This is a genomic window from Clostridioides mangenotii TR, from assembly GCF_000498755.1.
GTDB classification, from domain to species: Bacteria; Bacillota; Clostridia; order Peptostreptococcales; family Peptostreptococcaceae; genus Metaclostridioides; species Metaclostridioides mangenotii_A.
In genome coordinates, this window is sequence record NZ_AXUS01000003.1 from 57,672 (window position 1) to 115,342 (window position 57,671).

Here is a 57,671-nt window from a genome sequence, read left to right on the forward strand (position 1 = left end):
AATCGAATTTTCTACCAACTTTATAATATACGCTGCGTACGAGAATGCATCGAAATCGTAGGATATATTGTAAAAATTCTTGATAATGTCACTCTGCGTAACGCTATACATGTTACCTTGTTTTTTTAATATGAAGTCACTGTACGAAAACAATTGACAAGACGATAGAAAAGAACTTTTATTTCTTCTTGCCCCTTTAGCGATAGCAGAAACTTTCCCTAATTTACGAGTGAATAATGTAAGTATTAGGTCGTTTTCTTTATATTTTACAGCTCTAAGTACTATCCCCTGGGTATTCAAAATTATCATCGTCTTTACTTGTCTCCCTCATATATTCATTTTCTCCATATATATTATTGTACTCATTAATATATAAATATGCGTCTATACTTCCAGTCATTTTAAAAACTTCCCAACAAAGATCGTCCATTTTTAAAAACCCCCTTCTTACTTTTATATCTCTATTTTTAGTAAGAAGAGGATAATTCATACATAAATTTATAAAGCAATTTTTGACAATAATATCGTTGCTATTGTAAAGTAAACTACTAATCCAGTAATATCAAGTACTGTAGATATAATAGGTGCTGAAATAGTAGTTGGATCTGCATCAATTTTATTTAAAATTACAGGAAGCAATGCTCCTAAAGTTGCACCAAGTGCCATATTTATAAATACAGCTATCGATACAACAAAAGTTATACCAAATGTTTTTGTAAACATAAATATCGCTATTCCTGTGATTATACTGCAAATTAAACCAGTCATAAGACCGACTAAAAACTCTCTTAAGACATTTCCGTAGTCCAAATCTTTGTTGGACGATATATTAATAACTGTTACTGATGCCGATTGTGTTCCTGTATTTCCACCCATACCTATTACAAGCGGAATAAAAAACACAAGTGGTGCATATGTAGGATTTAAAACATCTCCGATATTGTAAAGTATCATCGTTGAAATAAATCCACCTATTAATGATATAATCAACCAAGGAGTTCTTCCTCTAATTGACGACATTACTTGATCTTTTATAGTAATATGTTCATTTTCTGAAAGCCCTCTTTCATGCTCTGAACTTCCAGCTATTTTGTACATATCTTCAGTTGCTTCTTCTTCCATAACATCTATAATATCATCTACAGTTATTATACCCTTGAGTACTCCTTGTCTATCAATTACAGGGATAGTAACTAGATTATACTTAGAAACTAATCTAACAGCTTCCTCTCGATCTTCCTCTACGTATACAGATACTAGATTTTCACTCATCAAATCGCCAATAATACTTTTGTCTCTGGCTATAATAAGTTCTCTAAGAGAAAGTACACCAACCAATTTTTCTTTATCGTCGACTACATAAATATAGTAAATAGTCTCAGCTTCTTCTGCCTCTTCACGCATGTGATCTATAGCTTGAAGTGCCGTCATATCTTTATTTACTGCTATATAACCAGTAGTCATAGTACCGCCAGCAGTATCCTCGTCATAAAATAATAACTCTTTTACATCTTTTGCGTCTTCTTCACTTAAAAGATTTATTATCTTTTCGCGTTCTTTTTCATCTATTTTATTCAAAATACCAGCCATATCCCCAAGAGACATAAGCTCTAGAATATTTTTAGTGTGTTCTATGTCAATCTTTGAAAGAACACTAATAAAAAAATCTGAATCGCTTTCTTCAAGAATTGCTGCTGCCATATCTAGAGGAAGTACCTCAAACATCTTTATCTGCATCGCTTCATCTAGATTTTCGATTATGTCTAAAATATCCATTATATGATATTCTTCTATAAGTTCTCGAAGCTCTAACAGCTTATTGGCGTCTATCAAACTAATTACCTCAGATAACAAATCTCCGGAAGTTTCCTGTTTCCTATCCATATAACCCACCTTTATTTTTCATTATACCCAAAATTATTAATATAGTTTTGCAAGTTTCTCCAATTTTCTTTAACTTTTACCCACAGTTGAAGATTTACTTTTGAGCCTAAAAGGAGTTCCATATCTTCTCTTGCTGATTTTCCAATCCCTTTAAGTTTTCTACCGTTTTTTCCTATTATTATCCCTTTGTGAGAATCTCTCTCACAGTAGATTATAGCAGAAATATCTACTAAGTCTTTATCTTTTCTGCCTTTTATTCTCTCGACTTCTACTGCAACACCATGAGGAACTTCATCGCTTATATAGTGTAGTACTTTTTCTCTGATAAGCTCAGATATAAGTACTCTCTCCGGCTGGTCAGTAATCATATCGTCTGGGAAGTATTTTGGACCTTCCTCAATATAAACTTTTATTGCCTTTATAAGAGAATCTATATTTTTACCTTTAAGCGCTGATAAAGGTACAATTTCTTTAAATATACCTTCTTTATTGTACTTTTCAATCAAGTCGAAAAGTTCCTCTTTTTGATCTAACTTATCTATCTTATTTATAATCAATATAATAGGAGTTTTTGATTCTCTCAAATCCTCTATTATTTTTCTATCACCTGGACCAATGCTTTTAGAATCATCTACTACAAATAAAATTACATCTACATTTTTTAAAGCATCTGAAGCGGCCTTAACCATAACCTCACCTAATTTATTTTTAGGCTTGTGTATGCCTGGAGTATCTAAAAATACTACCTGCGATTCCTCATCAGTGTAAACTGCTTGAATTGTGTTTCTTGTAGTCTGAGGCTTATCACTCATTATGGCGATCTTTTCTCCGACTATATTATTCATCAAAGTAGACTTCCCAACATTTGCTCTTCCTACTATACTGACAAATCCTGATTTAAACATCAAATATCTCCTAACTAATTTTAAATTAAGCTATATTAAAATTCATCACCCGAAAAATAGTTTGGAAGTAAATCTCCAATCTTTTCTTCAATTATATCCCCATTAGAAAAACCAGTGATTATGCTGATATCGGTTCCAAACTCTAATATAACTTGTCTACATATACCGCATGGGTATGTAGGTAAGTTTTTTTCTGAATTATCGCTGGCAATAGCGATTTTCTCTATATCAAGATCACCTTCTGATATAGATTTAAATACTGCTGTCCTCTCCGCACAGTTTGTCCCTCCAAAGGACGCACACTCTATATTGCATCCTGTGTAGACTTTACCTGATTTTGTAAGTAAGGCAGCGCCTACTCTAAATTTTGAATACGGGGAATATGAAAACTCTCTAGCTTTTTCTGCAAGCTTAAGTAGATCTCTGTTGTCCACAACATTTCCTCCAATCAAAGTAAAATATAAGTAATTATTTAATACTAAATATTATACCATAATAACAGTTAAAAAATAAGTGTCTCACTTTGTTTTAACTAATATAAAATAGTCTCTAATTGTAAAATACGCCAAATTGGAAAACCAAAATTGCGATTAGTGAACCAAGAAGTGCTCCAGCAAAGGTCTCCCAAAAACTATGAATCTTTCCTTCTATCCTACTCTGGGCAACTAACACTGCCATTATATATGCAAGTGTAGACGCTACAACTCGTTCTGTCATTAGAGTAATTGCAGTCGCTATAGCAAAAGCTAAAGCTGCATGTCCACTCGGCATACCGCCTTTTAAAGGAGTTCCTGAAGACGTAAGTGCTTTTACTACAACAACAGCTAATAGCACTAACAGTATACATATTAATGTTATGTGAAGTTCTGATTCTCTAAGCTTCAAAATAAACAAACCAGATAGCTCCGTAAGTTTATCAAAAAACAGTATATATCCTACGACCACTGAATTTAGAGCTGCAACTAAAACTCCCCCTGCAGCAACGTCTTTAGCAATTTTTGCAAGAACATGATATTCATCTGTAACTAAGTCTATAGTTTTTTCAACTGCTGTATTAAACATTTCTGCTACTACAACTAAACTTATCGAAAATAGCAACATTATCATCTCAATTCTAGATAGATTGAGAAATAAACTTACTACAAGTACAAGCGCTGAACCTAGGTAGTGTATCTTCATATTTCTTTCAAATTTAAAAGTATAAAGAATTCCTTCAATAGCATCGTTAAATGCCTTTATTAAACCTCGTCTCTTATTTTCAGGTTTCATAATATTAATCCCTCGTTATATTTAATTTCCCAAGAATGTGCTCTTCCTTATGTCTCATCTCTTTCGTATTTTCTTCTGTATCATGATCGTATCCAAGTAAATGGAACATACTGTGGCATACTAAAAAACAAACTTCTCTTTCTATACTGTGGTTATACTCTATACTTTGATCAAGCGCTTTTTCTAGCGATACTACAATATCTCCTAATGAAACTTCTCCTAACTCAACATCAAATTCATCGTCCAGTAGAGGAAATGAAAGTACATCTGTTTCCTTATCTATTCCTCTAAATTCACTGTTCAATTCTTTAATTTCTTTATTGTCTACAAAAGATAAACTCACATCGTAATCATCGTCATAACCTTCATAATGTAGGCATTCGATTATTATATCATTTAATTTTTCTAAAAGTTCATCCTCTAAATTTATTTTATCTTGTCTATTCTCTAAAATTATCTCCATTAAAACACCTGCTTTTTAGTTAATCTATTGTTTATATAATTGTATTTTTACTTTATATAATTATAACTTTTATTTAATTCTCTGTATTTCAATTTTACTACTTTCTTCTAGTTAATTTTTCTCTTTCCTTTTCCTTCTTCTGCTCTAATTTGGCTTCTTCTTTTTTATCGAATTTATCGTAAGCTCTTATTATCCTTTGAACTAACTCATGTCTTACAACGTCTTTTTCAGAAAGCATTATGGAACCAACTCCGTTTACACCCTTAAGTATATCAGTTGCCTGGAGAAGTCCACTTTTCTTTTTATTAGGTAAATCTATTTGAGTTATATCTCCAGTTACTACTGCCTTTGATCCAAAACCAAGTCTAGTTAAAAACATCTTCATCTGCTCAGGTGTAGTATTTTGGGCCTCATCAAGTATTATAAACGAGTTATCTAGAGTCCTCCCTCTCATATACGCAAGAGGTGCTACTTCTATTGTTCCCCTCTCCTGATACTTTGCAAATTTTTCTGATCCTAACATTTCAAACAAAGCGTCGTAAAGTGGTCTTAAATAAGGATCTACTTTGTCTTTTAAATCTCCTGGTAAAAATCCTAGACTCTCTCCAGCTTCAACTGCAGGTCTTGTAAGTATTATTCTTTTCACTTCATCCCTTTTAAACGCTTTAACAGCCATAGAAACCGCTAGATATGTCTTTCCTGTTCCAGCTGGACCAACTCCAAAAGTTATATCATTATTTTCAATAAGCTTGATGTAATCTTTTTGTCCAAGCGTTTTTGGCTGAACAGATTTTCCGCTTTGAGTTATAACAATCGTATCTTCTAGTTCTTTTAGTTTTCCTTCGCTTCCTTCAAGAAGTAAAGAAAGTGAATAAGTTACACTTTGTTTATCTAATTTTTTGTTATTAGACACTGTTTTATGTAGCTCATTCATTAGCTTAATCGCTGAATCTACATTTTTTTCTTCTCCTCTTAAAGTCAGATTCCCCTCTCTAAGTATTAAATCTATATTTAAAGTTTTCTCAATTAACTTAATATTTTCATCAAAATCGCCAAATAGTTCTCTTTCAAATCTTGCATCCGTAATTTCAAAACTTTTCTGCATTATCACCTAGCAATTCCTCCTCGAGTAGTTTATTTAAAAATATAATGTTCATTAAAGCATAAATTTAATTACCTGAATTTTAATTCTTTTAAAACTCTGATTTAATTTTCCTCATCTTTATTATCGCTGTTTTTATCCTTTTCTTTATCTTGCTCTTCAAACTCATTTCTTATGTCATTAATAGGTCTTTTTTCTGGATTGGAAGGAATTTCTTCCTGACCTTCTTCACCTTCTTTTGGTTTGCTCTGATCTTTTATGAGTTTTTCAGCTTCTGCTTTACTCAGTGGATAAACTTTAGCTATGTTCTCACTTGTCTGAACTGTAATAACATATTCCAAAATATTTTTATTTATTTTATAACTGTGTTTAACATCTACGATTCTCGCTGATACTGGGATCATATACTCCAACTCTTTTAGAGCTTTTTTTGACAGTTCTTTCTTAAGTTCTTGTTGGTTTTTTTGACCTTTACAGCTTTAGTTTCATAAAATACACTAGTTCTTATCTTTAAAGGAAATGTGTAATTTCCAATTGATAATTTCTTCTCAGAGTTTTCAACAATATAATCTCTATATTTTATTTTTTTTCTGAAGGTAAGTTTTTTGTCATAAAACATATAAGTACGGACTTTCTTTTTTTCACCTGTCTTAGTTTTTTTAATATCTATGTAATTAGCACTTTTTTTCGATTCATAAAAAGTACTCGCCCACACTTCGGGTATAGCACGATTATTTGATCCATTAAGAAGCACAGCCCCTTTTTGAACTATGTCTCCTTTTTGTACAATTTGTCTACCACTTCTTGGTATTACTTTCTCTATTATACCATTCTTTAATGCAATTATATTACAATAATTTGAATCATCCGTAGACTTTAATGACTCTGCCTTTTTCGTTACAGTTACAAATATATTTGTCCCTTTAACATTTATCGATACATATGCTACATCGTCAAATTTTGACATTATCGTATCTCTTACTTCTTTTCTGTCTATACTTTTTTTATATACACCGGGTCTTACCCCTGCTTTGCTAAACTCCTTTCTCAGCTCCTCTTTTTTTATCCCTTCTGGAGTTTGGATATACACATCTGTTACAAACTGAGATGTTCCCATCAGAAAAGCTAATGAAATAATAGCACATATCCACATAGCTTTATATTTATAAATTCTTTTTGCGAGAAAAGGAATACCTGTTTTTTGTTTTATTTTAATTTCAAAATTACTGCCTCTATAAAGTTCCTTAACACCTTTTAAATCACGTCTATCCACTTTAAATTCAAGACTTGTGTTCTTTATCCTCTTTACATTATATACACAAATTCCATTTCTTTTAAGGTGATTTAAGAACTGTTCGATTCCTATCCCTTCTATAATAATTGTGTAGTAACCTCTTATGTAACTCAGCAACTTTATCCCCCCTAATCATCGATTAACTCAACACCGAAAATTAGTCCCTTAATACCAATCTCAGTGTCAGTTATAAATTTTAGTGAAAGCTTATCTCCTGTAATTTTTACAGTTTTTATCTTAGTCTTTATCTTTATTGAATTTTGTTCAAACTCTATTATAGACAGGTAATTTTCAACACTTACAAAAGTGCTTCCTGTAATGGTAACTATCGGTTGGTTTACTTGTAAATCCGCTGAAATATCTAACATCGGCATTACCTCCTTAATACATTTTATGATTTTAACCTTTAATTATGATGATTTTAATATTTAATAAGCAAAAATTATAAAACAATTTCCTTATCATTAAAAGAATAGGCAATAAAAAATGCCAAACGTCTGGTAATTCTCCAAACGTTTAGCATTTTCAATATTTCTATTTAATTTTTATTTCATTTATTCATTGATTTAATCTCTATTTTTTAGTAAATTTTAGAACAAATCAAACATCCTAACTACTCTTGTTCTATCAAACCATATCCATTATATTTTCTTTTATAAACTACATTTATCTCAAATGTATCTTGGTTTGTGAATATATAAAAATTATGTCCAACTAACTCCATCTGAAGTATAGCTTCCTCTGGGCTCATAGGCTTCATATCAAATTTCTTTCTTCTCTCTATAACTATATTATTTTCTTGGTCTTCGTAATCTTCATCATAGTCTTCACTCTCATTTGAGAATTCTAAATTCTCAAATCTTATACTCTCACCATTAAACTGTTTGTCTCTAACTTTATTTTTAAATTTAACTATTTGTCTATTTAGCTTATCGCAAACAATATCAATTGCTGCATATAAATCTTCTTCAACATCTTCAGCTCTAACTATTTGACCACCAACTGAATTTATTGTTACTTCAACTTTTTGCCTCTCTTTTTTAGCACTTACTTTTACTTTAACTTCTGATTCAGGACTAAGGTATTTTTCAAACTTACTCAATTTTTCTTCTATGTATCCTTTGATTCCATCAGTCATTTTCATTTGTAATGCAGATACTTTTATTTGCATAAAAACCTCTCCCTTCAAGCTTTGCTACATTTTATAATCAATTTAGAAAGTTTTTTATACTTCCTTCTAAATTAATATAATTATACTTCATAAAACATTCTTTAAATAGACTGTTTATTTTTTTATCATTATGATATTATGAAATTGAAGGGATAATTTCGATATATGTACACAATTTAGCTATTAATTAACCATATAAAATAGTTTATAAACCCTACATAAACAAGCCAAACCAATTGAACTAAATTAAGATAACCAGCCTTTTTATTTATTCTAGAAAACTTCATTATCATTATTACGACTACAGCAATTAATAGCAATATACAAATCATAGCTGTAAATCTAAGTCCAAATCCAAAGAAAAGTATACTCCATGCGAAGTTAAGACCTAATTGAAGTCCATAATAATACATAGCATCTACAACTCTTGGAACGTTATTGCCTTTTCTCAAAATCAAATACGATGATGTCCCTATTAAAATATATAGAATTGTCCATACTACAGGAAAGATAAATCCAGGAGGTGCGAAGCTCGGCTTTATAAGAGCTGCGTATAGTGTCTGCATATCCGATCCACTGATTATTTTGACAATAACACTGCTTAAATATCCAATCACCAATGGTATAGCTACGTTTATCAAAAAATTTCTAATTTCCTTTACTGATATAATCAAATTTTTCCCCTTCTTTCAAATTTTTCTTTGATTATAGATATGCACAGTAAAGCATTTATTATTCTAAAAAATCTAAAAAGCCTAGAGATTTCTCTCTAGGCTGTTATGATCTATTGTAGGTTTTTTTTAACCAATTCGTTCACAAGTTTGCCGTCTGCTCTTCCTTTTATTTTAGGTTGAATAACTGACATTATTTTTCCCATATCCTTCATAGAAGTTGCTCCTACTTCAGATATAGAAGCTTTAACGATATCTTCTATTTCTTCTTCGCTTAATTGCTGAGGTAGGTACTCTTTTAAAACTTCGATTTCAGCTTCTGTTTCCTCTACCAAATCTTCTCTTTCAGCTTTTTTGAATTCAACTAGTGAATCTCGACGTTGTTTCATTTGCTTAGCAACTATATCAATAATAGCATCGTCATCAAGTTCTACACGATTGTCGACTTCATATTGCTTAATAGAAGCTCTAATTAGAGTTACAACAGATTTTCTAACTGTATCTTTGTTTTTCATTGAAGATTTTAGATCTTCTTGTAACTTTTGTTTAAGGGACATTCCCCTCACCTCTTTGTTATTATTTACTATTTCTTTGTGTTTTTTCTTCTAGCAGCTTCAGCTTTCTTTTTACGCTTAACACTAGGCTTATCGTAATGTTCTCTTTTTCTAACCTCTGACATTATGCCAGACATTGCACACTGACGCTTAAATCTTCTTAGAGCACTGTCAAGTGATTCATTCTCTCTAACTCTTACTTCTGACATTCTTTTTCCCTCCCTCCAATAGCGCAATTATGCTGGGACTGTAACTTTTGTTATTCTGCATAATCTGTATTACAACCTAACACCTTGTTTATTATAAACTAAAATTTTACTTTTATCAAGTATTTTTATCAAGAAGAAACTTAAATTATCAAATAATTCTCTTGTATAGCCATCGCTTCTTGTTTTACTTAGCTTCGGCTTCATAAAGAGGTAGTTTCTTTCCTGCTAATACATGATAGTGAAGGTGTTTTACTTCTTGGCCTCCATCGTCCCCACAATTGTTTATTATTCTAAATCCTTTTTTATCAAAACCTAATTCACTAGCTATTTTATTTATTACCACATGAATGTGTGCAACTATATCCATTTCTTTTTCAGAAATATCAGTTATGCTATCGTAGTGAACTTTTGGAACAACCAGTATATGGTATGGGGCAACTGGGTTTATATCGTTAAAGGCTATCACTTTATCGTCTTCATAAACTTTTGTCGAAGGAATCTCTCCATCTACTATTTTACAAAATAGACAATTCATCTCAACACCTCCCTTTTTAATGTATTTCTACATATTATACCAAACTTCCTTCTATAAAATTATCTTTTACGTCAATAATTTTCACTTTTTTTACTAAACCTTGTATATCGGTGTCACTTTTAGCATAGACTCTGATGTAATTTGTTGTTAATCCTTCATAAACATCATCTTTTACATTTTTCTCAAATAATACTTCTAACTCTTTTCCAATAAATCTCGATGCAAATTTAGCAAAGTTTTTACTACTCATTTTTATTAGTTTTTCACTTCGGTCGTGCTTTATTTGGGGGTCCACTTGATCTCCCATTGTTGCAGCTGGAGTTCCTTTTCTTATTGAGTATTTAAACACGTGCATTTGTGTAAGCTCTATTTCTTTCAAAAAATTATAAGTACTTGTAAACTCCTCATCTGTCTCTCCTGGAAATCCTACTATAATGTCTGTAGTTATAGCTACATTTGGGATAGCGTCTCTAAGTCTATCTACTATCTCTTTATACTCTTTTGTAGTATATCTTCTATTCATTCTATTTAATGTTTCATCACATCCACTTTGAAGTGATAAATGGTAGTGCGGACAAAGCTTTTTATTTGTAGATATCTCATTTACAAACTCATCGGTAAATAAAATCGGTTCAACTGAGCTAAGTCTAATTCTCTCAAGTCCATCAATCTGACTAAGTTTTTTTATTACATCTAAAAGAGTCAACTGATCTTCTTTTAAATCTTTTCCATATGATGCAACGTGAATCCCCGTCAAAACAACTTCTTTGTATCCATTTTTAACTAGGTTTTCGGCTTCATCAACTACACTTCTTATATCTCTACTTCTAACTCTACCTCTTGCATAAGGTATTATACAGTAAGAACAGTATCTATCGCATCCATCTTGTATCTTCATAAAAGCTCTAGTCTTATCATTGGTTTGACTTATCTCTATCTCTTCAAACTCTTTGATTTTCATAATATCGTCAACTGTGCTTATTTTTTTAGATAAATCTAGATTTTTAATCTCTTCAACTATATTTCTTCTTTCATTAGTACCCATTACTAAGTTAACTTCGTCAATATCTAAAATCTCCTCAGGAGATACTTGAGAATAACACCCAACAACCGCAATAAGGGCATCTGGATTTACTTTTTTCACTCTTCTAATATATTGACGTGATTTACGGTCACTCATATGAGTAACAGTACATGTATTTATAACATAAACATCGGCGTAATCTTCGCTATTTACATGTTCGTATCCATCTTTTTCAAACATTTCAAGCATTGCCTCTGTTTCATACTGATTTACTTTACACCCTAAAGTATAAAATGCTACCTTTTTCAATTTACACTTCTCCTCCCAAATCACTAAGCTCGTATAATACGATAGATGTCGCTACTACAGACGCAGTTTCAGTCCTCAAGATTCTTGGCCCGAGAGAAACTACCTGTGAATCTATTGCTTGAATTTTTTCTATTTCACCTTCGTCAAATCCGCCCTCAGGCCCTACAAATATCCCGATAGTATTTATATCTTTACCCTTGATTGAGTCCTTAATAGACACTGTTTTTTCATTCTCATAAGGACATATATTCATGTCATTACCTTTCATATCTTCAAGAGCTTCTTTAAAACTCAAAACTCCTCTAAGTTTAGGAATCTTTCCTCTTTTGCTTTGTTTTGCAGCTTCATATATTATACGTTCCCAACGCTCAAGTTTTTTATCTTCTTTTTTATTATCAAATTTCACTACACTTCTTTTATTTTGCACTAATATTATTTCATCTACTCCTACCTCAGTTAATTTTTGAAGTATCATCTCCATCTTAGTACCCTTAGGTAACCCTTGATAAAGTCTAACTTTTACATCTGGCTCTCTATTTACATTTAACTTCTCCAGTATATTAAGGCATACCTCATCTTTAGATATATCTTCAATCTCGCATACATACTCGCTTTTTTCTTTATCACAAATTTCTACCTGGTCGCCAACTCTAGCTCTCAAGACTTTTGAAATATGTTTTACATCATCGCCTGTCATAATACAAGTATTATCTTCTAAATTTATATAATCTTTATTCACAAAGAATCTATCCATATTAATCTCCTACTTATTATAAATACTTAGTTATTCATTTTGCAGACAATCGCAGCCCACTCACCCTGTCTATTTACGTTTAATATTTCAAATCCACTATTCTCTAAGCACTCTTTTACTTCATCTACTTTTGCAAGTATTATTCCCGATGAAATAAACACTGCGTCATCTTTCATAAAATTACTTACGTCTTTCGCAAGTATTTTTATTATGTCCGCAATTATATTTGCAACAACTATGTCAGCTTTTCCATCAACTACTGCTGTAAGGTTTCCGTAAAGAACTTTTATACTATCTTCTACATTGTTATTCGCTACATTTTCTTTAGATACAGTTACGGCAACCTCATCTAAATCAACAGCAACTACATCCTTTGCACCTAATTTAGCCGCAGCTATAGCTAGTATTCCACTCCCACATCCTATATCAAATACTGTTGAATCCTTTGATACGTACTTTTCTAACTCATTTATACACATACTTGTAGTCTCATGAGTTCCAGTACCGAAAGCCATACCTGGATCAAGCTCTATGATTAAATCGCCTTCATTAGGAGTGTACTCTTCCCATGTAGGTTTAACCACAACTTTATCACCTATTTTCGTAGGTTTATAGTAAGCTTTCCAATTATTTGCCCAGTCTTCTTCATTTACATTACCTAGGTCTATAGTTCCTTTGCCAATATCTATTCCAAAATCTTTCAACCCTGAAATCCTCTGTCTTATGATCTCTACAAATTCGGTAACATTTTTTTCTTCAGATATGTATGTCTTTACAATTACATCTTCTTCATGCCCTTTAGATAATAAGCCCTCGTCTACATAATCCCAATCAAGTGGATTATGCTCTTGAAATAAAAAATCCTTTGGATCTTCTATTATAGATCCATTTGCTCCTGTTTCGTATAGTATATTTGTAACAGCTTCTACAGCCTCTGTTGTTGTTTTTATATCAATTTCAATCCAATTTTTCATAAGATACCCGTCCTTTTATAGTTTTCTACTATTCTTCATTATAACACAAATAGATCCTTATTTTTTAATATTAGTATTCGTAAATGTCTATTTTATATTCCACTTTATAGAAAAGCAATTACAAATAAGCAGCTCCTATTATTCCAGCATCTGATCCTAATGTTGCACAGACAATATCACAAAATTCTTCGTCTTTATACATGATATGCTTTCTAACTTCTTCTCTTAAATCAGGTAAAAATACATCGCTCGATCTAGAAACACCTCCGCCAATTGAAATAATATCTGGGTCCAATGTATTTACAACTCCAGCTATTCCAATTCCAAGATACTTTATAAATCTTTTTACCGTCTCTATTGATAAATCGTCATTTTTTCTGTACTCATCAAATATTATCTCGGCATTTATTTTATCTAGATCTCCATCCACAATATCATATATAGAAGTTTTATATCCTTCATATATATTTTTCTTTACGAATTCTATAATTGCAGTGGCAGAGCAAAATGTCTCAAGACACCCGTTATTTCCACAGTTACACTCATAAAAACTCTCTCCAACTACTATATGGCCTATTTCAGAACCTCTATTATGACTGCCAGAGTAAATCTTTTTATCTATGATTACTCCACCACCTATACCTGTACCAATAGTGTACATTACTGCTATTGATTTTCCTTTCATACTTCCATAGATTGCCTCTCCTAAAGCCGCAGAAGTTGCGTCATTTTCAACATTAAAATCTAGTAATGGCATTTTTTCTTTTAGTTTACCTATAAAATCAATATTCTCCCATCCGAGGTTTATACAATTAACCAAACCATTTTTCTTTACAATACCTGGTATACCTATTCCTATAGATTTCAAATTATCATTAGACATATTTACTTGTTTTAACAAGCTATTTATCAATATTCTAATATCGAAAACTATTTTTTCTACATTTTTATCTCGGTCAATTTTCTTATCGATTCGAGTTAATATTGTTCCATTTTTATTTACTATACCAGCTCTTAAATTAGTGCCCCCTATATCTATGCCTAAATTATACATACGATCTCCTCATCAATATTTTATATAAAAAAGCCCCATATTATTATGTAAACTCAAATTATTTTTATACAAGGTATTAATTATACTAAATCCAACTTATATTTAAAAGATTAATCACCTAAATAAAAATCTCAGAAGCGATTAAACATCACTTCTGAGACATCTGCTTTTTCCAAAGCACTTTTTTACTTTTTTTTAAACATATCCTCTATCTTTTGCCCGAAACTCCTCTTCTTTTCATGCACATTGCTTCCACATTCTAAAGCAAATTGTTTAAGAAGATCTTTCTGTGTATCGTTTAATTTAGTTGGAACTTCTACTATAACTTTTACGTACTGGTCACCTCTAGAGTTTCCTCTTAATTTAGGTATACCTTTGTCTTTAAGTCTAAATACTGTTCCTGTTTGAGTTCCTTCAGGTATTGTGTACTTAACTTTACCATCAAGTGTAGGAACCTCTATCTCATCTCCTAATGCCGCTTGAACAAATGTTATTGGCATTTCGAAATAAATATCATTTCCTTCTCTAGTGAATAAGTCATGTGGTTTTACTGAAACAAGTATATAAAGATCTCCTCTTGGGGCACCTTTTTCACCAACTTCACCTTGACCACTTAATTTTATCATTTGACCATCATCTATACCTGCTGGTATATCAACTTCTATAGTCTTTGTTTTTCTTACTTTTCCAGAACCCTTACACTTAGTACAAGGAGAATCTATTACTTCACCTGCACCATTACATGTGCTACATGTTCTTGTACTAGCTATATTTCCAAATGGTGTTCTTTGAACGCTTCTAACTTGACCTGCTCCATCACATGTTGGACATGTCTTTTTAGATGTTCCTGGTTTTGCACCACTACCACCACACGCATCACATTCTTCACTTCTATTTACTTTAATTGAAGTTTTCTTACCAAATGCAGACTCTTCAAATGAAATACTTACGCCCTGTCTTATGTCTGCTCCTCTTTGAGGACCTCTTCTTTGACGTCCGCCGTAGCCTCCGCCACCTCCGAATATATCTCCAAACATGTCGCCAAATATATCTTCAAAGCCTCCGAAACCTTGACCACCGCCAAAGCCTCCTCCGCCGAATCCACCTTGACCATTTAAACCGTCATGACCAAATTGATCGTAAGTGCTTCTTTTAGATTCATCTGATAGTACTTCGTATGCTTCACTTATCTCTTTAAATTTTTCTTCTGCTTCTTTATCATCCGGATTTCTATCTGGATGGTATTTCATCGCTAATTTTCTATATGCTTTTTTAATCTCTTGAGCATCAGCGCTTTTCCCCACACCCAAGATATCATAATAGTCTCTCTTAGTACTCAATTTACACACCACCTTAGTCCTACAAAACAATAGCTTGTAGAAAACTGCTACAAGCTATTGTAATTCTTTTTAAAATATTAGACTTTACACTTATAGATCTATTATATTATCTACTTTATGTCTTGTCTATCTATATTGATTATAGATTTATATTAAATTTATATTATAGTTGATTTTATTTATCTTCATCAACTTCTGTAAAGTCAGCATCTACAACATTATCGTCCTTTGGACCTTCATTTGACTCAGAAGATCCTTCAGCTCCTCCTTGAGCTTGTTGCTCCTGAGCTGCTTGTTGGTATATTTCTTGAGATACTTTTTGGAATTTATTCATTACTTCATCTACTGCAGTTTTTATTTCTTCTGCTGTAGCATCTTCTTTGTCTTTTATAGCTTTTAAGTCTTCTATAGCTTTTTCTATATCAGCTTTATCATCTGCGTTTATTTTTTCTTCTACTTCTTTTAGTGTTTTTTCAGTTTGATATATTGTTGAGTCAGCTTGGTTAACTGCTTCTATTTTATCTTTTTTAAGTTTATCCGCTTCTGCATTCATTTCAGCTTCTTTAACTTTTTTCTCTATTTCTTCTTCAGATAAGTTAGTATTTGAAGTTATAGTTATTTTTTGTTCTTTTCCAGTTCCTAAATCTTTAGCATTTACATTAACTATACCGTTAGCATCGATATCGAAAGTAACTTCTATTTGAGGAATTCCTCTTTGAGCTGGTGGTATATCAGTTAATTGGAATCTTCCTAAAGTTGAATTGTCATAAGACATACTTCTTTCACCTTGAAGTACATGTATATCAACAGCTGTTTGGTTATCTGCTGCAGTTGAGAATACTTGTGATTTCTTAGTTGGTATTGTAGTATTTCTTTCTATTATCTTAGTCATTACATTACCCATTGTTTCTATACCTAATGATAAAGGAGTAACATCTAGTAATAATAAGTCTTTAACATCCCCAGCTAAAACTCCTGCTTGTATAGAAGCTCCTGCTGCAACACACTCATCTGGGTTAATTCCTTTATGAGGATCTTTTCCTATGAATTTCTTAACTGCATCTTGTACAGCTGGTATTCTTGTAGAACCACCAACTAGTAATACATCGTCTATATCACTTGTAGAAAGTCCAGCGTCTTTTAAAGCTCTCTTAGTTGGTTCCATAGTATTTTCAACTAATCCTGCTGTTAATTCTTCAAATTTAGCTCTTGTTAAGTCTAAGTTTAAATGTTTTGGTCCTTCAGCTGTAGCTGTTATAAATGGTAAGTTTATATTTGTGCTCATAGTTGAAGATAATTCTTTTTTAGCTTTCTCAGCTGCTTCTTTTAATCTTTGAAGAGCCATTTTGTCAGTTCTTAAATCAACGCCTTCAGCGCTCTTGAATTGTTCTGCTAAGTAATCTATAACTAATTTGTCGAAATCGTCCCCACCAAGTCTGTTGTTTCCTGCTGTAGCTAAAACCTCGAAAGTACCGTCACCTATTTCAAGTACAGATATATCAAAAGTACCTCCACCTAAATCGAATACTAATATTTTTTTCTCTTGGTCTAATTTATCCATTCCGTAAGCAAGCGCTGCTGCTGTTGGCTCATTAATGATTCTTTTTACTTCAAGACCTGCTATTCTACCAGCGTCTTTAGTTGCTTGTCTTTGTGCGTCTGTAAAGTAAGCTGGAACAGTTATAACTGCCTCAGTAACTTTGTCTCCTAAGTAACTCTCAGCATCAGCTTTTAATTTTTGAAGTATTATAGCCGATATTTCTTGTGGTGTGAAATTTTTACCATCAATATCAACTTTAAAATCAGTACCCATATGAGTTTTGATTGAAGTTATTGTTTTATCTGCATTTGTTACTGCTTGTCTTTTAGCAGGCTCCCCTACTATTCTTTCTCCTTCTTTAGTAAAAGCAACTACTGAAGGAGTTGTTCTCATACCTTCGCTATTTTCTATGATCTGTGCTTCTCCACCCTCTAATACTGCAACACAAGAGTTTGTTGTCCCTAAGTCTATACCTATAATTTTTGCCATTATTAAAATCCTCCTTAAATACTCGTATATTTGTTAATCGAATTATCTTTTTAATTTTTTAATATTATTTTTATGTTTTAAATTTAATTAGTTTATTATATTAGCAAGAAACTTTTACCATTGAAGCCCTTATAACTTTATTTCCTAATTTGTATCCTTTTTGAAGTTCCATTACAACCTTATTTGGCTCTACCCCTTCAACACTTTCTTGCATTACAGCTAAGTGATAATTTGGATCAAATTCTTGCTCTAGTGCTTCTATATGTTCAAGTCCAAGTTTAGATAAAGTATCTATTAATTGTTTGTGTACTAAATCTATACCTTTGTACATGCTATCTTCTTTATCTTCACAAGCTTCTAATGCTCTTTCCATACTATCTACAACTGGAATAAGCTCAGTCATGATCTTTTCATTTGCAAATAATGCAAGAGAATCTTTTTCTTCTTGAGTTCTCCTTCTGTAGTTAGCATATTCAGCTTGAAGACGTTGATACTTATCATTTAATTCATCTAATTCATCTTGTAATTTTTTTTCATCAAGTTTTGAATTTATATCAGTAACATTATCACCCTCAACAGTTTCTTCATTTTGGGCTGTGTCATTATCAGTTGATGAATCTTTCGACTCAGTGTCTACCAAATCGTCTTTTTCTAATACTTCCTCATCTTGTTGCTGTTTTTTGTTATCCAAGACATTACACCTCTCAACTCCATATTTATTTACCTTTTATCAATTAAAATACTCATATAATTTATTATTGAGTAAATTTTAGCGTAATCCATTCTAGTAGGACCTATAAAACTTATTTTTCCTACTAAATCATTGTCTACATTATATGTTGCAGTTATAATACTGCAATCCTTCGCCATTTCAAAATCATTGTCACTTCCTATTATTATATTTAGGTTATCCTTTTTAATACCCGACGATTTTATCATAGTAGCTAAATTATCTTTTTCCTCAATCATATTAAGAAATGATTTAGCTTTTAGTATATCGCTGAATTCTGGATAATTAAATATATTAGTAGCCCCGTTTAACGATAATGAAAAATCCTCATCTGACATGTTAGAATTTAAAACATGTAGTAATTTATCAATAAGAGCCGAGTAATCACTTATCTCGTACTTAATGTAGTTTATAAGTGAATCATCTAAATCCTCAATACCTTTACCTACTAATTTTTTTGTAAGGTTATCTGATATCAAATTCAGTTTAGATTGATCTAAATACATTGTTGTAGTTAGGCTAGCTTTTTTGATCTCGCCTCTATCAGTCACAACTATAAGCAAAATGTTGTTGTCATCCATTGATACCAATTGAATATGTCTTATAACACTCAGCTTAGGCGCGCTGCTTGTCACAGCTATCGTCGTATAATTAGTAAGTGTAGATAGTAACTTAGATGTCTCATGTATCAACTCTTTTATATGGCTAACATTATGCTCCATACACTGTTTAATTAGTGTTTTGTCATTTTCTTTGAGTTCACTCTTGCTCATAAGTGAATTTACATACAATTTATATGCCTTCTCTGAAGGCACTCTTCCAGCAGACGTGTGAGGTTGAATAAGATATCCCTGTTCCTCAAGATCAGCCATTTCGTTTCTAATAGTCGCAGCACTGATACCTAAATCATATCGTTTTGATAGACTTCTAGAGCCTACAGCCTCTGCTGTTTCTATATAATCTTTAACAATAGCTTTGAGGATATTAAGTTTTCTATCATTTAAATCCATCTTTGTTACCTCCCTAGCTGTTAGCACTCACTAGCTTCGAGTGCTAAAAAGATTATATATATTATATATCATTTATAGTTTTTTTTGTCAACTATTTTATATTAATTAATAAACTCTACAAACACACTATTCGAAATTTCACGCCCTTTTTGTGTCAATTCAATACCTACCTTACTTTCTTTAATTAATTTTCTTTTTGACAATACTTTTATTTGTTCAGAATATACGTTCGCAAAATCTATATTAAATTGTTTTTTAAAGTCTTCGTATTTTATACCTTCATTCATACGAAGTCCCATAAATATTTTTTCTTCTATACTATCTTTTACAGATAATTCCTCATTATTCACAATAGGTTTTTTGCCATCTGTAACCATATTATGATATTCTTCTAAAGATTCTACATTATTATATCTATTATCTTCTAAATATCCAGATGCTCCTGCACCAATCCCTATATAATGGTCGCATCTCCAGTATCCTATATTGTGTTCACACTCATACCCTTCTTTTGAGTAGTTTGATATTTCGTACTGATGATATCCTTTTGTTTTTAAGAAGTCGATAGTGTATCTATACATCTCAATATCAGTATCCTCGTCATTTAGTTCAAACTTGCTTTGCTCGTACATTGAATAAAGTTCTGTTCCTTCTTCTAGAATTAGTGAATATGCGGATATATGTTTCGGTTCTAGTTTTCCAACTATTTCTAATGTTTCTATCCAATCTTCAGTAGTTTGATTTGGTAGGTTGTACATTAGGTCTACGTTTATATTTTTAAACCCTACGCTTATTGCATCATTGTAGTTTTTTAGAAATTCTTCATATGTATGAATTCTTCCTACATATTTTAAGTGTTTCTCCTGAACAGCTTGCAAACCTATGCTAAGTCTGTTTACTCCTATTTCCTTCATTGTCTTTAACTTGTCCAGTGTTAATGTCCCTGGATTACATTCAACGGTTATTTCTGCGTCTTTGTTTATTTCAAAGTTTTCTTTTATATGTTTAAATAGTTCTCCTAACTCTTGTGTCGTTAATATACTAGGTGTTCCTCCTCCGATAAATACGCTTGAGATCTCTTCTTTTGTCTTGTGCATCTGCATTTCTTTTATTAGATCTTCTAGGTATCTCTTCTTTTGAGTTAGGTCCAGGTTGTATGAGTTAAAGTCACAGTAGTTGCACTTTTTTATGCAGAACGGTATGTGTATGTATAACATTAACATAGTTTACCTTCTTTCTTTGTTTATTGGTTTATATTAATAAAAATATTATTTATATTAAAATTTAAATAACCTCAACTATTATTATAGTATCATTTAGAATAAAAAAAGAGATACCTAAATTGAAGTGAACCCCAAAAATAAATTTTTTAGGTCTAAATTTATGGGATCACTTCAATTTAGGTATCTCTTTTCTTTATTTTTAATTAAATCATTAGTCAATATCTATTTAATTAGATATTTTCTTACAAAACTTAGAATCTACTTTAATTTCTTCATCCTTTTTACTTCTTCAGGAATTTCTGGTTGATGAATTGTCCACATACATGTTGTGTTGATAGATGATGCTGCAACTATTGGTGCTAGTATTGCAAAAAATTTCCATAACTTAGTTCTTTTAATTTCCATAACAAATCCTCCTAAATTTAATTAAAATTTGAAGAATATACTCATTTTCAAACTTATCCAATTAACACTATGTAGTTATACAAAAATTAACTTATATATAGGAATATTATATTGATCTCCAATAAGAATAAATATACATACTTATTGTATTTATGACTATAGGAATTAATATAAACATTGTTTCCATTTTTAAATATAATTTAAAAAATTTAAAATATTACACAAATATTATAACTAGTATTAATAATACTTTAGATAAAAAGACCACTTCTAATCTGTAAATATTAGATTGAACAAATAAAACCATATCATCTATTGAATTTATAAATAATAAACAACTCACCGCTACAATTCCAAGGAATATACTAGCTCCTTAAATTTTTTTATGTACAAAAAATAAAATAATATTAACTCAAATAAAACCTTTGATAAACCAAATATATTCCAAAATTCTGAACTTTAAACCATATAGCATATCTCCTATTAAAATGAAACTTTAAATATTTTCAACTAATAGGAATCATAATAGTTAGTATAAATTCATTTTCTGAGTAATCGATGATAACTTCTCCGCAATATTTTTTAACAACATCCTTTATATTAATTATTCCCATTCCATGAAATGATCCATTTTTCTTATCTGTCAATATCTTTTTGTTTTTACTTAATACTTTATTAACTTTAGAATTCGTAATTTTAATTATGCAAAAACCTTTAGTATACTTAACCTTTGTATCTATCATTTTATTTATTTCACTAATATTTATTTTATCACAAGCATCAATTGCATTATCTAAGGCATTAGCAAAAATTGTACAGATATCGTCCATTTCCATAAAGTCTGATTTTGAAAAGTCTACATATGTTGTAAAATTTATTCCTTTTTCTATACAAATTGTCTTTTTCTCACTTAAAATTATATCTAAAACTTTATTTCCTGTATTAAATGAGTTGTCTAATTTATTTAATTCAAAATCAAGACCATTTACATAATTTCTTGATTCCTCATTATCACACAAATTAGCAATACACATTAAATGATTTTTCATATCATGATACAATCGTCTAACTTTATAATTATTTTCTTCTAGTTTAATATAATAATTATATTCTATATCATTTCTTTTACTTCTTAGTTGATGTTCCAATATTAATTTATTGTCATTAATAATTTTTAAAGTAATGACAACTAACGAAACATTAGATACTAATAAAAGTATTGCTAAAAAGAACATTAAGTAATTATTCATATTCACTGTTTTGTAATCACCAAAACCGTTACCAAATATTATAAATAAACTAAAAATATTTGTAATTATTGGTATCCCAATATAGAAAAAGTCCTTAATTGTAAGATTTCCATAGATTTTAAAATATTTACAAAGGTATGAAGCTAAAAATAATAAAGACTTAGATAATATTATTGCTTCCAATCTGTATAATCCAGAATCTATTACTGATTTCAAATTACTTAAAGAATTTAAATGCATAACAGCAACGATACTAACTGTATCTAAACTTATAGCTAATAACCAATATACTAATACAATTATAACACATTTTATTATCTCTACATTATAATTCCTTTTATAGAATATAGAACTAAATACAATTGCAATTAAAACTCTAATATCTGGTAAAATATTTACAATAGACATTATCATACATATAACAACTATAATAGAAAACTGGATCTTTGTATATATTCGACCAGTTTTTTTAACAGAAATAATATTTATAACAAAATAAAGTATCATTAATTCTATTAAAATTAATCCCGGATCTAATACTTTCCAAAATAATGCACTATTAATCATAAAATGTCTCCTATTTATTTTTAAATGTTTACTAATTAAATCTTTGCAACATTCTTATTGCAAGACTCTTATCATTCAATTCTGGATCTTGAATAACCATTTCCAACAACTTATTCAAAATAGTACCTATCTCTTTACCTTTATAACCAATTTCAGTTAAATCACTACCATTGATAGCTAAATCCTTAATACAAAAACATTCTTGGTTCTCTAAAATATCTTCAAGTATTCTTTCAATATCGATTAACTCCAAGATTCTACTTTTAATATATTTCGGGTTTTTAGCTAGGGTATCAGCCCATTTAATTTTTAATAAGTCTCTAAACAACTCCACATTTCCTAGTTTGTTTAGAAGTTTCTTTATACTTACTTTGTCAGGTAACAGTTTGCAATCATGGTATGCAACGAGAGTGACAATTTTTCTCTTTGTGTTGTTATCATACTTCAACCTATTTAGGATTTCCCTTGATATGTTTACAGATGCTTTGGCATGTCCGTAAAAATGATCAATTCCTCGTTTGTCGGTCGTCTTTGATACTGCTTTCCCTGTGTCGTGTAATAGCATTGCAAGTTTTAAAACTAATTTATTTTCAATAGCATCTACTGCAAATAGCGTATGTTCTAATACATTGTATTTATGGTATGGTGTGTTTTGTTCAACTTCATCCAGTTCACATATTTCCGGCATAATAAAATAAAGCAGACCTGTGTCCTTTAGGAGCTTTATCTTTGTTGAATCAGAAATTAAGATCTTATTTAATTCAACCTGTATTCTTTCATTTGACACTTCTTTTATCAGATGTGCTTTATTTTTTATACTAGTGTAGGTATCTTTGACTATCTCAAAATTTAATTGTGAAGAAAATCTTACTGCTCTAAGCATCCTCAGTGCATCCTCTTCAAATCTATCATTCGCTTTTCCTACACATTTAATCTGTTTATTTATTATATCAATATATCCATTAAACGGATCTACAAGCCCTTTATCTCCATTGTATGCTATTGAATTTATTGTAAAGTCCCTTCTCTTTAAGTCCTCCACTATATCGTTACTAAATTCTACTGAATCTGGGCGTCTTTTATCAGTGTACTCTCCGTCAATCCTATATGTTGTAACCTCGTAGCTGTTTGTTTTTATAAGTACAGTCACTGTTCCATGCTTTATTCCTGTTGGAACCGTTTTTTCAAATATTTTTATGATATCCTTTGGCTTTGCATTTGTGGTTATATCCCAATCATTAGGAGTCTTTTTTAACAGTGAATCCCTTACACATCCCCCAACTATAAATGCTTCGAATCCGTGTAGATTTAATCTATCAATTATATCTCTAACATCTTCTGGCATTTTAATATATACCATTAATATCACCTTTATCCTATCTTAAAACCTTTTTCAACAATTTTGTCTTACTTAATTATACACATTTTTCCAACTTTATTCAAACCTATTAATACTATTTTTTAAAATTTCTATTAAAATGTTATTTTATTTTTTTGAAATTTGAAATTAAAAAGGGCCGCAAATGCAAATTAACTTCTTTTTCAAAGCCAATTCATCTTTCAGCCCTTTCTTTTTTTACTATTATTAACACTTTAAATATTCATTATTCATCAATTTGCTGACATAAATATTTTGTATTTTTAAATTAATTCTTTTTGCTTATACCTTTAGATACTCATTTTTTAATCTTTTTACACCTTCAAATATTATAAAATTTGCCTACGGCATAAATCTGTTGTTTAAAAATCGTAGGCAAATCAATATATTATATAATTTTATTTACAATTATTTAAAAAAGAGTTTTATCTACTCATCAAGTTTTAAGACAGACATAAACGCCTTTTGCGGAACTTCAACAGATCCAATTTGACGCATACGTTTCTTACCTTCTTTTTGCTTTTCAAGAAGTTTTTTCTTACGAGATATATCTCCACCGTAACATTTTGCAAGAACATCTTTTCTAAGTGCACTTATTGTCTCTCTGGCAACTACCTTATTTCCAACTGCTGCTTGTATTGGTATAGGAAATTGGTGTCTAGGTATTTCACCTTTAAGTTTTTCACACATAGATTTTCCTCTTGGATATGCTCTAGTCTCATGAACTATAAAGCTAAGAGCATCTACTTGCTCTTTATTGATTAAGACATCTAGTTTTACAAGTTTCGCTTGAACGTATCCTTTTATTTCGTAGTCAAGTGATCCATATCCTCTAGTTCTAGATTTTAGTGCATCAAAGAAGTCGTAAACAACTTCGTTTAGAGGTAAGTCGTAGTGAAGCATAACTCTTCTATCATCTATATACTCCATGTTGTTCATAGTTCCACGTCTCTCTTGACATAGTTCCATTACAACCCCTACATAGTCCTTTGGCACTATTATGTCTCCTTTAACTATAGGCTCTTCTATCATATTTATCTCAGCAGGATCTGGTAAGTTTGCTGGATTTTGTATCATTACAACTTCTCCGTCGTTTTTAGTTACTCTATAAATAACTGATGGAGCTGTTGTTATAATGTCAAGATTGAATTCTCTCTCTAATCTCTCTTGAATAATCTCCATATGAAGTAGTCCCAAGAATCCACATCTAAAGCCAAATCCTAAAGCTGCAGAAGTTTCGGCTTCGTATTCTAGAGCTGCATCGTTAACTTGCAGTTTTTCTAGTGCATCTCTAACATTTTCGTACTTTTCGCCTTCTCCTGGGTAAATTCCACAGTAAACCATCGGTGTAACTTTTTTGTATCCTGGCATAATTTCAGAAGTTGGATTATTTGCATCAGTGATTGTATCACCTACCTGACAGCTTCTTATATCTTTGATACTAGCTGCTATGTATCCAACATCTCCTGCTGTAAGACAGTCAAGCTCAGTCTGACCTGGTGACATTACCCCAACCTCAGTTACCTCGAAGTCTTTTTTGGTATTCATCATCTCTATTAATGTACCTTTTTTTACAGTTCCTTCAAATACTCTTACATATGCTACAACACCTTTATAGGCATCGTAATAAGAATCAAATATAAGAGCTTTAAGTGGTGCCTCTCTATCTCCTGTTGGAGCAGGAACATTTTTAACTATGCTTTCTAATACATCGTCTATATTTATTCCGTTTTTAGCAGAAATTAGTGGTGCTTCACTTGCATCAAGTCCTACTAAATCCTCAATTTCTTCTTTTATCTCATCTGGTCTTGCACTTGGTAAATCGATTTTATTTATTACTGGCACTATTTCTAAATCTTGCTCTATAGCTAGGTATACATTGGCAAGTGTTTGAGCTTCTACCCCTTGAGCTGCATCTACAACTAATAATGCTCCTTCACATGCTGCCAAACTTCTCGATACCTCGTAGTTAAAGTCAACATGACCTGGAGTGTCTATAAGATTTAAATAATATTCATTTCCGTCCTTAGCTTTATACACCAATCTTATATTTTGAAGTTTGATTGTGATTCCTCTTTCTCTCTCTAGATCCATGTTATCTAGTAGTTGATCCTTCATCTCTCTTGCGCTAACAAGTCCCGTTTGTTGTATTAATCTATCGGCTAAGGTAGACTTACCATGATCTATATGTGCAATTATACTAAAGTTTCTAGTTCTGCTTTGCTTATTGTCCACCTGATACTCCTCCTTCTTTATTCGTCAATAAATATTATATAGTATTTACCCTCAACTGTCACTTGATTTTCCCTCTATTTTCACATAAAAAGAAAGAATTGGGGTTACCCAAAATATATCACTTATTTTTGGCAACCCCACCTTACAAATACTTATCTAAAGTTTTTTATTATTTTCGATATGTCTAGATTTATATAAGGTAAACTAAACTCTTTTTCTCCCAACATATTTTTTGCTCTACTATCTATTTCAAATATACAAAATACCGTCAATACTATCATAATCAGTATAAAGATAATTCTTAGCGCTAATTTATATTTGTTATTCTTTTGTTTTCGCTCTATTGTCCTCTCTAAACGACTCATACAGCATGCTCCTAATTAAAACTACATATTTGCTTCACCGTTTTGCCTAAAGTACTCGTCTAATATATCCGCTACATATTTAGAAGTTGCTTTTGATTCTTCTATTGTTGTAGCATTACTACCTATCTCTATTAATAGGTGTTTCTTAGCTGCAAATTGGTTAAATCTCGCATAGTCTTTTTCTATAATCGGCGATACTAAACCTGGGTATTTTTTCTGTGCTACTTTATTTATATCTTCTGCAAGAGCTCTTAATTCTTTACTATTATCGTTTTTACCACCTATAACAAAGAAGAACTTTGCAACTCTTTTTCCATCTATTTCAGTTGTATATTTTTTGTGATCTTTTTCTTTTGTTGCATTATCTTTTAAATCTCTGGCATCTCTATGCAAGTCTATAGCAATATCCACAGATGGATATTTAGGCATAAGATCCTTTATAGTCTTCAAACTGCTTGAGTAAGAACTATTGTAAGACGGATAGTCGTGATATTTGGTTGTATGTACCACACCCCAACCTTTGTTTGCTAGTTCACTAGTTAAAACACTTCCTACTTCCATTACAGAATTTACCTTATCTGTTGAATGGTAGTTGCCTTTTGGTGAGTTTGAATAAGTCTCACATCCATGTGTATGGTATATTAGTATTTTTGGATTTTCTTTTGTAACTCTAATGTCGTTTTTATAGTTTAAACTCGATACTACTTCACCGTCTGTTGCTTCTGTATCTACATTATCTTCTTTTGGGATATTTTCTTCTCCAACAAATACTTTTACATATTCTTTATTTACTTTGCTATCTACAGTTTTATCTTCTTTTTCAGTAGTTTTTTCTGATGAATTTTTTTGATTACTTGAGCTTTTTGACTCATCTGTTTTCTCACTTTTATCTTGTTCTTTCGCTGTTGTTTCTGGGTAAGCTGAGTTTATTAAAAATTTCAAAAACTCATCCTGACTTATAGCAAAAGTTGTATTTGTAAAAATGCCCACTAACAAACATGCTACGGTTAATGATTTGAAGCATTTTTTTAACATACATTTCCCTCCTTATTTAGCCACCCTACCAGGGTGGAGAGACCTATTTAGCCCTTCACTTATTATTATCGATAAATTTTCTATTGTCTCATCTATATCTTTTGGTGTAACAATTAGATTTTTATCATAAGGGTCTAAAGATTCTCTTATTAGATGATACTTCTCATCTTCTTTTAAATTTTTCAGCATATTGTAAAAACTCTCATTGCCCTCTGACTGTGCAATCAAGTTGTCAATAGCTAAATCTAATACGTCGATTGTAAGTGTAGCTGCATCTACAACTGTAGGAACTCCTATTGCAATTACATCGACACCTAAATACTCTTTATTTAAAGATCTTCTCTTATTTCCTATTCCTCCTCCTGGAGCTATACCAGAAGTAGCTATTTGAATTGTAGAGTTTACTCTCTCCATCTTTCTAGAAGCTAAGGCATCTATAGCTATTACTCTATCTGGTTTTATCTTGTCTACTAAAGATTTGACAATTTCACTGGTTTCTATACCTGTAATCCCCATAACACCCGGACTTAAACCCGCTACTTCCGAAAAATCATCGTCGTAGTCTTTGTTATAGTTTTTAAATATATGTCTTGTAACTAGTGTTTTGGATACAGATTTCGGACCCAGTGCGTCTGATGTTATGTTCCAGTTTCCAAGCCCTATCACCAGAGTCTTTTTGCTTTTGTCATCGCCTAGAACCTCTTTAAGCTCATCTTTTAAGTATTCGATCATCTCTTCCCTAGACTCATCATCATCAAACTTCATAAGATTGCTCTCTAAGGTAATATACTTTCCTATTTCTTTGTTCATTATTTTGGAACCTTCTTCATTTATTATCTCAACTTTTGTTACTTTGCAGTTTTCAAGCTCTTTGTTTTCTACTTCTACACCTGGAATACTAGTTCCTGCTTGTGCTTCTTCGTACACTTCTTTAGCTTCTACGGCTAAATCTGTCCTAATTTGAATCATATTAACCTCCAGTTTAATTAAATGATATCTATAATTGTTAACAAAATTTATTTTTTTATAACAAAAATTAGTAAATTTATTTGTAATCTGTGGATTAATTGAATTATTTGTTACTAAAGTGTTCAAATTTTTGTATTTTCTTCGTTGTATAATATGAAGACAATACGTCAGAAAATATATAAATAAATAGGAAGAATTAATTAATGAGTGCTAATTTTTTAAGTATTTAATTCCTTTTTCAGATCTTTTATATATTCATGCTTATAGCAATTGTAATTTTTATATTTAGGTTTATAGCTAAGATTTCAAAGTATCTTGAGTAGAATATAAAGTAAATAGTCTAAAAATTGTTTAGAATTACGTGCAATTTATTCTTTTTTTATTTTCAAAGTATAAATTAAAGAAACTTGCCCTAGAATATAAAGGTGTAAAGTAAAGAATATAAATCAAATTTAGATATTGTAAATTCTGTTTTTATGTTATATAATTTAAAAGGAAAAATTATTGGAATTATATTAAATATGTAAATATTTATCCTTGATTTTTAGTTTTATTTCTGCTAAAATCTAATATGTTGACAATGTACAGACAATAATAAATGAGGAGGTGAATGATTTGGCAAATATAAAATCAGCTAAGAAAAGAATAAGCGTTATCGAAAAGAAAACTGCTTTAAATAAAGTAAGAAAATCTCAAATAAAAACTGCAATAAGAAAATTTGAAGATGCTGTTGCTGCAGGAAACAAGGAAGACGCTGCTGTTAAGTTCCAATCTGCTCAAAAGAGAATACACCAAGTAGCTTCTAAAGGAACGATACATAAGAATGCTGCAGCTAGAAAAGTAGCTAAGCTTGCAAACAAGTTAAACAGTATGAACGCATAATTCTGTTTGATTATTCTTATTGATAATATAAAAGCCACAGATATTTCGGTATCTAGTGGCTTTTTTTATTTATATTGTACCCTGTACACTATTTAGTAACTGCTTCAAATTAAATCAACTCTTTTAACTTGTAAAATACATAAATAAAAGCCAGAAAGCAATTGCCCCTGACTTTAAATAATCAAATATTTTATTTTAATATATTCATAATTAAGCTTATCAAATTAACAGTACTTACCTATAAATATCTCTACAGCCAATGTATCTCTAATAAGCCCGTTTTTAATCTTGTAGTCACTATCTAGTAAGTAGTTCATAATTTCTGTAATCTCACTATCTGAGAAGTTAGTCGTCTGCTTTAAAGCCTTTCCAGCAACAAAAGGATGTATCTTTAGTCTTTCGGCTATTGACTTTGATGACAATCTTTCAGACTGAAGCCCTCTAGCTTGTATTATTAACTTAAACTGTCTAGATATCATAGCAAATATACCTAAAACCGACTCTCCTTCTTCAATCATATCGTTTAGTATCTTCATTGCGCTTGAAGAGTTCTTAGCTCCTATATTATCTATAAGTTTAAATATGTCGTTTTCAATTTTCTTTTCAGTAAGCTTGTCTATTGCACCTTTTTCTACGGTATTTCCTTTACCTACGAATGAACTAATCTTATTTATATCATTTTTCAGGTCTGATAAAGTCTTTTCGCTGCTTTTATCCTTGTACCCTATTTGTTCAATAAAGTGCATAATCTGAGGATTATCTATAATAACTCCACCATTTTCAAAAGTCTTCTTAGTCCACTTAAATAAATCCATATCAGATAATTTATCACAATTGATTAATTTTCCGTTTTTATTTATCTTTTTAACAAATGACTTTCTCTTGTCTATATCTCCGTACACCAAAAATACTATAGTTGTAGTCTCTGGAATATTATCAATATAATCTACTAAATACTTTTCATCACTATCTGAAAAGTTTTTCTTCTTTCCTTTTAATAATTCAAAATCTTTAATTATAACTATCTTTCTCTCATCCATAAATGGCAATGTTTCAATAGAGCTTATTAAACTTGCTACATCAGTCTCTCTTCCATCGATAATATCCAAGTTAAAATCTATCATGCTCTCATTTAGATTCCCCCTGAAAGCTTTTATTGCGTTATCTATAAGGAAGTATTCCTTCCCATAAAAAAGATATAAATTTTCCATTTTGTTGTCGTTAATATTCTTTATAATATCCTTGTAATCCATTCTCTTGCTCCCTCATCTCCTTTATTTCCCTGTAAACCATATATGTAAATACAAATGTATAATAAATTAATACAATATAAAACTTCGGACTTTTAATATCCAAATACGAAAAACTCAAATTGCCGATTTTATCGAGCATATAATATATATTTTTAATAACAGATAAATTAATGAAAGCAATAACTTTACTTACCAATATAAACTTATATAAAAATATACTTACAATACTCAAATACATTATTACTGCCATAAAAGGCACTACAAAAATATTCCCCACTATAGATAGTACTGGAATTCCCCCAAATGTGTAGTATATTAATGGCAGTGTCAAAATATTTGACGATATCGTTACCGAAATCAGCCTAAGTTTTATAGCCCTGAAAAAATAGGGTTCGAAGTATATTATAGACAATGTCGCGAGAAAAGACAATTGAAAACTTACATTGTATACGACAAATGGGTTGTTAAATATAAACAAACCCCCTATAAATGCTAGTGTTGATATACCATCCCTTTTTCTATCGACAAAAATAGAAAAATATAAGATAAAGGAAAAAATTATAGATCTTAAAACTGAAGCAGACGATCCCACCATAATACTGTACAAAGACATTAATATTATTAAAATAAATAGTTTATAAAATTTATTTACTCCTCTAATCAAAAAAGCTATAATAACGCACAAAATGCCAGTATGAAGCCCAGAAATAGCTATCACATGGCTTGTACCTGTCCTTTTAAACATCGACTTCTCATCTTCATTCAAACTGCTAGAGTCGCCAAGCAGTATAGAATTTACAAAATCAGAATATTCCTTATACAAATACCTAGAAATATCTCTAACCTTAAATTTAAATATTCCAAGATACTTATATATAAAATCTTGGCCAACAACCTCAGAAGATCTAATATAAATAATCCCCTTATATCCAGTGCTTTTTACATACCTCCCATAATCAAAATCATTAAACTTCATCTTATCTAAACTCTTAAACTTTCCATTTACATTAACCTCTTGCCCAATCTCCAATTTAAACTTTCTAGAATAATCATTGACTAAAAAAGATCCCACCTTATATTGGTTGTACTTGGGCTTTTCAATTTTATCCTTGACTAAACCTCTAATATTAACAATTTGATTATCAAATCTATAATCAACATCCTTGAAATTGGTTAACAGAACATCAACGATCAAGATAACTAGAAAAACAATAAGCATCGGTCTTCTCAAACATCATCCTCTCCTAAAGTATATTATCTAGATTATTTTCAAATTCTCATAATTTAAAACAGATAAAACAAAAAAGCATTTTGCATGTATATAATAATACTAGCAAAATACTTCTTTATAATTATTCGGACGTTCACTGCCCTAAATATTTTCTTGTCTATGCAAAAAATTTTTATTATAAGCCTTACCAACATAATAAGAGAACGGAAGAGCTATAACCATACTTATAACACCTTGTATAGAGTTTGCTGGAATAGAACCTAGTGCTATAATCCAACTCCCTTTAAGTATAAATCCTCCTATTAAATATCCTCCTACCATTACTACAATACCAACTGTCATAGCAATTGCCATAGAGCCTTTAACTTTGACAGATCTGTATATTAACCCTACTATAAGACCTTCTAAACCTTTTATAATTAATGTAAATGGAGCCCAATGTGTATAACCACTAAGTACATCTGCAAAAGCCGATCCAATTCCGCCTGCTATCATGCCTGGTATTGGTCCCAAAACTACTGAAGATATAAATATAATACTATCGCCAACATTTACATAACCACTTGTCCCAGGTATTGGTATTTGTATAACCATTGTAGCAACACACACTAAAGCTATCATAAGTCCGTTTAAAACTAAATTTTTTGTGTTATTCATCTACAATCCTCCTCATAAAATGTATGTATATTTATAAGTTAATTATATACGAATAAAAAGACCGGTACAACAGAAATTGTACTGATACAATTTTAATTGATTTATTTTGAAAAAATAAACCCCGAAAAATAACTTTGAAAAATAAACGACTATATAATTATATATAGTCGTTTATATAGTTATTTTTTTAGAAAGCAAACTTCTAAAAAATCTAACTACTTCATTTTTCTTATTTTTATCTATATCTATCTCATAAAGAGATAAAACTTCATCTATATTTAAGTATGAAAATGCAATTTGAGTTAACGCATTTATACTTAGCTCTAGATCTTCATTCTCTTCAGTAATATCTACTATCACATTGTCGTCTTTTATATTTATTTTAAATACGTGATTGTTCTCTTTTATTTGATTATCTACAACTTTAACATTTACAGATCCTTCAAAGCCGTAATTTACATTTATACTTTCAAAATACTTTCTTACATCGATTACTCTTCCCATCATAAATGGTATAAACTTAGTATCGACATCTTTTGGATTGTCAAATAGAAGTTTAAGTTTATCACCAATAGGAGCTGATATAGATACTTTTTTACACTGTGTATTGTGATTATATATAAAGCCCATCATTGACTTAAGTGAATCTATATCTTTATAAAATAATTCTCTTACAAGCATAGTATCCCCGTTAAAAGAGTAAACCAAATACCCTTTATAACCATCATTTTCATAAATATAAAAATTACCATCGTCGCTCTGTATTTCTCCAAATAAATTCTCGAAATACTCTCTGCCTCTAACAGTATTTCCATTAAAATCTAACTGAAAATCCGCTGCTATATCTATGAGAGCTTTTATATGATCCTTATTAGATTTATGAAAATTTCCTTTTGTTCTAAAACTTCTCAAATCATTGACGTCAATATTGTATTGAATTTGGTCATAACAATGCTCATAACCATATCTTCTGTAAATTCTATAATCAATAGGCATTAGTATAGAAACTTTTTCTCCCGTTTTATAGAGTTCTTCTAGAGTAAAATTCATCATTGATTTCATGAATCCCTTACCTCTAGCTTCTGGGAGAGTCGATACCCCAACGACATAAGATGTTTTATAAACCTTGCCATTTAAATTAATTTTGTATGGTGCCAACTGTAAAGACGAAATAATACTTTCATCTTGTTCAACTACTACATTGTGCTCTTTGAAATATCTTTTTGAAAAATAATAATCCATAAATTTTTCTGTATCTCCGAAGCAGTAACTCCATATTTTTTTAATATCATCTATGTCTTTATCTATAGCATACCTAACATTTATCATACAATATTATGCCTCCTTGACGCTGTATTTTTCTACAAATCTTATCGGATGGTAAGAAAGTTTTGCTTTTCTAAGTCCTTCAATTCCCATATCTTCTTCTCTATTTACAAACTCAACATCTGAAAATTCACTTACTAAAAATTGTTGATTTATAAATGGATACAATCCTCTTATATCTGGGTTAGCTTTTTCAACATGTATAAGCGCCATATTGGAGTTTAAGTATTCTCCTAAAGAAAACGCCTCTAGTTTTCCATCTACAAATATCCCAAATACCTTTACTCTATCGTTTAGCACGTCAAAGTCATCAAATATTTTTTTTATTCCTACGTATTCATCATCCATACTATCATCAAAATCGTCGCTCTCTTCTTTACTAGCTTCCCAATCTTTAAGTAATTTAAGACAGGCATCGAAATCTTCTTTTCCTAAAAGTCTGTATTCATATCTTCCTTCATACTCTTTTAAGAAGTAGTTTATATGATTTCTCTTCTTTTGATTTTTTCTTCCTTTTAATGTTCTAAGCGCTTCTGCATCATATACATAGTCAAACAAATCTCTTTCTTCTATATATTCAAATTTACCAGCGTATTTTTCTTTTAAGAAATCCACAACTTCATCAGTTATACCTCTTAAGAATATCTTCTTATCGTGTTTTTCAAAGAAGTTTAGTACAAAATCTACAACTTCTGGTAATTTATCTTTTTGGGCTAATGGTAGTATAGAGAAGCTATCTCCTTCATACTCACCTACTAATACTGCAAAATCATCCCCTATATGATAACCTGTTTTATATACATGTTGCCACATATAAAGAGTACTGAAACAGTATTCACATGCCTCATAATCTACTAGATCAAAATATGGATCTAAATCCCGTTTTGCATCTAGATTAATTTCTTTAAATAACATAAAATCCTCCTACATTTTAACGTGCATAATTTAAAAACACCTATTTATCTAAATCATCTTATTTACTTTAGATTTTTACTCAAAATCTTGTATTAATACATATCTAAATGTTCAAGATATATATATAGGTAATTTTCTTCTATTATATATTACCCATACTTTTATCATATAAACATCCAAAGAATGGAGTGATTTATCAATTGAAAAGATATCTTATTATAATGCTACTTATTATAATAACACTTTTAAGCGCTTGTGACAAAACACCACAACTAGCAATTCACGTAATCGACGTTGGACAAGGTGATGCCATACTTATTCAAACACCATCTAGAAAAAATATTTTAATAGACGGAGGTGATGAGAACGCTGATCATATGGTAAAAAGCTATCTTAGGAAAAAGTGGATAAAAAGCATAGATCTAATGATCGCAACACATCCTGACAGCGATCACATAGGTGGGCTTGATAATGTTGTAGATGCTTTCGATATAAAATCTATATACATGCCAAAAAAAACATCTGACAGTGAATCATATATCAATTTGATAAAATCCTGCAAAAATAAAAATCTAGATATACAGTACTTAAATAGAGATGACTATTTAAATATTGAAGACAAACTATCTTTACAAGTCTTATCTCCATCAAATATAAATGATGAAAACAATCTAGCTTCCATTGTCTTTTATATGAAATACAAGAACAATGAGTTCATCTTAACTGGAGATTCAGAAAAAGAAAATGAACAAGAAATATTAAATACATACGATATTAATGATGTTGATTTTTTAAAAGTTGCCCACCATGGAAGCAATACATCTAGTTCACCTGAATTTATTTCTAAAATAAGCCCAGATATATCTGTCATATCTTGTGGTTATAAAAATCAATATGGACATCCACATAAAGAAACATTAAACACTCTTTACAAAAACGACTCGGCAGTCTACAGAACCGATAAAATAGGCGATATTATTTTTTACAGCGATGGCAATAAAATTTTTACAAAGAAAAACTACGACCATGATTAATCAGTACTTAATAATATGCAAAGTATGATGAGCCTAGAATTTAGACTCACCATACTTTTTTAATTTAATTTATATATTATTATAATACTTACTTCTAATATTATTAAAATCTCTAAGCAATTTTGCCTTCTCTATATAAATTTATAACTCTCCAACTAAATCATTTACCACTACAGAAGCTATTGTAAGCCCACCTACAGAAGGAACAAAAGAAATACTTCCAGGAGTCAACTTCCTACCATTTACAACCCTCTTCTTAAGTTCCACAGGTGTTTCTGTTGAGTAAACCACCTTTAAATCTTTTATCTTTCTATCTCTTAGCTCTTTGCGCATAACTTTTGCAAGTGGATCCGTAGAAGTTTTGTATATATCCGTTACAACAATTTTCGTAGGATCTACTTTATTGCCCATTCCCATGCTACTTATTATTTTTAAACCTTTTCTTTTACAAGTTTCTATTAAATGAATCTTTGATGAGACCATATCGATTGCATCTATTACATAATCATAATCTTGATCGAAGAACATCTCGCTTGTCTCTTCATTGTATTTCTCTTTAAAATTTCTGATATTTATATCAGGATTTATATCTAAAATTCTCTCCTGCATTACATCTACTTTATCTCTTCCAACCGTAGAGTGAAGCGCTGGTATCTGTCTATTGATATTGGTTATATCCACATCATCAAAATCCACTATAGTTATATTTCCTATCCCTGCTCTAGCTGTTGCTTCTGCAACAAAACTCCCTACTCCGCCAACTCCAAAAATTAATATATTTGAAGTTTTTAATTTATCTAAACCATCATCACCAAGCAAAAAACTAGTTCTAGTTGTAAAGTTATTTTCCAATCAATCCACTCTCCTATTAACTGTATATCTTCAGATTAAAAATCCTTATTATATTATAGCAAATTATAAAAATAAAAAAAGAGTATCATCTCCATTTAACTACTTGATCTAAATTTTTTTTCGGTCTTTTTTCGGACTTTCATAAAGGTCTACTAATTGTTTCCAGAATTGTTAGTTGATATCTTTAAGATAAAAAAATATAAGTAAGAATATTCGTAGTTTTTCCTATATTAAAGCACAACGAAAAATCGTTGTGCTTAGTTTAAGATTAAAAAATCAAATTATTATATCTACTGCGCTACATATATAATTCTACCGTCTGATCCAGTAATAGTAGGAACTAAGTTAGTAGTATTTTCAAATGTAAAAGTTTTGGTTGTATTTGCAGCAATTGTACCTTCAGCAGTCTGACTTACTACAAAAGTCACTTCTCTAGTAAGAGCCGTTCCAGGAGTAGAGTCTGTAAGAAGTGCAGAATAATATATATTTGAATTTTCTGCATAATCAAATGCATTGGTATTGGTAAAGGTTATGTCAAGATATGCATTTGGATTACTAAGGTCTAATGGTTCAGCACTAGTTACGGTCACATTAATTGCCATAGATAACACCTCCTTGTAATTATATTTTATAAAATCTTAGGTAAATAAGACTTTACAAAATATTATATTCAAACGAGCTGAAATAAGTGAAATGTGATGAAAAATATATGAAATAGTAGAAATTAAGGTGATTAGGTCTCAATATATTATAAATTGTATACAATATAGTAAGGAGGTGTAATAATATGAGCTTAATAGACTTAAAATGTCAGGAATCAATCTGCTTTTCAAAAGATTGTAATTATATAAATAAAGAAAATGAAAATTTACTATTAGGTCATAGTGATTACTGTAATTATCTAATCTACTTATATTTTGATTTACTTCCATGCTCTTTTTTAAAAGATATAAAACAGGCTAAGCTAATCCTTTTTAAATTGCCTCCAAAATTAAGAAATCAAATATATTATAGAAATCAGTGTGCTTATTATAGCGTATACCCATTGATGGATTTTTTTAGCATTTATTCACGTTGTCTAGATATTGAATATAGTCAAGTAGTGAATTTCGAAGATAAACATTGCTGTAGTTATTCAGAGGTCGACATAACTTCTATTGTAAAAACTTGGATAGACGAAGCAGTAGAAAATAAGGGTTTATTATTAACAGGGAATATAGATACACGGATTATTACCTATGCATCTGATAGATATAGAATAAAAGGAATGCAACCAAGGCTTAGGCTAATTTATGAGAAAAATTATATATGCCCACAATTGGAAACGACTACTTGTAGCGTAGAAGTTTATTAATAAGACATGCCACCTTATCAAGTTTAATAGGGTGGCATTTTAATTCCCTAATCATCTCTCATTTCTGTTATTCATTTTGATCTATCTCTAAATCACCAATTTTATATTCACTTTCATCTATAAATTCTAGCCCATCCTGAGTCTTATACACATATAGATTTTCTAATTCAAACTTATCTTGAATGAACTGTAAGTTGTCGATTAATTCACCTATCGTCATTTTCATTATTTCTCCACCTCTAATTCATATTCGAAGAAATCTTGGAGTTCGCCAATGTCTTGAAGTGCCTCGGTAAGATCTTTATCTTTAACAATGTGTTTTTCTATCTCATTTATTAGTTGCAACACATCTTTAATGTCTTCTCTGCTTAGCATATAAACACTCTCCTTTGTATTAGTGTTTATAATTACGAGAATAATATAATAGTATTTTTTAGCATTTATTGATTATCTTTGCATTATCACCACATGCTGAAGCTAATCTTGTCCAATTATTAAAACCTATACCTTTAGTTTCATCCGCTATTCTAATTAGAAATACCTATATTTATACAATATAAATATTTGTGCAATAACTAGATTACTTATTAATTGAAAAAGGGGCTATCTCAAAATAAAAAATTTTAAGATAGCCCCTTTTTTAATTTAACTTTTATAATTTTATATTTCCAAACAAAAAATATCCTTTTTCCGAATTTCAAAATTTTAACGCATAGCCATTTTTTTAAATCGTCTTATCCCAACAACACCCATCAAAATAGTGAAGAATACTATACCTGCTAAACTAACCAACAATGGCATTGTTTCTATAGACGTACCCATTGCATATCTCAGCGCTTCATTGATATAAACTAATGGATTGACTAATACTATCCATTTAAAAATTGGAAGCGGCGATAATGCAGACCAACTAAAGAAAATTGCTCCAGTGAAGATTAATGGCATCAAAAATCCTGGGAACATCGCAGCGATTTGCATAGGTTTAACGATTGTTCCAACTAGTAGGCCTAATGTTGCGGATGTAATAGAACTTAAAATAAGAATTATAAACAAAAGAATACTTGATTCAAAATTTAAATGAATATTAATATTGGCACCCATAAAAATCAAAGAAATTGGCAGTACAATCAAGGCTCCTATCCATGATTCTACAACACCCACAAACATTTTAGCCCATGCAGTCATTAGTGTATTAACAGGTGCTTGTAGACGATCTTCAATCTCCCTTGAATTATTGAAATCCATTGCCATAGGAACGGCCGTTCCATGAATACCTGTCACCAATAAACTCATACCAACCATTCCAGGAAATAATTGATTTGGGAAATCTGGTGAAAGTATACCAATTTTCGGTAATACATATCCATATGTTAAAATTAATATGAATGGCAACATTCCCACTCGGAAAATAAATTCCATCCAGTTTCTTCCTTGTATCAATAAATCTCGCTTTACCATTGTCCAAAAAACTTGTGTTTTTATTTTACGTTCTTTCTCAGTCGTCATTTTAATTTCCTCCTTTCGTTTTCTGATTTGTTAAATGAATGAAAATATCTTCAAGTGTGGCGGAGCTTAAATTGATATTTTCAATACTGGCATTTTGTTCATCTAACCAACCCAATAATTTGCTTAATACTTCTTTACTGTTTTCTGTATAGACTATAAATGTCTTTTCATCTTTCAAAGTTACATCTTTAACTCCATTCATCTCCATTACATTCATGATATTAATAGAAGCTAATGAATCTACAGTTATGTTAATAACATCACTTGATGGTATAAGTTTTCGTAATTCATCTACAGTTCCAATCGCTTTAATTTCGCCTTGATTGTAAACGGCAACGCGATCAGAAAAACGCTCAGGTTCTTCCATATAGTGTGTTGTTAAAAAAACCGTTGTTCCTTTTTTCTTATTTAAATGTAGGACATGTTCCCATAAAATCTCACGATAAGCTGGATCCAAACCCGTTGTCGGTTCATCTAAAAATAATATTTCTGGTTCATGCATGATAGCTCGTGCAATTTTTAAACGTTGTGCCATTCCTCCAGAAAAGCTTTTTACAAATTCATTCTGCCAATTACTTAACCCAAAACTTTTTAATAATTCAGAAGCTTTCTGTTCGGCTTCCGAATGTGTCATTCCAAAATACTTTCCATGATAGACTAAGTTTTCTTTCGCAGTTAATCCTCTATCCAGATTGTTATGCTGTGCTACAATTCCAATCCTTCCTCTTGCGAATGTTGGTTCTTCACTGATCGGCTGTTTGTGTAGGGTAATGGTACCTCCTGTAGGTTCCATTTGCGTGGTTAACATATTGATAGTAGTACTTTTCCCTGCTCCATTAGGCCCAAGAAAACTAAAAATCTCTCCTTTAACTAAATGAAAGCTAATGCCATTAACAGCAATATGTTCACTTCCATCTTTTTTCTTGAAAACCTTCTTTAAATCCTTTACCTCTAATATTTTTTCCATTTATTCTCCTCTTTTCTTTTACAGTTGTGATTAAATATTTCAAGTTAATATTCCTCGAGTATGCCGTACCCAGCTTCTTTAATTACTACTTTTATATTATTAACTTTGCCTATGACTTATCATATTCTATATTTACATTTTTGTTTGAATTACCACTAAGCATACAAACACTACTTTCAACTAACTTTACACATAATTTACACAACACTCCTGCTATCTTTTATGTTTTCTTAACCATACTTAAATTCATGAATTTAACTCATAACAAAATTATTTATGTTTTTTATTCCTGATATTATTATACCCCCACGGGGTATAAAAAGCAATGATAATATAAATTATTACTTATGAAAATTTGATTCTAATGTTTTAATGATTGAGAGGTATATATCTTTTTTCTTTTTATCTTGTACAACATATTTGAATATATTCATACCAACGAATATCTAGGATTAATAAACTAAATGCTGTATAAAAATCACCTATATTTAATATGCTAATACTTACAAAAATATAGAAGAGATTCGTTTACAACTTATTGGTGGCAAATATAGATATTGCATTGCATATTAATTTCTAACTATATAGGAACGACTTGGAAATGAAAAAGTAGAAACTACATGAATAGATATTTACACTTGTAACAAAATAACAAATAGAAATTGTAGATAAATTATAGAATTTAAACTATTAGTTACGATTAGTATAGACAATAGTTGGTGATTTTAAGCTTCATTTTTATTAAAGTATACATAACATTATTTAGACATATATTTATATAAAAATACTTAGGAGGTTTATTATGTATGAAGAAGTTTACCGAAATCCTATTGAACAGCAGAATACTATAAATATGATTGGCGAATCTATAATATCTAAAGAAAAACATTTGCAATTTTTTCAGTGGTTGATTGATCATGTTATGATATCAGAACTTTCTCCTATACCATCTCTTTCATTATCTCAGGCAAAACAAGTAATAACACTTTTAGAATATATAAGAGATGAGGAACTAAAACATCTTGTCTTACTACAAAATATATATTATCGAGTTACTGGCTCTTATTCCCCGTTATATGAAGGGGTTTTTTATCCACCAGATAATCTTGTAGCCGGATTAGAAAACGCGCTCATGGAAAATCTAGAATCAGTTAAAAAATATAGACTAATAATGAATGGTTTATCATCCTCTTCTGATAGAGATACGATTTCAAGTATAATATCTGATGAGCTAAATCATATAAACTTATATAATTCTTTACTTACAAAGTTTTCAAATATAGATCAAATCACAAAATAGGGTAGCAACTAAACTACCCTTTTATCTTACACTAATTTTCTATCTCCCAATCACTAAGCTACTTTTCTATACGTACTTTGTGTCTTTCTGGTAATATGATATATGATAATATTTTCTGTATGCTTCTTTCCTTATACTTACTATTTCAGAAAGATTAGGACATGATAAGGTGGATACAACATGGAATACATATACTCATTTATATCCGAATATCAAAACCGCTAATTATTTATACATAAATTTCATATATTATATCAGTGGATAACTAGGTAACTGATACATACATTTTTATTGAAACAATATAAAAAGCACACATAATTGTGTGCTTTTTTTTATATATTTAATAACTCTTTTTTCTTAGAGTTAAATTCATCTTCTATTGATAGTCCATGTCTAACAATTCTTTTCTTTTAATGTCTTTATTTGTACAAGTTATTTACTATCATATTTTCTTAACTGTCTAGAAGAGAAGACATGATATTAAGAATATTCAGTTTGCTAACTGGTTCAGCATGCCCCATTACACAAATATCAAAATCAAATTCTTCAATAGATGTAATTAAAGAACGTAATTTATCTTTATCTAAATAGCAATTATTGTAATAATTCACTCCAACAGCATCACCAATAAATAACACCTTTTCTTGGGGTATAAATATGCAAATACAATCTTCACTATGAGGAGATACTATATGATGTAATTCTACAACAATATCTCCTAGATCAACTTCCATATCTCCTTTAAAAGAGATATCAGAAGTCATTACTCGTATATCCGAAAGTAGCGGATATTCTTTACGAATACAAGTATCAGCGAATTCAATCTCAACCTTTGCTTCTAATCTCTTTTTCATCTCAGAATCTGTCCATTTCCACTTCGCTATTTCCTCTAATTTATTGTTTGTTTCTTTGTGAGCAATAGTAATCCCATCCACTGCATGCATACCAAAAGAATGATCCCAATGCCAATGAGTAATAGCAATAACGTCTGGTTTTCTTAATCCATTATTACGTATAGCTTCATTAAATAATTCAACATGTTTTTTAGAATTACCTGAGTCCACCATTAAAGAGTACCTTTGCCCTTTTATATACCCAAGAACTGGCCTATCAGCTCTTTATCAAACATACTATAAAAAATACGATCTGTTAGCTGCCTCAACTCCATAAATAAATCCTCCTGTTATATTCTTATTCAATCCAATTCACCGCTATGGGAAGTTTACTTAAGTGCAAAGTGAATATATCACAAATATTCCTATAACTATAATAACTATCAGGAATGTCCGTATTCCACAAATTTGTATTACCTTTTGCTGTTTTCCTATAAAAAACACTCATGAATATAATCTTGTAAAAATATTTGCCAAATTGTATACGGTTTTGCTAAAAGGTTCAAATAATTTACGCCGTAAGGGTAAATCTTGAACACTTAATTTCACTTTTTTCTCATCTCCACAAAATTACATACTTCCTATTTTCCAGATAAAGGTATGATAATATATCCTTTTTCTTAAATAATATCCTTTTTCTTAAATTTTATCAATAAAATAGAAAAATATTTGCAAATATTAGAAATAAAATAAGGGTAGAAATTAATCTACCCTTTGTCGTCTACATTAATTTTCTTCTTTAAAAAGTACATGCCATCTTAATAATCTTAAATAAGTTGGCATGATACCTTGCTATTATTTTCCTAATACATTTATAGAAATGAATTAAAAATTTACTTTGTTACCATTGATAGAAAAAATATGTTAAATAGTATCTCAATTCGCTAAAAGGGATACGTAAAACTAAAAACTATAGCGGATTATATTCTCATCCACTGATATATAATCTGCCCATTCAAAAACGGTATTTCCTCTTAGTGATTTGTTGTATATAATAACTCCTTTTTTGTTAGGGTTATGGTATCGTAATTTAAATCATACCGCCATATTTTTATAATGCGGTAGTACAATTTTGTGTGTTTTCATATATATTAACAAATAAAATTGGCCTCGATAATAGTTACCTTTTAGAATTTATTGTGAGATTCAAGTGCCAACTTGTTAAATATATAGGTGCCCCTTTGCTTTTATTAATTCCCTTCTATACTATAAAATATCTATTCTTGCATCTCCGCTATTAACATTTGTTTGATTACCTTTCTATTAAATATATCCATGCTATCACATCTTAGGGATAGCATGGTCTATTATAGGCATATAACGAAAAGTATGCAAAACTTTAATTAGAACATATACTATAGTAAAGCTATTTAGGAGGTTATTTATGCCTGAAGAATTTTACCCAGATACTAACCAATTGCAAAATACAATAAATATGATTGGTGAATCTATAATATCTAAAGAAAAACATTTGCAATTTTTTCAATGGTTAATTGATCATGTTATGATATCAGAACTTTCTCCTATACCATCTCTTTCTCTATCCGAGGCAAAGGAAATAATAATACTTTTAGAATCTATAAGGGATGAGGAACTAAAACATCTTGTCTTGCTACAAAATTTATATTTTCGAATTACTGGGTCTTATCCCTCGGTTTATGAAGGGGTCTTTTATCCACCAGTTAATCTTACAGACGGATTAGAAAACGCGCTCATGGAAAATTTAGACTCCGTAAAAAAATATAGACTTATAATGAATGGTTTATCATCATCTTCTGATAGGACTACGATTTCAAGTATTATATCCGATGAGCTGAATCATATGAATTTATATAATTCTTTACTTTTACAATTTGCAAATATATTGTAAATAGCAAAATAGGGTAGCAATTAAGCTACCCTTTTGCGTTACATAAGTTTTCTATTATCCAACCAAACAACAAACCTATTTGTCTCCTAAAGTCATTACCTGCAAACTTAGTTAAGCTGAAAACAATATAAATTACTACAAACACTTTTTCGACATAAATTTCATATTATATATCAGTGGACAAGAATATAATCCACTAAAGTATTGTTTTGCATCCTCCTTAAGCGAATTGAAATATATTGTTTTTTAATTAAATATCAAACCTTTTTTCAATATTACAGTAATAAATTTATTCATTTATTTATTTCTATAAATGTTTTAGGAAAATAATAGTAAGGTCATGCCATCTTGTTTAAGTATATTAAGATGGCATGTTCTTTTTTTAGTATTCCTTTATTAATTATTATTTTTCAACTACTCTTCTGTACGTCTCTTTAAAGCCATTACCAACAAACCTAGTTACATTGTCTGGGAACTTCTCTAGCCCTTTGTTTGCTCCACCGCTTATAGCGTAGGCATTTCTACACATATAACTTCTTATAATCATAATCTGCTATATCCGCTTCCATCTTTCAAACCTATATTTTTATATCCCTAATTTTTCTAAACTCTTGCAAATTCTATCTGACTCTGGGTTATTAGTTGCTCTGGTATAAAACTCATAATATCCATCTAATCCCCCCTTAGATACAACTTGGAATACATATTCACACCTATATCCTAATAAACAACTTGAAGTTATTCGAAGATTAAACTTCATGGTAACAAAAAGGTATCAATGAGAAAAAAAAAGCTCTAGGCATTAGTTTTTCTAATGCCTAGAGCTTTTACTGGCGGGAATGAGTGGGAGCGTTTTTAAAATGCTTTTATTTACATTATATTGATGTTTCAATGTTTTTATTAGTAAATTCCGTATTTTTCACAAACAAAATAATGACATTATTTTATTATAGAACCAAATTAGAACCAAATTATTTATAAAGTATAGCAAATAAAAAACCTAGAAACTCTAGGTCTTATATTTTTTTAGATTATTTTATTGAGACATGCACATTTTAAAATTATTATGCATACACTTTATTACACAAGTGAATTACAAGCGCAGCGTTCTTAAACTTCCTTTAAGATGTCATAAACGTTAAATGTAATCGATTAAAGTTACCTTGAGGGAAATCTGTTTATTTTGATTTCTCTATTTTTTACTTAAATTTAATTAAAGTTCATTATTCTTACATAAAAAAACTATCTATAATTAAGCAGGTAATTTTAAATAATGTTTTATAAACTATCAGAGATTATTTGAATAGTCCTTCTGAAATCGACTAAACCATATCCTTGAGAATCGTTAGGATATTCATATAATTCATTTCTTGTTGCACCTATCATTAAATATGTTTTTAAAACTTGTGAATATAACAATAATTTTGGGTATCTACTTTGTCGACTTATATACTCCATTAACAGCGCTAGCATACCTGATGTTACAGAACTGCTAATACCGGTCCCTGTACCTGATCTATAGCCATTGCCGTAAGTTGATATAATATTAACGCCGGGAGCTACGAAATCAGGTTTCGTAGAGACACCCTTAGTAGGTCCCTTTGATGAACCAATCCATATACTATCATATCTATTGTCATAAGCACCTACAGTAATTATATTCTCACCAGTTCCAAATGAAGTTATAGTTGAAAATGAACTCGTATCTATGAATCCATCATTAATACCTATGAGATTACTGTTTGGTAGATAAACATGGTATTCTCCATTTAGGAATACATCTGGCCTAACTCTAAGGGTCCAAGCTCCTGGTTTCATATTTCTGAGGTTTATTTCAAATAATTGTGATCCTGTAGGTGTCCAAGGATAGAAGTATCTCATTCTATATGTTGTGTTTTCTAAATTGAAAACTCCTATGTACTCATAGTAATCTGGTGCATAAGGTGCTGTATAACTAACTTCCCCTGATGGCGAAATGATAGTTGCAATTATTCTATCTAAATCACTCCCCTCAAGATAAATATCTAAATTTTGACCATTACCATATTCAATAATAATATCATTTATATCCATCTGATTTCTAAATTTACCAGCATAATGTATATAAGTATTTCTTTGATTGCCTGCACCACTTACTACAACAACTCCTGGATATTCTAATTCAGTAAATGTGTTTAGTAATGTTATAAATCCCAATGAAGATCTTTGCCCAACAGTTAAATTTATTATGAGAGATTTTTCCTCCATAAGTGCAATGTTTATAGCATATGAAAACGCCGCCAAAAAATCAGTAGTTGTATAATTACGCTTTTCTACATAATACCTTCCGGGATATGATTTTAATTTTACAACAATTAAATCAGGTCCTTCTGCTATTCCTTTGTAGTTAGAGTTTATCCTTCCGCTACCTACTGTAATTCCAGCAGCCATCGTACCTGTTCCCACATCATCTCTACTTAAACTTCCATCATTTCTTGCTATAGCGGCGTTTAACTCTTCTCTTGTAAATTCACTACCAAACAAATATCCTTCTGGAGGGGGATTTATAGTCCCTTCTTGATCCCATAACTTTAATATTTTACTTGATCCATCATCTCTAATTAAATCAGGATGTAAATAATCGACTCCTGAATCTATTATTGCAATAAGAACTCCTCTTCCTGTAATATCATTGTAAACATTTTTATAAATATAATCCACTCCAGTGATACTTCTTGCCCCATCACCAGCCTCAACATAATTTGTTAAATCTATCATAGAACTCATTGGATCAGATTCACTATACCAAGAAACCTCATATATACTTCTTAAAATATTTGAGTTGAAATCTAATGGTGTGTATAGGACAGCAAGCCTTTCATTTAATATAATAAAGTTATTTAAACCTCTCTCTCTAAGGGCAGATCCTATGTCTGAACCTTCTTGATATACAATGTAAAATGATTTTTCCATATTTACCTCCTATCTAAAAAAATCAAACATTCTTCTAACATCTAAAACTCCATATCCATAACTATAATTGGGATAAACAATATTTGTAGCTCGATCAGCACCCAATTTTATAAATGTTTTAAAATTAGATAGATATGCTTGATTATAGTAGTTTCCATCCACAAATGTATACTGAAAATACAATGCTGCAGCTCCTGAAACATGTGCTGCCGATGCTCCTGTACCTGTTATAGTGCCATACGTATTGCCAGGATAAGGAGCAATAATATTTACACCTGGAGCGATGATATCTGGTTTTGCCCAATTTTGAATAGTAGGACCTCTTGAAGAACTATTCCATAAACTCCTGTTGAATGAATTATATGCACCTACGGTTATAATTTCTTCTAAAATTGCTGGGTAATTTATGGTATAAGATGGGTTGGAGTTTCTAAATCTTGTTCCGCTATTTATAAAGATTCTATTTGGTAAGTATATATTATATCTCCCATTAATTATATTAATTCCAGTTATTCTTATTGTCCAAATACCACGTACAACATTTCGTAAATATATTTGAATAAATTGTTGGCCTGAAACGGTTGTAGGATATCTCGAAGTTATTCTATAAGAGGTTCCCTCTAAATCAAGTAGCCCACTAACTTCAAGATAGTTAGAGTACGCACTTACCCTCCTGGTACTTTCACCTGAGGGAGAAACAACTTCCATCTCTATTAAATCTGGCCTTTGCACCCACAGGTCTAATGTTAGTTCTTTTTCATCTTCACTTAGCTCAAACTCCACATTGGCTGTATCTCTATTAAACTGTAGTCTTCCTGTTGTATGTGTTTGTGTATCGCCCTCATCTCCTGCTCCAGCAACCTCACAATATCCCCTATTGTAGTATCTTGACGTATTTGTGTTAGTTAACCCCAAGAGATTGTTACTTCCATAAGAAACATTTATTACTACAGGCATATTTAGTTGTCGGGCTTTTCCATATGCATACTCTGTTGCTGCATCCAACATCGCATTATTATAGTAACCTTCTAAAGTTCCAAGTTTTATAATAATCAAATCAGCTTCATATGCAACACCTGCATATTCAGGATTTACATTTCCCATACCAGCACATATACCACTTATCATTGTTCCTCTTCCTATTTCATCTTGAGACAAACTAGGGTCATTGTTCTGTATGGCTCTATTAATATCTTCCCTTGTATACTCTGTCCCAAAATAAAATCCTTCTGGAGGTATACCATCTTTTGTCTGGTCCCATAAATATAGTATTTTAGATGTTCCATCGGGATGTATAAAATCACGATGTAAATAATCTATACCACTATCTGCAACTGCTATTATTACACCTCTACCAGTTATAGATATATTAGGGTTGTTTTTAAAATAGTTAACACCTATTTCCTCAGTTGCAACGATACCATTTTCAACGCCTTGACTAACTTGAGATAGTGGAGCCATTCTTACAGTTCTTTCAACATTTACAACTGATGGCAATTTTAATATATCTTCAAGTCCTTGTGAATAAGTTTCTTCACTTAATCGCAAAATTCCTATATTATTAGTTAATCTCATGAAATCATACGGATAGCCAGCAGATTCAAACTCATAAAAAAAATTAGGTAAAAATGTTACTGTTAAGTCATAAATAATATTATTTCCATCTAATCTATAATCGTTACCATTGGGCATAACAACAACTCCTTATTTGACTGTAGTTATTTTTAGCATTTTGTATTAAATCTATTATCATTATATTTTCTACTTAGATAGCGTATTCACTTAATAAAAGAAAATATATTTATAAATGATATTTACATTTGATTATTTATATATTGTTGGAATAAAATGATCGCTTTAGGATTTATATGTGACAATTCTGTATCAACAAGAGAAATTCCTCTTTGAACTGCATAATGTCTGAATCTGTATTTTAAATTATCTATAGTTACATCTATTTTCTCATGTCTTTGCATATCCACAAAAAGTTTATCAAATGACATTTGTACATAATTAGAGTTGGATAAATTACAAGCAGGCATACCAAGTCTTCTGACTGGCCCTCTTTGTAATCATCATTACGTATTTCAGTTAATAAATCTTTGAGTTGAAATCGTATGAGGAAGCCTTAGAGCTACGCGTTTATCATAGCTTCAAAACTAACGACTTAGCTATACTTGGTTGGTTTATACTGTTCTAACAGTAAACTATAGATTATTTTACTGAAACGAAACCAGTTTCTAACTATATAAAAAAGTGATATACTAGACTGTAGAAAAGAGTTGATGTTCAAATGAAATTTGCTTTCCATGAAAAACGATCTGTAGGTCTTTTATTAACCTTTATTGGTGGAATGATGGATAGCTACACGTATATCAGTTATGGTGTTTTTTCTTGTGCTCAGACAGGGAATATCATATTAGCCATCATTGACTCATATGACGAAAAATGGGACTTAGTTGGTAAGAAATTACTATCAACATGTTTTTTTTCCTAGGAATAATATTATCTAAATTTATAATTGATTATTTTAAGAAAAAAGAAGTACATTTTTGGCGGTTATATTTATTGTATTTTGAAGCTTTCTTCTTTATCATAATAAGTTTGAATTTTTTGCAATCTTATCCAACATTGGTTACCATAATGATTGTATTTACAACGTCAGTGCAATGGGGATCTTTTGACAAAATTAACGGGTTAGGTTATACCAACGTATTTACCACGGGAAATTTAAAAGGTGTAGTGGTAAATCTTTATGATTTTTGTATAACAAGAGATGCGAATGCAAAATCACGATTTATACATTATTTTTTAGTTGTTACTGCTTTTATTTTAGGTGCAATCATTTCTGTATTTTTTTACCGCTTGATAGGAAGAAAAACGCTGTTGATTATTGGCGGACTATTCTTTTATTTAGCAGTATCACAAACCGTTCATGTCTGGCACTCTATAAAAACAACTATTTTAAACAGTGATTCCAATAAAATCCAGTGATTTCACGATTGTATCGGTATCAGTATAAAACCAACGTAAAAATATACGTTGGTTTTTTCTTTTTGCGCAGGAGATTTTAGGGAGAGCCTTTAGAATATTCCATGAAATTCTACCATATTAAATCAAAGTGTTAGACTTGTCTGATATACCCTTTTGTTTGTTTTGTTAATAAATATGAAACATACAGTAGTAAAATATATTAGTTAGATTTTTCCATGCACTACAATTTCCATTCAATTAAAACTTCAATCATGCTTATAAACTTATTACATATTATATTATTATTGGTTTGATTCCTTTTTCTTCGAGTATATCCATACTATTACAAGAGAGCAAATACAAGAAATATATTTTCCCCAAATACATCAGTATAAACTTTTCAGTATAATATCTGATGAATTAAATCACGGAACTTTACTTAATTATGTGTATTCAAAATTAATACGCATTGAAAATGAGCAAAATTTTAATAAATTTCTATAATTTAAATTATATGTTGTATAACATATGGTATCTATGGGTAAAAAAAAGCGCAGGATATAGATTTTTGGACTTTGGATGAATTTAAACATTTTATAAACACAATAGGTAAACCTGATGTTAAATTAGCTTTTAATATACTATTTTGGAGTGGAATTAGAATAGGTGAGTTAATGGCTCTTACTCCGGCAGATATCGACACAAAAAAAGCCTTAATAGATATTAACAAAACATACACGAAGATAAACAACGAARAAATAGTTACAGAACCTAAAACTCCTAAAAGTAAGCGCATTGTATATATACCAGTTTTTTTATGTAAAGATATAAATAATTATATAGATAGTTTATATGAAATAGAAAGTCACGAACGTATATTTAGATTTGCTAAAACATATTTAGGCAAACAATTAAAAAAATATGCTACTATAGCTGAAGTTAAAAAGATAAGAGTACATGACATTAGACACTCTCACGCGTCGCTTTTAATTGATATGGATGTAAATGTTCTGACTATAAGTGAGCGTTTAGGTCATGAAAAAGTAGATACAACTTGGAATACCTATTCACACCTTTATCCTAATAAACAACTTGAAGTTGCAAAGAGATTAGAATTTATAGAGCCAAACTAGAACCGCATGCAAAATAAAAATCCGTCAAACGAAGTTGTTACAACGCTTAACGGATTTACTGGCGGGAATGCGTGGGAGTCGAACCCACCTAAGAGGCTCCTAACCCCTCATGCTAGTTTTGAAGACTAGAGGGCACACCAGCACCCATCCACCCCCATATTATGATATTTTTCGAGTAAAAATCCTACCAACGAAGTTAATAATATCACAAAATGCTATTCTTTGCAATAACCTTTATAGAAATTCCTTATACTATTTTGTATATTATATAGTTTCCTTCTATAATAAAAAATATACCTCAGAAAAGTTAGATAAAATCTATCTATTCTGAGGTATTGTTGTTTTTAAAATCAATATCCGATATCTATATTTAACTTTTTAATTTTATTTGCCTAGTACACGTATATCTATAGTCTTTCTACCCCAGTTGTAAACTGTTTTAGAATCATTCATAAATATATCAATCTTATTACCTTTTATAGCGCCACCACAGTCTTCAGCAGTGAATACCATATCGAATTGAGGTATATATACTTTTGTTCCATAAGGTATAACTTTTGGATCAACTGCTATTGTTCCCCATTTGGGTTTAGTTCCTGTAGCTGTTATACTGTGTCCACTGTATGCAGTAGCTACCACTCTCATGTTTTTACCATTTTGACTTGTGCTAGTTTTAGAAGAAGATGTCGCTATATTTCTTGAGCTAGCCCCTCTTGATGTAGCAACCTGCATATCTACATCTGCAACTTCCTTAACAACTTTGTTAACTGGTTTAGACTTTACTTCTTCTTTAACATATTCTTTGTTTACTAAATCTCCATCATGGTAAGTAAGCTTGTAGACAACTTCACTCTCGCCTGCTTTACCTTCTTCTGCTACTTCAGTTTTACCTGATGTAGATTTTGCGTTTTTGATAACTTCAGTAGAAAAAGGTATTTCTTTCTTTTCTTTTACTGTTTTTTCTTTAACATCAATTACTTCCAGTCTATCTCCACTTTTAAGTTTCTTATCAAAACTCAAGCTCACTATGTCGTTGTTATCGTATTTAACTTTTTGATCTTCTAATAATCCTTTTACATCAGACTTCAGTGTAGTTACTTTTGTCTCTTCTCCATTTACTACAAGTGTTACTTCCTTATTCAGTGTTGAGTATCCTGATAGAATTCCAACTGATAGTACAACTGCTAAAGCAGATACTTTCAAATTGTTCATTTTCTTAAAACTCATAAATACTTCCTCCATTTAAAACCTATATAATTTATTTAATCTCAATTTCCATATTTTTCTTTTGTTAATTAGTGTAACCATATTGTAACCTTTTAATTTTGATTTGTCAAATTCAAATAAAAAAAGTGCACTCATGTAGCCACTGCAGGCATTTGAGTACACTTTCGACTTATTACAACACTGTTACTTTTGTAGTTTTTACAAAATTTGCTACAGATTTTCTATCTGCCAATTTATAGGTTCTTTACCAAGTTCGGCTAGAATATTGTTTATTCTTGAGAAATGTTTACATCCAAAAAATCCTCTGTACGCTGATAAAGGACTTGGATGAGGCCCTTCTAATATATAATGTTTACTCTTATCTATAAGCTTTACTTTGCTTCTCGCGTTTCCTCCCCAAAGTACAAATATTACAGGATCTTCACGTTCACTCAAAAGAGATATTATTTTATCAGTGAAAATTTCCCATCCTTTATCTTTATGAGAATTTGCTTCATGTGCTCTAACTGTAAGAGCTGTATTAAGAAGCAATACCCCTTGGTCCGTCCAAGGTACTAAATATCCGTTATTTGGTATATAACATCCTAAATCATCCTTAAGCTCCTTGAACATATTAAGAAGTGATGGTGGAGTTTTTACACTTGGCTGAACCGAGAAAGATAGCCCATGAGCTTGATTATCTCCATGATACGGATCCTGTCCCAGTATAAGCACTTTAGTACCTTTATAGGATGTATGCTTCAGAGCTTTAAATATATTGTACATATCCGGGAAGATCTGGCGAGTACTGTACTCTTGAATTAAAAATTGTCTCAAATCTTTATAGTAGTCTTTTTCAAATTCTGTAGCTAGTAATTCATCCCAATCATTGCCTATGTTTACCATATTATCATTTCCCCCTTAATAAATTTTTTTCATCTATTTGAATATGTAGAGACTAATTTTTTACACTCGATTATAAATTATGTTTGTAATTGTTTTTTGTATAAAGCTGTCTTTAAATATATTTTTTCTATAATTTATCACTATTTAATAATATCATTTATGACTATAAAACACAAAATTTTAACTTACTATATTACAAGAATATATTGATTTTTTATTGAAGCGCATCATTCTTTTTTATCCAATGAAATTCTACAAATAACTATGATATAATAAACAATATACAAATTCATAGGAGGAACAATCATGAAAAACAAAAAAGTCACCTACCTTATAATATTGCTGACTTTAGGACTTATCTTATTTTCTTTTTATAGATTTACAAATAAGCCTGCCGAATATTCTAAAACTTACTTTGCCCTTGGCACAGTCAATGAGGTAAAGATATATGGAGTAAAAAAGACTAAAGGCGAAAATATTTTAGAGAAATGCGAGCTAATTTTAAGAGATATAGAAAATAAAATGAGTACCAAAATATCTTCAAGTGAAGTAAATAAAATAAATGCTGCTTCTGGCAAATCTTACATTAAAGTATCAGATGAAACTTTCTGGGTAATTAAAGAAGCTGTTCAATATGCTAAAATCTCAGATGGACATTTTGATCCAACTATAGGACCTCTTTCTAGCCTTTGGGACATCGGAACTGATAAAGCAAGGGTTCCTGCTAAAACTGAGATAGATAATCTACTCCCACTTATTTCTTATAAAAATGTACTCCTAGATGATAAAAATTCCTCTGTAAAACTTGCAAAAAAAGAAATGAAACTTGATTTAGGTGGAATTGCCAAAGGATATGCAGCTGATGAGATTGCTAAATATTTAAGATCAGAGGGTATTAAAAAAGCTATAGTAAATTTAGGCGGTAACATATATGTTATTGGAACTAATGAAGCTGGATCAAAATTTAACATCGGCCTTCAGGACCCCAATAAAGAAAATGGTAATTCTATTGGAAGTGTTCAAGCTAAAGATACATCTGTTGTTACTTCTGGAATTTACGAAAGATTTATAAAAAAAGAAGGCAAACTCTATCATCATATACTAAGCCCTTTTGATGGCTATCCATACGATAACGAACTAAGCGGAGTCACTATTATCTCAAGCAAATCAATTAACTGCGACGCCCTGTCTACATCAGTTTTCGGTCTTGGTCTTGAAAAAGGACTTAAGCTTATAAATAACCTTGACGATGTAGATGCAATTTTTATAACTAAAGATAAAAAAATCTACCTCTCTAATGGAGCTAAAAATAAATTCAATGTAACAAATAAAGACTACACAATTGTAAAATAAAAATTCACTCAAATAAAGAGCGTACACAAAATGTATCCAGTCCGATACAATCTGTGTACGCTCTTTTTCACATAAACTATTCTTATATAATTATATACTTTAATAATATATATCAGAGAACTCTATTTTTATTTTTTCTTCTATATTATAAATCCTTTTATCTTCATTGACTGTATCATAAATTACCGGCTTAATAGGGACCCTTAGCTTAAATTCAGTTCCTTCATTTTCACTGCTCAGAACTTTTATATCTCCCCCATGTAACTCAATAAGGTTTTTAGCTATCGATAAGCCAATACCACTTCCCTCAGTATTTCTAGAAAGTGTTTTGTCTACTTGTGAGAACTCCTCAAAGATTATCTCAAGCTTATCATTAGGTATACCAACCCCAGTATCTTTAACGCTAATTACAACATCTTCTGCGTATATGTACATATTTATAGATATACTCCCTCCATTGTCGGTAAATTTTATACAATTTGAAAATAAATTTAGTAGTATTCTTTCAAACTCTAATTTATCAATGTATGTGTATATCTCCTCTTCCTCTGTATCAAATAATATGCTTAGCCCTTTTTTAAATGCGTAAGGTTCTATTTTCATAAACAAATCTTCAACTACTTCTACAATATTGTAACTGGCTAATTTTAACCTGTAGAATCCCGACTCCATTTTAGTAAGGTCTATTATATTGTTTATTAGTCTCTGAAGTCTATATGAACTTTGTTTTACAAGATCTACATGCCCTTTAATATTGTCATTGTAATCTATAACTTTACCACTTTTGTAGAATGAATCTACTAATTGATTTGAACTAGATATTACATTTAGTGGTGTTTTTAGTTCATGTGACATATTTGCAAAGAACTCAGTTTTTATTTTATCCGCTTTAAATCTTTCAAGCAGTTCAGCTTCAGCCAACTCATAATTTCTTTTATGAATTAAATCCTTTACAATAATCATAATTAAGTTGTTATTATTCATAGTAAATGGAAGTATACTTAGCTCAACATTTTTACGCTCGCCGCTTTGTGAAATAATTTCATGAGATATAAGGTTTGAACTTCTGCCATCATCATTAACACTATGGACAATGTTCTCTATATCTTCATATTTGATAGAATTATCTACATAATCTTTAAAGTTATGCCCAACTATACCTGATGAAGATTCCATATCTAGTATATCTAACATAGATTTATTTACATAGGCTATTTTCATATTTTTATTAATAAGGCATATACCGTCTGGTAAAACATCTATAAAGTCTGCATAAGAATCTTGACTATCTTCAAGTTTTATCTTTGATATTTTACGTTCAGTAACATCTCTCACTACAATTATATACGTGTCTTTTTCGTCTTTTGAGTATTTTGCATAGTCAAACTCAACATAGATTATATTTTTACCTACTCTGTACATTCTTTCGTACTGACCTCGTCTACAACAAGAAAGAAAATCTATTTCATCCACTTTATCTTTGAACATATTTTTACACGCTCTATTTGTATATATAATTTGTTCATCATATACGACTACAATTCCATCACCTATACTCTCTAAAAATCGTTCATATCTTTCGTTTGCTTGATAGATCTTTTCCTCAGCCTCCAGTTTCTTAGTTTTATCTTTAAATACACATAAAACTCCCTGGATATTTGATCCAACTAAAAGCGGCGACAACTTTACTTCAAAAGTCATATTATCAATAGTTTCAACAAGTTTAATTGCATCTGATTTCTCCCTACATACATAATTGAAACTCTCCATTAAATCGTCGTAATTTAAAATATGCTCCTCAAAACTATCTTTTGATTTTTCGTTTAAAAATATTTTATCAAAAATTGAATTTGCAAATGATATTTGTTTATGCAAATTGAGCACTATAATTCCATTACATGAAAGATCTAAAGTTGTTTGTAGTTTTATCTCTTTTTCTTGTAGTTCTTTTTTTAGATCAGCTATCTTTTGATTTTCCATTATCAACATCTTATTTTTTTCTTGCAAAATTTCATTTTTTTCCTTTAGCTGATCATTTGTATTATTTAATTGATCATAGGTCTTTTTTACAGTTGTATAGACCATATATCTGTACACATAATACATAGTTAGGTTTATAGTCATTTGGCTAATTACATCTACAGTGTACAGATTATTTATCAAAGGATAAAGAAGTGTAGGTACAGTAGATAACAAAAGCAATATAACTATTCTTTTATAGCAAAGTATTTCTTCGTCTTGCATCTTTTGGGTAGTATTTTTAATCTCCATAAATACTAGCACAGCTAGAGTTAACATAATTATGCTTATAAAAACTCTGACTGCGTAGTACGGAATAGTTCCACCGTTTCTGCTGTTTATATATTTAAAAAATAAAACTACAGAGACTACAACCAGTAA

General features: G+C 30.5%; 58 protein-coding genes, 1 tRNA gene and 1 pseudogene (2 of these 60 cut by a window edge). 8 read left to right on the top strand and 52 right to left on the bottom strand.

The features are described 5' to 3' along the window. The 32 genes from recO to gpr form a co-directional block, all read right to left on the bottom strand. On the bottom strand, nt 1–309 hold the start of the coding sequence (recO, locus tag T473_RS0102175; RefSeq protein ID WP_024620427.1) for a DNA repair protein RecO. Its footprint begins 465 nt before the window's first position; 309 of the gene's 774 nt are visible here — the first part of the coding sequence; its start codon is at nt 307–309; its stop codon lies off the left edge, out of view. Next, nucleotides 275–430, bottom strand: a complete 156-nt coding sequence (locus T473_RS17595) for a YqzL family protein (RefSeq protein WP_077065757.1) — start codon at nt 428–430, stop codon at nt 275–277. Before T473_RS17595 ends, recO begins: the two co-directional genes overlap by 35 nt. Nucleotides 431–498: 68 nt before the next feature. Then, entirely contained in the window at nt 499–1,884 is a 1,386-nt protein-coding gene (gene mgtE, locus T473_RS0102185; protein WP_024620428.1) for a magnesium transporter, read from the bottom strand. Between the two features lie 11 nt (nt 1,885–1,895). Continuing rightward, a complete protein-coding gene (era, locus tag T473_RS0102190) occupies nt 1,896–2,789 on the bottom strand; it encodes a GTPase Era (protein ID WP_024620429.1) in 894 nt (297 codons plus the stop codon). 35 nt (nt 2,790–2,824) lie between these two features. Beyond that, entirely contained in the window at nt 2,825–3,223 is a 399-nt protein-coding gene (locus T473_RS0102195; protein ID WP_024620430.1) for a cytidine deaminase, read from the bottom strand. Between the two features lie 115 nt (nt 3,224–3,338). Then, nucleotides 3,339–4,058 carry a diacylglycerol kinase gene (locus T473_RS0102200; RefSeq protein ID WP_024620431.1) on the bottom strand — a complete coding sequence of 240 codons (720 nt, stop codon included), beginning with the start codon at nt 4,056–4,058 and terminating at the stop codon, nt 3,339–3,341. 4 nt (nt 4,059–4,062) lie between these two features. Then, nucleotides 4,063–4,521, bottom strand: a complete 459-nt coding sequence (ybeY, locus tag T473_RS0102205; RefSeq protein WP_024620432.1) for an rRNA maturation RNase YbeY — start codon at nt 4,519–4,521, stop codon at nt 4,063–4,065. 97 nt (nt 4,522–4,618) lie between these two features. Further along, complete coding sequence (locus T473_RS0102210; protein WP_024620433.1) at nt 4,619–5,632, bottom strand: PhoH family protein; 1,014 nt, start codon at nt 5,630–5,632, stop codon at nt 4,619–4,621. Nucleotides 5,633–5,727: 95 nt separating this feature from the next. After that, nucleotides 5,728–6,027: a hypothetical protein gene (locus T473_RS18985; protein ID WP_242825834.1), complete on the bottom strand. Its 300-nt coding sequence runs from the start codon at nt 6,025–6,027 to the stop codon at nt 5,728–5,730. 14 nt (nt 6,028–6,041) lie between these two features. After that, a complete protein-coding gene (locus tag T473_RS15980) occupies nt 6,042–7,034 on the bottom strand; it encodes a sporulation protein YqfD (RefSeq protein WP_242825835.1) in 993 nt (330 codons plus the stop codon). 11 nt (nt 7,035–7,045) lie between these two features. Beyond that, entirely contained in the window at nt 7,046–7,285 is a 240-nt protein-coding gene (locus tag T473_RS0102220; protein ID WP_024620434.1) for a YabP/YqfC family sporulation protein, read from the bottom strand. Between the two features lie 245 nt (nt 7,286–7,530). Beyond that, nucleotides 7,531–8,088 carry a ribosome hibernation-promoting factor, HPF/YfiA family gene (gene hpf, locus T473_RS0102225; RefSeq protein ID WP_024620435.1) on the bottom strand — a complete coding sequence of 186 codons (558 nt, stop codon included), beginning with the start codon at nt 8,086–8,088 and terminating at the stop codon, nt 7,531–7,533. Nucleotides 8,089–8,264: 176 nt separating this feature from the next. Then, nucleotides 8,265–8,762: a TspO/MBR family protein gene (locus tag T473_RS0102230; RefSeq protein ID WP_024620436.1), complete on the bottom strand. Its 498-nt coding sequence runs from the start codon at nt 8,760–8,762 to the stop codon at nt 8,265–8,267. A gap of 110 nt (nt 8,763–8,872) precedes the next feature. Further along, entirely contained in the window at nt 8,873–9,316 is a 444-nt protein-coding gene (locus T473_RS0102235) for a GatB/YqeY domain-containing protein (RefSeq protein ID WP_024620437.1), read from the bottom strand. A gap of 26 nt (nt 9,317–9,342) precedes the next feature. Then, complete coding sequence (gene rpsU / locus T473_RS0102240; protein WP_024620438.1) at nt 9,343–9,522, bottom strand: 30S ribosomal protein S21; 180 nt, start codon at nt 9,520–9,522, stop codon at nt 9,343–9,345. 184 nt (nt 9,523–9,706) lie between these two features. Continuing rightward, nucleotides 9,707–10,057 carry a histidine triad nucleotide-binding protein gene (locus T473_RS0102245; RefSeq protein WP_024620439.1) on the bottom strand — a complete coding sequence of 117 codons (351 nt, stop codon included), beginning with the start codon at nt 10,055–10,057 and terminating at the stop codon, nt 9,707–9,709. 34 nt (nt 10,058–10,091) lie between these two features. Then, entirely contained in the window at nt 10,092–11,390 is a 1,299-nt protein-coding gene (gene mtaB / locus T473_RS0102250) for a tRNA (N(6)-L-threonylcarbamoyladenosine(37)-C(2))-methylthiotransferase MtaB (protein WP_024620440.1), read from the bottom strand. Between the two features lies 1 nt (nt 11,391). Beyond that, complete coding sequence (locus tag T473_RS0102255) at nt 11,392–12,144, bottom strand: RsmE family RNA methyltransferase (RefSeq protein ID WP_024620441.1); 753 nt, start codon at nt 12,142–12,144, stop codon at nt 11,392–11,394. Between the two features lie 26 nt (nt 12,145–12,170). After that, nucleotides 12,171–13,118 (bottom strand): 50S ribosomal protein L11 methyltransferase, encoded by a 948-nt coding sequence (prmA, locus tag T473_RS0102260; protein WP_024620442.1) that lies wholly within the window; start codon nt 13,116–13,118, stop codon nt 12,171–12,173. 118 nt (nt 13,119–13,236) lie between these two features. Next, a complete protein-coding gene (locus T473_RS0102265) occupies nt 13,237–14,172 on the bottom strand; it encodes an ROK family protein (RefSeq protein WP_024620443.1) in 936 nt (311 codons plus the stop codon). 185 nt (nt 14,173–14,357) lie between these two features. Beyond that, the gene (dnaJ, locus tag T473_RS0102270; protein ID WP_024620444.1) at nt 14,358–15,512 is read right to left on the bottom strand and encodes a molecular chaperone DnaJ; all 1,155 of its coding nucleotides are present in this window, start codon (nt 15,510–15,512) and stop codon (nt 14,358–14,360) included. A 175-nt stretch (nt 15,513–15,687) separates the two neighbouring features. Then, nucleotides 15,688–17,541, bottom strand: coding sequence for a molecular chaperone DnaK (gene dnaK, locus T473_RS0102275; protein WP_024620445.1), 1,854 nt, complete (start codon nt 17,539–17,541; stop codon nt 15,688–15,690). 100 nt (nt 17,542–17,641) lie between these two features. After that, nucleotides 17,642–18,232: a nucleotide exchange factor GrpE gene (gene grpE, locus T473_RS0102280; protein WP_024620446.1), complete on the bottom strand. Its 591-nt coding sequence runs from the start codon at nt 18,230–18,232 to the stop codon at nt 17,642–17,644. Between the two features lie 29 nt (nt 18,233–18,261). Continuing rightward, nucleotides 18,262–19,281 carry a heat-inducible transcriptional repressor HrcA gene (hrcA, locus tag T473_RS0102285; RefSeq protein WP_024620447.1) on the bottom strand — a complete coding sequence of 340 codons (1,020 nt, stop codon included), beginning with the start codon at nt 19,279–19,281 and terminating at the stop codon, nt 18,262–18,264. Nucleotides 19,282–19,382: 101 nt separating this feature from the next. Continuing rightward, nucleotides 19,383–20,504 carry a radical SAM family heme chaperone HemW gene (gene hemW / locus T473_RS0102290; protein WP_024620448.1) on the bottom strand — a complete coding sequence of 374 codons (1,122 nt, stop codon included), beginning with the start codon at nt 20,502–20,504 and terminating at the stop codon, nt 19,383–19,385. A gap of 258 nt (nt 20,505–20,762) precedes the next feature. Further along, nucleotides 20,763–20,909, bottom strand: coding sequence for a cyclic lactone autoinducer peptide (locus T473_RS17980; RefSeq protein WP_077173550.1), 147 nt, complete (start codon nt 20,907–20,909; stop codon nt 20,763–20,765). Nucleotides 20,910–21,415: 506 nt separating this feature from the next. Next, on the bottom strand, nt 21,416–22,726 hold the full coding sequence (locus tag T473_RS0102300; protein ID WP_024620449.1) for a sensor histidine kinase: 1,311 nt from the start codon (nt 22,724–22,726) through the stop codon (nt 21,416–21,418). Nucleotides 22,727–22,757: 31 nt separating this feature from the next. Then, on the bottom strand, nt 22,758–24,086 hold the full coding sequence (locus T473_RS0102305; protein WP_024620450.1) for a CCA tRNA nucleotidyltransferase: 1,329 nt from the start codon (nt 24,084–24,086) through the stop codon (nt 22,758–22,760). Between the two features lie 447 nt (nt 24,087–24,533). Then, nucleotides 24,534–26,339 (bottom strand): translation elongation factor 4, encoded by a 1,806-nt coding sequence (lepA, locus tag T473_RS0102310; protein WP_024620451.1) that lies wholly within the window; start codon nt 26,337–26,339, stop codon nt 24,534–24,536. A gap of 152 nt (nt 26,340–26,491) precedes the next feature. After that, on the bottom strand, nt 26,492–26,704 hold the full coding sequence (locus T473_RS15985; RefSeq protein ID WP_024620452.1) for a hypothetical protein: 213 nt from the start codon (nt 26,702–26,704) through the stop codon (nt 26,492–26,494). Nucleotides 26,705–26,725: 21 nt separating this feature from the next. Beyond that, nucleotides 26,726–27,739 (bottom strand): stage II sporulation protein P, encoded by a 1,014-nt coding sequence (gene spoIIP / locus T473_RS0102320; protein WP_024620453.1) that lies wholly within the window; start codon nt 27,737–27,739, stop codon nt 26,726–26,728. 12 nt (nt 27,740–27,751) lie between these two features. Then, nucleotides 27,752–28,708 (bottom strand): GPR endopeptidase, encoded by a 957-nt coding sequence (gene gpr, locus T473_RS0102325; protein WP_024620454.1) that lies wholly within the window; start codon nt 28,706–28,708, stop codon nt 27,752–27,754. A gap of 615 nt (nt 28,709–29,323) precedes the next feature. Here gpr and rpsT point away from each other — a divergent pair. Beyond that, complete coding sequence (gene rpsT / locus T473_RS0102330) at nt 29,324–29,590, top strand: 30S ribosomal protein S20 (RefSeq protein ID WP_024620455.1); 267 nt, start codon at nt 29,324–29,326, stop codon at nt 29,588–29,590. A gap of 224 nt (nt 29,591–29,814) precedes the next feature. Here the strand turns inward: rpsT and holA are convergent, their stop codons facing one another. The 5 genes from holA to T473_RS0102355 form a co-directional block, all read right to left on the bottom strand. Then, nucleotides 29,815–30,843 carry a DNA polymerase III subunit delta gene (gene holA, locus T473_RS0102335; protein ID WP_024620456.1) on the bottom strand — a complete coding sequence of 343 codons (1,029 nt, stop codon included), beginning with the start codon at nt 30,841–30,843 and terminating at the stop codon, nt 29,815–29,817. Continuing rightward, the gene (locus T473_RS0102340; protein ID WP_024620457.1) at nt 30,812–32,074 is read right to left on the bottom strand and encodes a ComEC/Rec2 family competence protein; all 1,263 of its coding nucleotides are present in this window, start codon (nt 32,072–32,074) and stop codon (nt 30,812–30,814) included. Before T473_RS0102340 ends, holA begins: the two co-directional genes overlap by 32 nt. A 141-nt stretch (nt 32,075–32,215) precedes the next feature. After that, complete coding sequence (locus T473_RS0102345; RefSeq protein WP_024620458.1) at nt 32,216–32,731, bottom strand: ECF transporter S component; 516 nt, start codon at nt 32,729–32,731, stop codon at nt 32,216–32,218. Nucleotides 32,732–32,902: 171 nt separating this feature from the next. After that, the gene (locus tag T473_RS0102350; protein WP_077065758.1) at nt 32,903–34,060 is read right to left on the bottom strand and encodes a GNAT family N-acetyltransferase; all 1,158 of its coding nucleotides are present in this window, start codon (nt 34,058–34,060) and stop codon (nt 32,903–32,905) included. 6 nt (nt 34,061–34,066) lie between these two features. Further along, on the bottom strand, nt 34,067–34,972 hold the full coding sequence (locus T473_RS0102355) for a DUF2156 domain-containing protein (RefSeq protein WP_024620460.1): 906 nt from the start codon (nt 34,970–34,972) through the stop codon (nt 34,067–34,069). A gap of 200 nt (nt 34,973–35,172) precedes the next feature. Between T473_RS0102355 and T473_RS0102360 the strand changes: the two genes are divergently transcribed. Next, nucleotides 35,173–36,006, top strand: coding sequence for a ComEC/Rec2 family competence protein (locus tag T473_RS0102360; RefSeq protein ID WP_024620461.1), 834 nt, complete (start codon nt 35,173–35,175; stop codon nt 36,004–36,006). Nucleotides 36,007–36,147: 141 nt separating this feature from the next. On the opposite strand, the gene T473_RS0102365 is transcribed toward T473_RS0102360, so the two are convergent. Together T473_RS0102365 and T473_RS0102370 are read right to left on the bottom strand one after the other, a co-directional pair. Further along, entirely contained in the window at nt 36,148–36,858 is a 711-nt protein-coding gene (locus T473_RS0102365; RefSeq protein ID WP_024620462.1) for a tRNA threonylcarbamoyladenosine dehydratase, read from the bottom strand. Between the two features lie 290 nt (nt 36,859–37,148). Next, nucleotides 37,149–37,460, bottom strand: a complete 312-nt coding sequence (locus T473_RS0102370; protein ID WP_024620463.1) for a hypothetical protein — start codon at nt 37,458–37,460, stop codon at nt 37,149–37,151. A gap of 185 nt (nt 37,461–37,645) precedes the next feature. Between T473_RS0102370 and T473_RS0102375 the strand changes: the two genes are divergently transcribed. Beyond that, the gene (locus tag T473_RS0102375) at nt 37,646–38,212 is read left to right on the top strand and encodes a hypothetical protein (RefSeq protein ID WP_024620464.1); all 567 of its coding nucleotides are present in this window, start codon (nt 37,646–37,648) and stop codon (nt 38,210–38,212) included. 67 nt (nt 38,213–38,279) lie between these two features. Here the strand turns inward: T473_RS0102375 and T473_RS18410 are convergent, their stop codons facing one another. The 4 genes from T473_RS18410 to T473_RS0102395 all read right to left on the bottom strand — a co-directional run bounded on the left by T473_RS18410 (nt 38,280) and on the right by T473_RS0102395 (nt 40,685). After that, a complete protein-coding gene (locus T473_RS18410; RefSeq protein ID WP_161627525.1) occupies nt 38,280–38,438 on the bottom strand; it encodes a hypothetical protein in 159 nt (52 codons plus the stop codon). After that, nucleotides 38,438–38,587, bottom strand: coding sequence for a hypothetical protein (locus tag T473_RS18415; protein ID WP_161627526.1), 150 nt, complete (start codon nt 38,585–38,587; stop codon nt 38,438–38,440). The genes T473_RS18410 and T473_RS18415 overlap by 1 nt, the downstream gene beginning before the upstream one ends. Before the next feature lie 330 nt (nt 38,588–38,917). Further along, nucleotides 38,918–39,718, bottom strand: a complete 801-nt coding sequence (locus tag T473_RS0102390) for an ABC transporter permease (RefSeq protein WP_024620465.1) — start codon at nt 39,716–39,718, stop codon at nt 38,918–38,920. 1 nt (nt 39,719) lies between these two features. Beyond that, entirely contained in the window at nt 39,720–40,685 is a 966-nt protein-coding gene (locus T473_RS0102395; RefSeq protein ID WP_024620466.1) for an ABC transporter ATP-binding protein, read from the bottom strand. Between the two features lie 802 nt (nt 40,686–41,487). Between T473_RS0102395 and T473_RS0102400 the strand changes: the two genes are divergently transcribed. Continuing rightward, nucleotides 41,488–41,985, top strand: coding sequence for a ferritin-like domain-containing protein (locus T473_RS0102400; RefSeq protein WP_024620467.1), 498 nt, complete (start codon nt 41,488–41,490; stop codon nt 41,983–41,985). Nucleotides 41,986–42,437: 452 nt separating this feature from the next. Here T473_RS0102400 and T473_RS15990 read toward each other — a convergent pair whose 3' ends face one another. Then, nucleotides 42,438–43,076: an MBL fold metallo-hydrolase gene (locus T473_RS15990; protein ID WP_330369339.1), complete on the bottom strand. Its 639-nt coding sequence runs from the start codon at nt 43,074–43,076 to the stop codon at nt 42,438–42,440. Nucleotides 43,077–44,262: 1,186 nt separating this feature from the next. Between T473_RS15990 and T473_RS15995 the strand changes: the two genes are divergently transcribed. Next, on the top strand, nt 44,263–44,748 hold the full coding sequence (locus T473_RS15995; RefSeq protein ID WP_024620468.1) for a ferritin-like domain-containing protein: 486 nt from the start codon (nt 44,263–44,265) through the stop codon (nt 44,746–44,748). A gap of 403 nt (nt 44,749–45,151) precedes the next feature. Here T473_RS15995 and T473_RS18420 read toward each other — a convergent pair whose 3' ends face one another. The 4 genes from T473_RS18420 to T473_RS0102430 all read right to left on the bottom strand — a co-directional run bounded on the left by T473_RS18420 (nt 45,152) and on the right by T473_RS0102430 (nt 49,742). Continuing rightward, on the bottom strand, nt 45,152–45,295 hold the full coding sequence (locus T473_RS18420; RefSeq protein ID WP_161627527.1) for a hypothetical protein: 144 nt from the start codon (nt 45,293–45,295) through the stop codon (nt 45,152–45,154). Nucleotides 45,296–46,026: 731 nt separating this feature from the next. Then, nucleotides 46,027–47,700 (bottom strand): bile acid germinant receptor pseudoprotease CspC, encoded by a 1,674-nt coding sequence (cspC, locus tag T473_RS0102420; RefSeq protein WP_024620469.1) that lies wholly within the window; start codon nt 47,698–47,700, stop codon nt 46,027–46,029. Between the two features lie 9 nt (nt 47,701–47,709). After that, nucleotides 47,710–49,392, bottom strand: coding sequence for a S8 family peptidase (locus T473_RS0102425; RefSeq protein WP_024620470.1), 1,683 nt, complete (start codon nt 49,390–49,392; stop codon nt 47,710–47,712). Between the two features lie 122 nt (nt 49,393–49,514). Further along, nucleotides 49,515–49,742: a hypothetical protein gene (locus T473_RS0102430; RefSeq protein ID WP_024620471.1), complete on the bottom strand. Its 228-nt coding sequence runs from the start codon at nt 49,740–49,742 to the stop codon at nt 49,515–49,517. A 314-nt stretch (nt 49,743–50,056) separates the two neighbouring features. On the opposite strand from T473_RS0102430, the pseudogene T473_RS16000 reads away from it, so the two are divergent. Then, nucleotides 50,057–50,694, top strand: a pseudogene (locus T473_RS16000) (YoaK family protein). A 554-nt stretch (nt 50,695–51,248) separates the two neighbouring features. Next, the gene (locus T473_RS16005; RefSeq protein WP_024620472.1) at nt 51,249–51,806 is read left to right on the top strand and encodes a site-specific integrase; all 558 of its coding nucleotides are present in this window, start codon (nt 51,249–51,251) and stop codon (nt 51,804–51,806) included. Between the two features lie 59 nt (nt 51,807–51,865). On the opposite strand, the gene T473_RS18240 is transcribed toward T473_RS16005, so the two are convergent. The 3 genes from T473_RS18240 to T473_RS0102450 all read right to left on the bottom strand — a co-directional run bounded on the left by T473_RS18240 (nt 51,866) and on the right by T473_RS0102450 (nt 53,918). Next, a tRNA-Sec gene (locus T473_RS18240) sits at nt 51,866–51,962 on the bottom strand. A 228-nt stretch (nt 51,963–52,190) separates the two neighbouring features. Next, nucleotides 52,191–53,033 (bottom strand): 3D domain-containing protein, encoded by an 843-nt coding sequence (locus T473_RS0102445; RefSeq protein ID WP_024620473.1) that lies wholly within the window; start codon nt 53,031–53,033, stop codon nt 52,191–52,193. Nucleotides 53,034–53,243: 210 nt separating this feature from the next. Next, entirely contained in the window at nt 53,244–53,918 is a 675-nt protein-coding gene (locus T473_RS0102450; RefSeq protein ID WP_024620474.1) for a uracil-DNA glycosylase, read from the bottom strand. 306 nt (nt 53,919–54,224) lie between these two features. Here T473_RS0102450 and T473_RS0102455 point away from each other — a divergent pair, with 306 nt between their 5' ends. Then, nucleotides 54,225–55,271 carry an FAD:protein FMN transferase gene (locus T473_RS0102455; RefSeq protein WP_024620475.1) on the top strand — a complete coding sequence of 349 codons (1,047 nt, stop codon included), beginning with the start codon at nt 54,225–54,227 and terminating at the stop codon, nt 55,269–55,271. Between the two features lie 99 nt (nt 55,272–55,370). Here the strand turns inward: T473_RS0102455 and T473_RS0102460 are convergent, their stop codons facing one another. Next, nucleotides 55,371–57,671: the 3' portion of an ATP-binding protein gene (locus T473_RS0102460; protein ID WP_024620476.1), read on the bottom strand. It continues 438 nt past the right edge of the window; only the last 2,301 of its 2,739 coding nucleotides appear in the window; its start codon lies beyond the right edge, outside the window; it ends in the stop codon at nt 55,371–55,373.

Excerpts from the sequence above, each read along its gene's own strand:
- T473_RS17595 (WP_077065757.1), bottom strand. The coding sequence starts at position 430 with ATGGACGATCTTTGTTGGGAAGTTTTTAAAATGACTGGAAGTATAGAC.
- mgtE (WP_024620428.1), bottom strand. The coding sequence starts at position 1,884 with ATGGATAGGAAACAGGAAACTTCCGGAGATTTGTTATCTGAGGTAATT.
- era (WP_024620429.1), bottom strand. The coding sequence starts at position 2,789 with ATGTTTAAATCAGGATTTGTCAGTATAGTAGGAAGAGCAAATGTTGGG.
- T473_RS0102200 (WP_024620431.1), bottom strand. The coding sequence starts at position 4,058 with ATGAAACCTGAAAATAAGAGACGAGGTTTAATAAAGGCATTTAACGAT.
- ybeY (WP_024620432.1), bottom strand. The coding sequence starts at position 4,521 with ATGGAGATAATTTTAGAGAATAGACAAGATAAAATAAATTTAGAGGAT.
- T473_RS18985 (WP_242825834.1), bottom strand. The coding sequence starts at position 6,027 with ATGATCCCAGTATCAGCGAGAATCGTAGATGTTAAACACAGTTATAAA.
- T473_RS0102220 (WP_024620434.1), bottom strand. The coding sequence starts at position 7,285 with ATGTTAGATATTTCAGCGGATTTACAAGTAAACCAACCGATAGTTACC.
- hpf (WP_024620435.1), bottom strand. The coding sequence starts at position 8,088 with ATGCAAATAAAAGTATCTGCATTACAAATGAAAATGACTGATGGAATC.
- T473_RS0102235 (WP_024620437.1), bottom strand. The coding sequence starts at position 9,316 with ATGTCCCTTAAACAAAAGTTACAAGAAGATCTAAAATCTTCAATGAAA.
- rpsU (WP_024620438.1), bottom strand. The coding sequence starts at position 9,522 with ATGTCAGAAGTAAGAGTTAGAGAGAATGAATCACTTGACAGTGCTCTA.
- T473_RS0102245 (WP_024620439.1), bottom strand. The coding sequence starts at position 10,057 with ATGAATTGTCTATTTTGTAAAATAGTAGATGGAGAGATTCCTTCGACA.
- T473_RS0102255 (WP_024620441.1), bottom strand. The coding sequence starts at position 12,144 with ATGGATAGATTCTTTGTGAATAAAGATTATATAAATTTAGAAGATAAT.
- prmA (WP_024620442.1), bottom strand. The coding sequence starts at position 13,118 with ATGAAAAATTGGATTGAAATTGATATAAAAACAACAACAGAGGCTGTA.
- T473_RS0102265 (WP_024620443.1), bottom strand. The coding sequence starts at position 14,172 with ATGTATAATTTAGGCATAGATATAGGGGGCACTAATTTAAGAGCTGGT.
- dnaK (WP_024620445.1), bottom strand. The coding sequence starts at position 17,541 with ATGGCAAAAATTATAGGTATAGACTTAGGGACAACAAACTCTTGTGTT.
- hrcA (WP_024620447.1), bottom strand. The coding sequence starts at position 19,281 with ATGGATTTAAATGATAGAAAACTTAATATCCTCAAAGCTATTGTTAAA.
- hemW (WP_024620448.1), bottom strand. The coding sequence starts at position 20,504 with ATGTTAATGTTATACATACACATACCGTTCTGCATAAAAAAGTGCAAC.
- T473_RS17980 (WP_077173550.1), bottom strand. The coding sequence starts at position 20,909 with ATGGAAATTAAAAGAACTAAGTTATGGAAATTTTTTGCAATACTAGCA.
- T473_RS0102300 (WP_024620449.1), bottom strand. The coding sequence starts at position 22,726 with ATGATTAATAGTGCATTATTTTGGAAAGTATTAGATCCGGGATTAATT.
- T473_RS0102305 (WP_024620450.1), bottom strand. The coding sequence starts at position 24,086 with ATGGTATATATTAAAATGCCAGAAGATGTTAGAGATATAATTGATAGA.
- T473_RS15985 (WP_024620452.1), bottom strand. The coding sequence starts at position 26,704 with ATGAGTCGTTTAGAGAGGACAATAGAGCGAAAACAAAAGAATAACAAA.
- spoIIP (WP_024620453.1), bottom strand. The coding sequence starts at position 27,739 with ATGTTAAAAAAATGCTTCAAATCATTAACCGTAGCATGTTTGTTAGTG.
- gpr (WP_024620454.1), bottom strand. The coding sequence starts at position 28,708 with ATGATTCAAATTAGGACAGATTTAGCCGTAGAAGCTAAAGAAGTGTAC.
- holA (WP_024620456.1), bottom strand. The coding sequence starts at position 30,843 with ATGGATTACAAGGATATTATAAAGAATATTAACGACAACAAAATGGAA.
- T473_RS0102345 (WP_024620458.1), bottom strand. The coding sequence starts at position 32,731 with ATGAATAACACAAAAAATTTAGTTTTAAACGGACTTATGATAGCTTTA.
- T473_RS0102350 (WP_077065758.1), bottom strand. The coding sequence starts at position 34,060 with ATGATAAATGTTAGGTATGCTATAGATAAAGACATAGATGATATTAAA.
- T473_RS0102355 (WP_024620460.1), bottom strand. The coding sequence starts at position 34,972 with ATGTTATTTAAAGAAATTAATCTAGATGCAAAACGGGATTTAGATCCA.
- T473_RS0102370 (WP_024620463.1), bottom strand. The coding sequence starts at position 37,460 with ATGGCAATTAATGTGACCGTAACTAGTGCTGAACCATTAGACCTTAGT.
- T473_RS0102375 (WP_024620464.1), top strand. The coding sequence starts at position 37,646 with ATGAGCTTAATAGACTTAAAATGTCAGGAATCAATCTGCTTTTCAAAA.
- T473_RS18410 (WP_161627525.1), bottom strand. The coding sequence starts at position 38,438 with ATGAAAATGACGATAGGTGAATTAATCGACAACTTACAGTTCATTCAA.
- T473_RS18415 (WP_161627526.1), bottom strand. The coding sequence starts at position 38,587 with ATGCTAAGCAGAGAAGACATTAAAGATGTGTTGCAACTAATAAATGAG.
- T473_RS0102390 (WP_024620465.1), bottom strand. The coding sequence starts at position 39,718 with ATGACGACTGAGAAAGAACGTAAAATAAAAACACAAGTTTTTTGGACA.
- T473_RS0102395 (WP_024620466.1), bottom strand. The coding sequence starts at position 40,685 with ATGGAAAAAATATTAGAGGTAAAGGATTTAAAGAAGGTTTTCAAGAAA.
- T473_RS0102400 (WP_024620467.1), top strand. The coding sequence starts at position 41,488 with ATGTATGAAGAAGTTTACCGAAATCCTATTGAACAGCAGAATACTATA.
- T473_RS15995 (WP_024620468.1), top strand. The coding sequence starts at position 44,263 with ATGCCTGAAGAATTTTACCCAGATACTAACCAATTGCAAAATACAATA.
- T473_RS18420 (WP_161627527.1), bottom strand. The coding sequence starts at position 45,295 with ATGATTATAAGAAGTTATATGTGTAGAAATGCCTACGCTATAAGCGGT.
- cspC (WP_024620469.1), bottom strand. The coding sequence starts at position 47,700 with ATGGAAAAATCATTTTACATTGTATATCAAGAAGGTTCAGACATAGGA.
- T473_RS0102425 (WP_024620470.1), bottom strand. The coding sequence starts at position 49,392 with ATGCCCAATGGTAACGATTATAGATTAGATGGAAATAATATTATTTAT.
- T473_RS0102430 (WP_024620471.1), bottom strand. The coding sequence starts at position 49,742 with ATGCCTGCTTGTAATTTATCCAACTCTAATTATGTACAAATGTCATTT.
- T473_RS0102445 (WP_024620473.1), bottom strand. The coding sequence starts at position 53,033 with ATGAGTTTTAAGAAAATGAACAATTTGAAAGTATCTGCTTTAGCAGTT.
- T473_RS0102450 (WP_024620474.1), bottom strand. The coding sequence starts at position 53,918 with ATGGTAAACATAGGCAATGATTGGGATGAATTACTAGCTACAGAATTT.
- T473_RS0102455 (WP_024620475.1), top strand. The coding sequence starts at position 54,225 with ATGAAAAACAAAAAAGTCACCTACCTTATAATATTGCTGACTTTAGGA.